Source organism: Enterococcus sp. C102(2024) (assembly GCF_040888205.1).
Classification (GTDB): Bacteria; Bacillota; Bacilli; order Lactobacillales; family Enterococcaceae; genus Enterococcus; species Enterococcus faecalis.
On sequence record NZ_JBFOHH010000002.1, the window covers coordinates 230,686 to 288,356 of the forward strand.

Here is a 57,671-nt window from a genome sequence, read left to right on the forward strand (position 1 = left end):
TATTTTATCTGTTCCACAACACAAAAAAGTTGCACTTATAAAAGTGCAACACTTCTCTTTTCATACAAAAAAATCCCTTAACAGTTACTACTGTTAAGGGATACCACACTATTTATTTGCATAAATAGACAGAAACCTTCTCCACAAAAGTATTCTGTCCGACACGTTACAAATCCGGTAACTGATAGCCGTACTATCTGGTGTCGTTGTGTTTGACAATCACTAGCCGTCAAAACGGAATAGCCGAAGCTATCTGATTGAGTCAACTCGTCGCATAAAACACACTTTAACACAGAATAGTTTGGATAGCAAGTGGTGGTAATTATTCGTTATCAAACCATTCTTGATAAAAACCTTCAACAATTTTAACGGTTGCTATCGTTAATTCTTTCGTCATTACGGGACTAGTTAACTTTTTGTCTTGTAAACATTGATTCACATGATTGATTTCATACGTAAATTCACTAGTAAATTGTTCAGACCATTTAACAGTGTTGCCTTGAGCATCTGTATAATAAGCACAATCTGTTTTCCAGAAATTAGGAATAACGATTTGCCCTTTCGTCCCACAAATGGTCATTTCACTAGGTATCTTTAAACCAACATTAATAAAAATATTGCCCAGCGTCCCTTCAGCAAATTTCAAAGCTAAATTACATTGACTATCCGTCGCTCCTTGCTGATACGTTGCGGTTCCCGTAACCGCTTGAATCTCTTTCCCTAATACGTATTGTAAGTATTGTAATGGATAACTTCCTGAGCCATGAAGCGCTCCACCACCCGCTTCTCTCGAGTAAAACCAGGGAATATGATCCACATTGGGATAGGCAGTAACTGACTGAACCCATAAAATTTCTCCCAATCCCCCTTCTTGAATCGTCGCCTTTACTTTTTGAGTAATTGGTAAAAAGACAGACTTCTGAGCTTCCATTAGAAAAACCCCTTGCTCCTGTGCGATTGCAAAAAGTTCTTCTGCTTCAGCAGCATTTAATGTAAATGGTTTTTCCAGTAGGACGGGTTTTCCTTGTGATAACGCAAGCTTAGCTGCTGAGTAATGTCCTTGATTGTAGGTGGGAATATAAATAATATCAATTGTTTCATCCTTACATAACTCTTCATAACTGCCATAAGCCACCGGAATCGCTAATTCTTTAGCCATTTTTTGAGCATTCTCTAAACGCCTTGATGCAATCCCGCGCACTTCAGCTTGCGCGCTTTCTCGAAGCCCTGCTACAAATCTTGGGACAATTTGGGCAGTACTCATAATTCCATAACGAATTTTATCCATGTGATCGCCTCCTCTTTCTTTTTCTGATGCTTCTATAAAGATAAAGCATCTCATTGAAAAATTAAAGAGCTATGTAATCAAATAAATTTCTTTTAGGAGACAATCCTTCCTACTTCACTATTTTTAGAGATTATTTTCACTTCTTTACTTAAACAAGCCAATCTAATTTTTTTGTCACTTTCTCAGTAGCTTGTTTTGCGGCAGTTACCCATTTCCCTTGTGCTGCTTTGCTTAAATCAGTTGAATACGTAGTCGTTGCTCCGTTTATTGTTTTCTTTATTTGTTGAAGCGTTTGTTGAGTCATCTTTTTTCTATTTTGAGTCGTTGCCTGACTTTGACTAGCAACAAAATTTCTAATAAGTTGTTTTTCTAATGATTTTTGTAATTCTTCTAACATCCCTATCTCCTCGCTCGTCTTTTCATTTCTTCATAATGCTGTCGCTCTTGATAAAATACTCGTCTTATCTCTTCTAATTGATGATCAATCGCTACTTGCTCTTTTTTGACACGTTGCTCTGCTTCTTCTCGGCTATTCATTAATAGCCGATATACGATTTGTCGATTTGGCTCAACATCATAATAAGGTGTCGGTCGTTGCACTTGGAGAGAGAGCTGCTCTAAATATCGTAAAAAAAATCTTTTCTCCTCCATTACTTGTGCTAACTGATTCTCTAATAGTCTCTTTTCTGAAAAATAATGGTCCTCTTTTAGCATAAATTGATTATCCAATTCTCTTTCCATCCTAAGTCCTCCCATAGTTAAGAAAAATAATTTGCTAACTCGCTATCTGTTGCAACTTGTTGATCAATCGTTGCCTTAATTTGAGCCAATAATTGATCTAATTCTTCTTGGATATTTCGTAACATTGTTAATATAGTTTCATATTCATTCACTGGCTGATGAACAGTTGAAAATTCGGTCACATTTCCTTCCGCGAGTGCAGTTATTTTTTCTGTTTCGCTTAGATGTTGCCCCCAACGCTGAGCATCTGCTTTTGTATGTTGCCAAAGTTCATGGGCATTCTCTATCTCTTTTTTTAACCATTTTATAAGGCCATCAATTTCTGTCTGAATTGTATGCTTATAACCTGTAGTAATTGCTTTTGCTTGCATCGCATCAATAAAAATTTCTTGTGCCGAAGATAATCCACCATTTCCTTGTATCATTTTTTTACGAAGTGTAGTAAGTCGCTCAATCTCTTTGTTGGCCTCATGTTGTGCTAACTGAGCATTTCCTTTAGAACGAGAAATAATATTCCCCGCTTTATCGAACTGATAGCCTCCCCACATATGTTGCGTGACCATATCAACTTTTTTTGATTCCACCTCAATCAAGGTTCCCACTTGTTTTTTTGAAGAAGAATAACCAATTGGTATCAAATCTTTTGTGTCGATAAAATTAAAAATTTTACCAGCATCCGTTAACTTATCAGCAGTGATTTGTTGTTGTTCATTTAAAATACTATAAATGTTAGGGCCTTGATAAATATAGACACCAGAAATACGTGTATGAAAAACTTCAGGCAAATCCGAAACTGCATATTGACCATTCATCGAACCTAACGAATGTCCATAAATATCTACTAAAGCATTCGGATACGCTTTCATTGTTTCTTGTAACGTAGTTGAGGCTGATTTTAATTGAGGAATTGCGCTTTCACCGCCATTCATAATTTGCATCGCGGCAGGGATATCATTTTCCAACCAATCTGAACGAACATCTTGATACGTCGGATTAGACGAATCAAATAAATTCCCTTTATCAGGAGCTGTTGAACCCCGGTACAAAACAGTAACTTCTGTAACCGCTTGTCGTTCGCTTAAAGATGCTGTCGGTGGAACGTATTGATCGGTTATGACAAAAGATTGTTCACCAGTGGATTTATCGTTTACTTGGGAGACATAACCAATTGTTTTTCCATTATCAAGTACTACTACTTTTTTTAAACCCCAATTTTGATATTCTTTTTTTGCGATTTCAACTCTTTCATTACCTGTAAAAGTCATTCTCTCTCTCCTTTTTTAATTCCTCTTTCAAATCATTTGAATATCCTGAAATTACATATTTGCTGGAAAATCCATTATCCTTATTTTTATCTAAATTAAATAATATATCTAAATTTTTATCCGAATTGATAAATATTACACCATCGATCCCTCCCATTGGGTTATGCTTCACACTCTCCTCATCAATTTCATAGGACTTAATAATTCCTTCACTAGTTAAAGCATCTGGATCTAAATTTCGCAGTCCTTCTTCAATAACTTTTTTCGCTTCATCACTTTTAACAATCGTCAACATTTCTTCATGAAATCTTTTACTATCCATGTATTTTTTTCCTCCTATTCCTAAAATAAAAATGAGCAATAAACAACTAATTAGAATCATGAATTTCTTTTTTTTAGTCAATGGTTACCCTCCTCAAATACTTTGATTGCTAAATTAAAGTATTTTACATCATCTGAATATCATTCAGATATGTTCGAAATTCTTTTGCTATACAAGAAAAGCGAATAGTTAGAAACTATTTCAAAAAAAAGAAACCGTTTCCCCAAAACGATTTCTTTATATGTAAATTAACGGATACCAACGCTAACTTTTAAAGCTTGATTGACCTGTTCCATCTCTTCACGAGAAAGTTGACAAACCTTGTGTAGCATTCGTTCTTTATCCAATGTTCGAATTTGTTCTAACAAAATAAGTGATGGCGTCCTGCACTCGTTATGGGGAATTTCGATGAGGACTTGCGTTGGTTGCAGCCGCTTGCTTACGTTACGGGTAATCGGTGCAACAATCAACGTTGGACTAAATAAGTTACCTTTGTTATTTTGAATAATCAGGACAGGTCGAATCCCACCTTGTTCGGAACCAACAACTGGTGAGAGATTCGCATAAAAAACCTCACCTCTTTTTATCATTCAGATTCCCTTCCCTCCTTTTCCTTTAAAAAATTATAGCATATTGTTTCTTGCAATATTTTCAACTTTTTAGCTATCCCTTAAAATATTTGATAAAACCACCCTTTAAAAGTCAAAAAAAGCTTAAACAGTCGACTCTGATATAGAGACGGCTATTTAAGCTGACTATTACATTTTTGTTAAAATACTATCCACTTTTGTATTAATTAAATCAATAGCTACGTGGTTTTCGCCACCTTCTGGCACAATGATATCTGCATAACGTTTCGTAGGTTCAATAAATTGGTGATACATGGGCTTCACGACTGTCAAATATTGTTCAATCACAGAATCCAACGTACGGCCACGTTCTTCCATATCACGCTTGATTCGACGAATAATACGGATGTCATCATCTGTATCCACATACACTTTAATATCCATTAAATCCCTTAAGCGGCGATCTTCTAAAATTAAAATCCCTTCAAGAATAATTACTTCTTTCGGTTCTTGTATCACCGTTTCTGTACTTCTTGTATGCGCAACGTAGTCATAAACTGGCTTTTCAATGGCTTGATAGTTTAACAGTTGTTCAACATGTTGAATCAATAAATCTGTATCAAACGCAAAAGGATGATCATAATTGGTATTTAAACGTTCTTCAAAACTCAAATGGCTCTGATCTTTATAATAAGAATCCTGTTCTAACATCATAATTGAATGATCGGGAAAATTATTAAAAATCGCACGGCTAACACTGGTTTTTCCGCTTCCTGATCCGCCAGTAACACCAATGATAATTGGCTGACTATCTTTCATGTATAAACCTCTTTCTTTTCAAAAACTTCATTGTCTTTTACTATTATAATGAAAACTCTGAAGAATGCCAGACCTTTTCCAAGACTTTTCATGTGATTTTTATCTTCTTATGAAAAATCTGCCCACACTTCTTTCAATTACAGTATACTTATCAATAAAAGGAGAATCCTACCTATGATTAAAAAAGTCAAAAAAGAAGCACTTACAACTGCGCATTACGCTCTTCTTTATGAGGCAGATCCATCAAAAAAAATGGTGGCAGATTACATTACCCGCGGTATTTGCTTTGACTATCAGACTGAAGAACTTCAAGGAATTTTAGTCCTGTTGCCGACTCACCCACGGACATTGGAAATCGTAAACATCGCTGTCTCAGAAGAAAGCCGCGGGCGGGGCATCGGGCAAGAATTATTACATTTTGCCATTGATTTTGCCAAAAAAGAAAAGTATGATTACTTGGAGATTGGGACTGGGAGCACAGGCTTTCAACAGCTATATCTCTACCAAAAAGTCGGTTTTCGAATGACACATATTGAATCAGATTTTTTTATCCATCATTATGATGAGCCCATTATAGAAAACGGCTTGCCTTTAAAGGATATGGTTCGCTTACGGTTACATTTAAGTTAAAAAAACAACATTTCCTGTACAGGAAATGTTGTTTTTTAATGCCCAAGAATTGATAACAACTCATCTAGCTGTTGAATCGTATAATTGGGTTGAATGGTTGGTGTTGCTGGAGCGGAGGTCGGATTGAGCCAAACAGTTTGAATTTTCGCTTGTTGGCCTCCTTGAATATCTGAATGCAAAGAATCACCAATAATCATTGTTTTTTCTCGACTAAAATTAGGAATCCGCTCAAAAACAAAATCAAAATACTCTTTCATCGGTTTTTGATAACCCACTTCTTCTGAAACAAAAATATCTTTAAAATAAGGCATTAATTTCGACTCTTCCAACCGACGATACTGTGTTTTTGCCACTCCGTTTGTCACAATATATAAATCATAATGGGGTGCTAATTTTTCCAAGATACGTTGACTATTGCCAAGCAAGTCATGTCCTTGACTTAAATATTCTCGGTAGTTTTCTCCCATTTTAACGCTATCAACTTCTCGATTAAACGCGTCAAACAATAAACCAAACCGTGTATCAAGGAGAACATCTTTTGTTATTTTTCCTTCTTCAAATGAACGCCATAATCCTTGATTAATTCGGTGGTATGTTGACTCGACTTCAGATGTAAATGGTACATTTTCTTCTTCAAATAAGGCATGGAGCGCCTTCTTTTCAGCCAATTTAAAATCTAACAATGTATCATCAACATCAAAAAGCAATGTTTTCATTTCCGTTCCTCTTCTCTTTTCAAATTACTCGGTAACGCTTTGCTTGTTTGTTGTTTTTCAATAAAAAAATAAGGCAATAGCAATTGTAACTCTTCTCTTGTTAATGAACGATAAGCACCTAAAGGTAATTGCGGATCTAGCCGCAACGGCCCCATAGTTTGGCGTTTTAAAGCAGTCACTTTTTTTCCCACAGATAAAAACATTTTTTTCACTTGGTGAAATTTTCCTTCTTGAATAGTCAGGAAAACATGACTCTCCGTTTCAGTCGCTGCAAGAACAGTTATTTTTGCCGGCTTACATTGAATGCCTCCTTGCAAAACAATCCCATCTTTAAATTTAGCACAATCTTCTGCAGAGACCAAACCATTGACTTTCACTTCATAACATTTCGCTACTTCTTTATTTGGCCGAATTAATTGATACCCTAATTGTCCATTATCTGTTAATAGAAGTAACCCTTCCGTATCGCCATCGAGTCTTCCCACTGGATAAAGACCAGGGCGTCTGTCTTGCGGCGCAATCAAATCAATGACTGTTTTTTTAGATGCATCTGAGACAGCGCTAACCACACCTTTTGGCTTATTCAACATGTAGTACACATGTGTCTTATGCGAAATTAATTGTCCTTTTACTTTAATCATTTGTAATTGCGCATCGACATTTTGACTTTCATTTAAAGTCACGATGCCATCCACAGTGACCTGCTTGCCTTTGATTAATCGTTTCACCGTTTTGCGTGATCCAAACTGAAGTTCTTCTAGTAATTTATCTAATCGCATTGTTCCGCTCCATTCTGGTATTAGTATAGTGGAATCCGTTAAAGATGAAAAGTGGAAAAAGGTAATTCCTTGACGTATAAAAATATAAGTGTTACGGTTAATAAGTAAAGTAAATAAAGGTTTCTCAAAAACAGCGTAATGACCTGGGAGAGAACAACGATAACAATGAACCATTCCCATGAGTGTTGCCTGGCAATATTTGTGGGGATTTTTTGATTATTGTTAGCATTTTTCTAGACAAGAACAACTGAAAAAAGAGTTTCTTTTTTCCATTATGTTTTGTTTCTGAGTTTAACCAAATCACTCATTATTTCAAGGAGGAATTAGGTTATGTCAGTACAATTAGAAGTTAAAGAAAGAGCTATCCGTCCACGTTCACTAAGAAATCAGCTACGTCACGAAGGGAAAGTACCTGCCATTGTTTACGGTTACCAAATTGAAAGTACACCAATCTATTTTGAAGAAAAAGACTTATCAAAAATTTTACGCGAACATGGTGCTAACACCGTTATTAAAATGACAGTTGATGGCAAAAACATCAACACATTAATGTCTAAAGCACAATTAGATACCTTTACTGGTCAAATGCTTCATGTTGAATTCTTATCTGTAAATATGAAAGAAACAACAGAAGTCGAAGCAGAAGTTCAATTAATTGGTGAATCTGCAGGTGTGAAAGCTGGGGGTACCTTAGCTCAAAACTTGTACACTGTTTTAGTGGCAGCCACACCAGATAAATTGCCAGAATCAATTGAAGTAGATATTACAAACTTAGAAATTGGTGATGCTCTTACAATCGCTGATTTACCTGAACACAAAGACTATGAAATTTTAACTGATCCAGAAGAACAACTAGTTGCTATTGTTGAAGCACAAACTGCTCCTGAAGAAGAAGAAGGAACAGCTGCTGAAACGACTGAACCAGAATTAGCCGAATAAAGAGTACACTTTTGTTCAGCTGATTCTCTTACGTTTTAGAAATGGGATGTGCGTTGAAACAACGTACGTCCCATTTTCTTTTTACTGCATGTCTTGATTTCTTCACATAAATGATGACACCTGCAAAGCTAGGAAGCTACAGAGGAATATTAAATTTTTGCTAATCTACGCAATATTTTCAAACGAAACAATTTCTTTTTTTAAAATTTGCAGTATACTAAAAGTAAGTAAACAAAAAGGAGGTCATCCATATGTTTGAACGTTTTGATAGTGACCGTAGCCGCTATGCTTCATTAGGTGTTGTTTCTAGCTTACCTAGTGGCTTAATTGATAGTATTTGGTTGATTATTGACTTAAATCTAAAAGGGGTTATCCCTTTAAACGACTTACTTCACTTTGATTTGTTGAACAATAATGGCAAAGTGACTGTCCATTTTTCTCAAGAAAATAGTTCAGTAGAAATGGCCATCGACTTACCATTTAGTTATTCTACGGCATATCCGTCGCGAATTTTTGCTTTTGATGATGGCCATCGTGAAACGATTTTATTACCTGCAGAAATGTTAGAATCTTAAATAATTTCAACAAAGTAGCCTCAAATTCCGATTAAAACTGGAATTTGAGGCTACTTTAATTTCTTTTAGTTATTCTACAATAATTTGTTTACTACTTCCTGCAGCATTTTCAAAATTAATAGTAAAGGTTGCTGTTGCATCATCATAAGTGATTCCGTCACTTTGACTAATTACTGTGCTGTAATCTTTTGGTATTTTTAAAGTCAGTGTCTTAGTTGTTTGTGTGGGATCAGAGAAAGTATACGTTTTTTGGTGTTGTTGTGTCTTTCTCATTAAAGAAATAGCTTTATTTGAGGTAATCCCTGCTATTGTACCGCCAGTTTCTGACCAAATGTTAACCCCAAGATAGCCTTCTTCTTCTTGCTTAACTGCTTGAATTTCTTCTGTATTTGAGAGAACTTCTACTGTTTTTTTGGCAGCATATGTTTTTAAATCAGTTTCATCGATTCCTGGTAAAACTACATAAGCATAATGCTCGTTCGTTGGGTGTTGACCATGTTGAATCGTAAATGTTCGATAATCACCTACATATTCTTTATCACTTGCAAATGCTTCATTAATTGCTTTATAGGTTCCTTTTCTAGTTTCACTTTTAACATTTACCGTTGTTTCTTCTGGAAAATAATAACCCATATTAGCATTGGAATGATCCGACTTTAGTAATAACCATTGTTTTTTACTCGTTTCATTTTTCTCATGAATCTCCCCAATATTTGATAGCACTTGATACTGATACGCATCATTTAACAAACGATTATCAACAACTGTCTCAATCGAAGCTTCTGTATCCCCTTTAATTCCTGCGCCTAATGCGATAATTTGCCCATTTAATACAAACCAAGATTTTTTAGCTTGTAGGTTCATAGGTAAAAGTTTCCCATTATTTTTGGTCCCGTCTTTATTAAGAGCCATCCCTACTACTGCCTGATTTTCTGACGTTACTCCACCAACCCATTGCTCTTTCGATGTGATTGTTGTAAATGCTGAAACTTCATCTGCCAAAGAAATGGTATCTACCGTTGTTCCTGGTAGTCGATAGGGATCTACAGTTGGCCAATAGCTGGAATTAAATTGAACCTCGTCATCATTATATACGTACATCATTCCGTCACCAGTGTGCCAGCCACGTTTATTTTCTTTATTCCCTGCTTCAAAAGATGCAGTGCGCTTTGAATACAAGCCTAGCCCAAACATATAACTAGGTGTGCGTTGGACAAATCGATCCATCGAAGCATAAAGTTTCGTGCCTGTAAAAGGAAGTTGCCCTCCCGTAATTTCTGGATTAGTTAAAAGTTGCATAGTCATCTGTAAATCATTAAAATCACGAGCATTCGTCAAATAATAATCTGGGTTCTCCTTCATCCAATATTTAACGGCTTCTTGAAATTTCTTTTGATAATTATTAGGGGCAAATTTAGCCACAATTAATAAATTATACATGGTAGTTGAGCCATAGCCTGTTTTTCCAACTCCTGGGGCTCTTGAGATGGAACGGCCATTCACAGTTGGTAGCATTTCACCTTTATAAATCAAAGGAAGAAAGGCACGATCAACATTTTCAACAAATTCTGTCACAAGAGTTGCATCCATTTGAAAAGATGAATCTGCTGTAATGGCCAAAATTTGTCCAACCCCTTTCACCAAAACATTGCCATACGAACCTGTATAAGGAATGTTATTGTGCTGGATAAAAGAACCATCTTGGTAAAAACCATCACCTTTTGTGACTAATTTAAATACATCGACGATACTACTGGATGCTTGGTTAATTTTCCCGCTATCCTTTTGTAAAATTCCTAACCCCAAAACAGTTAAAGCTAAGTCCGTTCGGTTCGCTCCTGATGTCACAAAATTTGGGATAAAAGCTAAATCCACAAATGTTCCTTGTGGTTTTGTATACAACTGTTTAAACGGATCTGGGACATAACTGCTCAGCGCATTTGTATAGATTTGTTGCTTTTCCGGAGAAACTTTATCCTCTAAAATCATTAGAATATTAAGAAACTTCTGTGGCACACCAATTTGCCAGTCCCACCAATTTCCGTGGTACTTTTTCCCATCATATCCTTTTTGCGTCACCATAAAATCTAAGCCATCAATAATGGTTGCTGCCAATTTGTCATCTTGGTAAAGCGTACTCCCCTTCGTTCCATAGGCTAACGCTAATTTTTGCAATTTGGTAAATTGAGTCGTTAAATCAGCCGATGGCGTATTGCCAGGCTCTAGTGGCCATAAATAGCTGCGGTTCGGCTCTTTATTCATCGTTTGATCGAGTTCTGTTGCTTCATTGGAGATTTTTTGGACGTAGTCTACAAGCGCTTGGTTAGTTGAATCATATTCTTTTGAAACAAGCTGATTTCGCCATTTTTCTTTTAATTCTCGGTATTCTGCAGATGAATCGACAACAGGAATGCTACCAACGGAGCCACTTTTCATAGAAATGATATTCAGCTTTGATAGATTACCAAATAGTCTAATTCCTACAGCGCCCGTCCAGTCATCATTAATGGACGTACCATCAGGATAATGAACCTCTTCATTTTCATAAAATAATTGATCATTCAGGAATGTTTGAATTTTTTTCCCATCATAGCGAACCAGCAGTTTATATTGTTGACCACTTAGTAATGTTGGCCCCGGAATATTAGTTAGCCATTTACCGCCTGGTTGTCCTAATTGCCAGCGGCCGTCACGATTATAAGCAAAAGATTGCCATTGACTCGTCTTTTGTTTATCTCCGCGAAAAACCAATCCGAAGTTACTTTGCCCTTCATATAAAAAGGTTAGTTCAAGATCTCCTGAAGATTGTTCGCGTGCATCAAGATTGATAGAGACAGATTCGAGGTTTGTCCCTTGCTTCGTGTTTGCGATCCATAAACCAGCAGAATCATTCTTTTTTTCTGCTGTTCCCACCAAATCTTGCCAATGCCCAACTTGATTGGGGAAATCTGAAATGTAAGAGAGTTGCTCAATCGTTTGGCTCGCTTCGTTTTCTTCTGCAAAAGTAAGAGTGGTTCCCATAAATCCGCTCGTCAAAGCAGTAAACAGTCCGACCAGCATTACCCATATTTTCCTGTTTTTCATTCTTTCTCCTCCTAAAAAATTATTGTAAAACGCTTACATGCAAATCAGAGAAAAAGAGTGAAGAAAAATACTTTCTACACTCTCCGACTCTCTGAAAATCACTTAATATACTTTTTACGCCAAAATACCAAAGGCACTCAAAACAATCGATAAAATTAAAATAATCCAAATCACTCGTGTGGAATTTAGTTTCTTTTGACCTAACATCCAATAAGTCAAAAGAACAAGTAAGATTGGAACTAAGGAAGGCAAAATCGCATCTAACGTATCTTGAATAACTAATTCGACCCCGTTCTTTTTATAAACAAAAGGAACTGTCGCCTTGATAACTGAAGGAATTAAGGCACCAATCACAGTCACACCAAGAACAGTTGCTGCATTCGTAAAGGCAGATAACTTGTCTTTTAAGGTCGTCACTAGTTTGACCCCTTGCTTATAACCAAGTGGTAAGAGCGCGGCCCGACCAAACAATAGTGCAATATTTGCAATAATCCAAATAACACAGCCAACCACCGAACCATTTTGAGCCAGTGTCCCTGCAACAGAGCCGAAAATCGTCCCCCAAATAACGTGGAATAAAGAGTCCCCAACGCCTGCCAAAGAACCCATCAGAGCTGTTTTTAGCGCAATAATTGTTTCTTTCGCTTTATAGCCATCTTGCTCTTCAATCGCAACATCAATCCCCATAATTAAATTCCCAAAAATAGCATTGGTGTTAAAAAATTGATTGTGTGTGCGCATCATATCTTGAAATTGTGCTTCATCATGACCATAGAATTTTTTTAAAACAGGTAAGATGCCGTATAAATATCCTGAACTCATCATACGTTCATAGTTCCAGTTTAATTGGCTTCCTAAAATATAACGCCAGCTAATTGCATTTAATTCTTTTTTTGTCAGTTTATGCTTACTCATCGCCGTCATATCCTCCTTCAAAATCACCATTTCCTGTTGTTGCTTGTGTCGTGCTTTTTGCCCCATCACGTTTAAATACAAGCATCGCTGCTACCATCCCAACTATCGAAACACCTAACATTGGAACTTTTAAATAAGCCGCTAAGAAAAAGCCTAATAGTAAATAGGGGATATATTGCTTCGTTGGCAAGTAACGTAATAAAATTCCTACACCGACAACAGGTAATACTCCTCCAGCTGTTTTTAAGCCCGTCATTAGCCATTCTGGCATGTTATCGGTAATCGTTGTTACTACAGCATCCCCCGCTAATAACATTAATAAAATCGGAATGGCACGAGACAGTCCCCATAGAACAGAACCAGATAAAACTAAGCGTGGAATCCGTTTTACTTGCATCTTATCAATCGCTTTATCGACACTATGAAGTAAAAAGACATTACAAAAACGGGCGACTACATCTAGTTGCAACATCAACAGAGAAACAGGAACAGCTAAACCAATACCATACTCCGCTCCTTTTCCAGAGATTACAGCGAAAGCGGTTCCTAAAACAGCCCCTGTGAAATAATCAGGTACCGATGCTCCACCAAAAGCAGCAATTCCTAAACGCATTAATTGAAGAGTGCCGCCAACCATTAAACCAGTTTTTAAATCTCCCATAATCATTCCAGAAATCATTCCAGCAATAGCTGGTTGCGTCAACGTATTTGAAATAAGTGAGTCATTAATAGCAATAAACGCATAAATAGTAATTAAAATAATTTGATACGCTGCTAAATGCATTGAAATTTCCTCCTAAATTTAAAAATATTCTTTCTTAGTCTGACAGTTTTAGCCGCGTAATTTTTTCATAAAATCAACGACTGGATCGTTTGGAACTAATTGGGCTGTCACCGTGACGCCTTTTGAAGCGATTGTTTCAAAAATTTGTTCTTCTTCTGGTAAAACTTGAATACTTTTTGTCACTTCGCGTGCTCCTTCTTTGTAACTCATATTCCCAACATTTACAGTTTTGATAGGTCCTTGCGCTTCGATAAAGCGGAGCACATCTTTCGGATTTTTAAATAATAAAAATAAACGCTGTTTACCATATTTTCCTGATTGAATATTTTTAGCGGCAGCTTCTACTCCAAGAACAGATAAACGCATCGAAGAAGGCGCTGCCATTCTCAAAGATGATTTTTGTAAAGGATCTGTAGCCGCCTCATCATTGGCTACAATTATTCGCTGTGTACTAAGACTTGTCGACCAAATTCCCGCTACTTGTCCATGAATTAACCGTTCATCAATCCGTGTGTTTACAATATTTTCTTTTCCAGCATATTGACTATAGTTACTTAATTCTTTTTCTTTACTGGCTTCTGAAATCTCTTGTTCTGCTTGATTCATTCCAGCCTTTACATCAACAATATTTTCTTGTGCTAAACAAACTAATTCTTTAATCGAAGCCTGTTGATTAACCACTGCTTCAATCACAACAGAGAGTGTCATCCCTGCAATAATTTCCACTCCGTCAACGTTCAAATAATTCTTAGTTGCCACGTTACATGGCGTTCCTCCTAGTAAATCAGCAATAATCAGTGTCGTACCGTTAAGGGCTTTCATTTTTTCATTTAGCTCTTTCTCAAATTGAAGATTGTCGCTATCTGGTCGTAATGAGACTGTATGCACGTGTTCTTGCCGACCAACGATCATTTCTAAGCTAACTTTGACGCCTTCAGCCATGCTACCATGACTAATTAGTACAATGTTTTCCACGAATTTCCCTCCCTAGATGTAGGTGACCCTACTTAACATGTTATGTTCTGTACAAACTTACTATAACACATACTAAGTTATCCGTAAACCTAATATCTTAATATATTGAATTTATTTTTTTGAATTCTTTAAATAAAAATTGTCTTTCCTCTTTTTCAAAGTGTTTGCTAAAGGCTAGTTAACATGTTATGCTTAATTCATTCGATTACTAGAATGGAGGCAATCGCATGTTACCTAAATATGAACAAATTAAACAAGACCTTTTACGTGAAATAAAAAATCATACCTTTATTCCTGGTGATAAATTTTATTCTGAAGCCGATATTAAACGAAAATATGCTGTTAGCTCTATCACAGCTGTCAAAGCACTGAATGAGTTGACCAGTGCAGGTTACTTGTATCGTATCCAAGGAAAAGGGACCTTTGTTTCGAAATCAAAAGTTTCTCAAAATGTAAAATTTTCTGATATCGAGTTGCATTCTTTAGACTCTGAAAAAGTTAAAGTCCTTTCAATTGAAGAAGAAAATCAAGCCGAAATTTTAAAGGAATTAGGCTTACCAGCTAACGCTTCTTATTATAGAATCAAGCGTGTACGCTATTCCGAAGATACACCCTTTCTCGTACATATCACACATCTTCCCAAAAAGCTTGTTAAAGAGCCGCTCTCAAAGGACCTCACAGCTTATGCAAGTGTGTATGAACGAGTCCGTAAAGATTTTTCAGTAGACCTCTTCTCGTTGGCTTCTGTAGAAACAAATGAAATTGTCTTTCCCGAAGATGCTGAGTTATTGAATTTACTTCAATTAAGTTTTCGTGAACCCGCTGTTAAACAAGTTAAACATTCCTATCTCGCAGATGGTAGTGTTGCTGAATATATTATTAGTTATAAACATTGGAAATATTTCAAAACCAAAATAGAAGTAGAAGCCGAATAAATTTCAGCTTCTACTTCTATTTTTTTAATCTATGATTACTTGATTCGTAAATTTCAAGTACTCAATTTCAATTCCCTCTGTTTCAAAAATTACTACTTCATTTTGTCCTTGCTGTAAAAATTCTTTGGGACAATACAGCGAATGAATGGGGCCTATTTCCCAATAACGACCTAGATGATGACCATTGACCACAACGAATCCTTTGCCGTAGCCTCGACAGTCAATATACGTGTCTGCTAGCTGTTCTAATTCAAATGTTACTTGATAAAATGAAGGCTGCAATGGATTTTTTCCAGCTGTGTAATCAATCTTGGCTAATTGCTCTTGTGAAAAAGTTAAGGGATAGTGTTGATAGCCTTGGTGAAAATGAATGTCTTGCATCACTCCACCTCGAATTCCTTTACTTTGTGTCGGATTATTTAATTTAAAGCCATAATTAACGCGACCTAAATTTTCCACTAAGATATCTAACGCAAGTGTGTCTTTTTCAGTTTGTCCTGAAACGAGTAGCTCTTCTCCCACTGTCTCTTGATATTGGGTAGCAGCTAAATCTCCATCTACATAAATGTGTAAACGATCACTGGCCTCAACCACTTTTAGTTTATTTTCATGATGATAATTTTTTAAATCAAACGAATAAAGCAAGTAGCCATAGCCTGAGCCAGCTTCTTCCATACTTAATGGATACGCGGTGGTCTTCGGTGTCATCATTTGATCTTTTACTGCGAATAAGGATACGCTAGCAGTTACTGGAAAGCTTCCTAAATTACCCAGTTTTTTCGTGCGTGGTTGTGCTTGCCAAACTTCTGGACATACTTCTTTAATTGCTTTTTGAACGGCATAATATTTTTCTGTTGGTTCTCCTGCTTCTGTTAATAAAGCATCATAATCATAGCTAGTGACTTGAGGTAAATCTTTTGCACCTCGCGCCGAACACCCGTTATAAAAGCCGAAATTTGTTCCTCCATGAAACATATAGAGATTTAAAGAACCCACTGCCAGCATATCTTTTACTTCCTTCGCCAAGTCGGTACCTTCTCGCTGAATCACTGGTTCGCCCCAACGATTGAACCACCCATCCCAGTATTCCATGCACATCAACGGCCATTTTTTACCATGACGAGTCATAAATTTTCTCAAAACGGCAGCATTTTCTTTCGAATGACTGCCAAAATTTCCTGTCACAAAAATATCCTCTTCAATTAACGTCCCCGCATCCAGAACCTCTTCCCAAGCGCCATCAGATGTAAAAAGAGGAACCTCAATCCCCAGTTCTTCCATTATCTGCTTGGTTTGTCGCAAGTACGCTTTCTCCATGCCATAGGACCCATATTCATTTTCAACCTGCATCATGATCACTGGTCCACCTTGTGTTATCTGCAGCGGTGCTAGTTTAGGCAATAATACTTGAAAATAGTTACGAACTTTAGTCATAAAAATAGGATCTGTCGAACGTAATCGCACACCTTTTTCTTTCAAAAGCCATGCTGGTAAGCCACCAAACTCCCATTCTGCACAAATATAAGCCGAAGGACGCAGAATAACTAGTAAATTCAGTTTTTCTGCCAAGCGGACAAATGCTTCAATGTTTTTCATTCCTTCAAAATCGTATACGCCTTCTTCTGGTTCATGAATATTCCAAGGAATGTAGGTTTCTACTGTATTAGCCCCTAAAGCTTTCAGATTATAGAGGCTATCTTCCCATTGTCTAGGTGTCATTCGAAAGTAATGAATCGCCCCGCTAATAATTTTTATTGGTTGTCCATTTAATAAAAAGTCTTCTTTAATCTCAAACGTTTGCATCATTTTTCCCCTTTACCAGTATCTTTGCCATGATGGTTTTGCTAAACGCATTAAGGCTTCCATGTAAAAATAATCGCCCCATAAGTTGGGTTCATCAATCCCTTTTCCTTCTGCATGTGCGTAAACACCATGGAGTAGCAGTCCTTCATTTTCGGAATCATTTTGCGTACGATAATATTCTCCTAATTGATAAATCATTCCTTTGGCAAGCTCTTTCGCTTGAGGAAAAGCCTGTAGTTTGTCTGCTTCCAATAAACCACATGCCGCAATTGCCAGTGCCGAGCTATCTTTGTCAGATGGCATTTGGTCATTAAAATCAAAATCCCAATAGGGAATTAAATCTGATGGCAAATGAGCTAGAAAAACCTCCACTATTTGTGGATAAATTTCCGGAAATCGTTGGGAATGGAGAAATGTTTCGTTTAGGGGAATCCCTAAAATTGCCCAACTTTGGCCTCGTGCCCAAATGGAAGTATCACTATGTCCTTGATGCGTAGCTCCATGTTTTGGTTTGCCTGTTTCTGGATCAAAATAATAGGTATGATAAGTTGTCGCATCGGATTTAATCACCGTTTTCATTAACGTATGATAGTGACGTGAGGCAATTTCCTCATAAACCCTATTTCCAGATAATTTAGTTGCTTCAAATAAAAGCGGTAAATTCATTAATGAGTCGATAATTAATCGATATTCTTTGGGATCACCATAATGGCCCCACGCTTGAATGAAGGAGCCATTTTCTTGGAATCGTGCTGACAATACTTCAGCGGCAGCTAGCACTTCTTGTTTACAGCGCTCATCACCGGTAATTTTATACCCAGCACCCGCCGATAGACTATATAAAAAACCAATGTCATGGTGGTCCAAAACAAAATGCTCCTCTAATCGTTGTTGAAAGCTGTCAATATTTTCCATTGCCAGTAAACGAAATTTTTCTTGGTGAGACCACTCATATGCCAACCAAAGCATGCCTGTCCAAAAGCCATTGGTCCAATCATCGTTAGCTTTGAGACGATATCGACCATTCGTAGCACAAGCTGAAGGAAACTGTGTTCCGAAACGCTGCATATTTTTAGCAATTTTTGAAACGCATTCATTTAATTGCGTTTGAATCCATTCATCTGTGACATTTTCTCCTAGAGAGATCAGTCTTTGTTTATTTTCTTGACTACACATCTCCACCACTCCTTAACTTGTTAACATATTAACTTATTGTATTATAACGTAAAAGAAAATAAAAAGCGACCTTTCTTGATTATTTCTCTTAAAAACAAGAGCGTGGGACAAAAATCACTTTGGATTTTTGCTCCACGCTCAAAAACTGATAAACGGCGGGAACAGAACCAACACTACGCGTTGCTCCGATCTCAACAACTTCTAAGAGCTAAAGCTCTAAGAGTTGAAGGTCCTTCGGAAATAAGCCGAAATTGTTGAGAATCACGAAGAACGTAGTGATTCGATGATGAACAATACCTACTTGGTCTCCAAAAATCAAAGAGAAATTTTCGGAAATTTCTTCTTATTTCTCAGAGCTAAACGGTTCTGTCCCGACCTCTTGTTATTTATTCCGACCGAATACTTCAATTTGGGTCAACGCTGGAAACGGAGAAGAGTCCAGCGCTTTTCGTAAGCATTTTAATGTCAAAGTTTGTGTTGTTTTCATTGGGAACTTTATTTCTTGAAAACAGGCGGTATTCGTTGTGGCAACTACTCGTTCCTCACCATCTGAAAAAGCTAAAGTGACTTCCTCCCAATAGCTATCATGTGGGTAGTCCGCCCGAAATAGCAAGCGGATCCAGTCCGTTTCTACAGGCCTGCCAAAGTCAATCGTTAACTGTGCCTCCTTTTGCTGGTTAATTCCCCAAGAAGCAAATGGATACGAGCCATGAGAAAGGTTACCAAACTTAGAATCAATCGCATTTTTCGCAAAGAAAACAGCATCGTCTCTCGTTTCAACGTTTGCATATGCATGAGGATAGGCTCCTGAATATTCTTTTTGGTCATGTGTATTCATAGAAAGATTTTGATAATTGTCTTTTTCAAACGTGTGCGCTTGTCGAACCATTATTTGGTGCCTTGCTGAACGAAAGGCCGTATCAACAAAAGCTTTTCGAGCAGATTCTTCTAATGGAATTTGATATTCCCAAACTTTTTCTTTTAGATAAATCAATGAAGGAGCCAAAGTTTCATCTAATTGAACCATCAAATAAGGGGTAGCCCCTGTATAAGTCACTACAATTTTATCGCCAACTTGATAAAGGTACTGTTTAATTACTAATACCGCTAACGTGTCTCCCTCCGCCATGAATGGCGCTTCTGGCTTCTCGTGATCGATTCGGCCAGTAATAATCTGATTGTCTTTATTTTTCAATTCGATTTTTATCATTTTTTATTCCTCCCTTGTCACACCACCTACCAAACAAATCAGGCGATGCGTTCCTATTGGTAGCTCTTTTTGCAAATAAGGTAAACTTGTTCTTGGGAAAAACAACGATGTATTGGGTTCAGGTTGAAGAATACCTGCGTGGTCATACCCTTCAATTGCAACTATTTGCGAACCCAATTCTCCTGAATCGACTCTAGCCCACTCTTTACCAAGTTCTTTTTCTGAAAATTTTCCAAGTAACGGTAGACTAAATCCTCCTTCGCGCACTTTTAATGGAACCGATGTCACTATTTCATGTACTCTAACATGCCATTCTCCAAAAGGATAAATGGTTGTTTCAATTTCTACTTCTTGAAAAGGTAGCCATTTATAATAAACTTGCTCCTCTGTTAAATAAAAATCATGAACTTTCCCTTTAACACGAAAATATTCACCATCACGAGAAACAGCCAATACGTTATCAAAAGCTCCCTCCTCATAACACGCGCCAGCTTTGGGAACGCTAAAACCAAAGCGGCTAGAATAGACAAATTTACTATATTTAGCCGCGGCATGCGCTTGATTTTCAAGCCATAGTCCTGCAGGATAGCCGAGGACATGCGTTTTCATTTTAGGATGGATTAATAACATGTTTCCCTTTTCTATCAAACGCTTTTCTTCTCGTTTTATCGCCAGCGGTTCAGCACGCCAAAACGGATGGTCTTGATCCACAGCGAGCAACAGAAATGTTTTAAAGGCCCAATACGGAGAGCCTGGTGCATTATAACCTTCTGCCATTATTAAATTTTCGTAATGATAGCCAATGGACAACCGACCATCATAAGTGAAAATAGCCTGTTGCATCCAACAGTGTAAATGTTTTGCTAACAGTGTTTTTATTTGTCCCCAAGGTAAAGCCTCTACTTCTGCAAATATCAAAGCTGCGAAAAATGCTCCTTGAGCAAACCGATACGTTTGACTACGTCCGTAAGGTAACGCTTCGCCCTCCTCATCAAAATAGTACAGATAGTCTTGCGCGAACATAACGGCTCGTTCTGTAAAACGTTTCGCACGAACAGGATCTCTTTCTCGCATAAATTTGACATAAATCAAACTATAATAATGAAAAGCAAACGAAATATAATAATCTCTTTGCGTAGTTTTACCATCCATATACCAACCATCACCTAAATACATGCGTTCAATCAACGCCAATTCTTCCTCTAGTTCCGCTTGGTTAATCACTTGTCCACATTCCTCGAGTGCCAAACGAATGAGCACTTTGAAAAAAGTCCAATTATTTTTAGGAATTTTACAACCAAGTGCTTTATTTAACCAAACCATGATATTTTCTTGCTGTTTCTCAGAAAAACAGGACCAAAAATATGTCTTATGAAGCAATAAAGTTAAAGATAATGCTGCTGCTTCCACAATATATTGATCATAATCAACAATATCGCCCCAATAGTCTGGGGATGACGGATCGGTACCTGCGATTAATTTTTCCACATAAGCATCTCTTAAAACATCATCTTTACAAGCAACCCAATACGGTCCAATTCCCCATAATGGTCGAATGAGCGCTTCCATTTCAGCATGTTGCTGATCATAGACAGCACCACTGGACCCAAAATTCACGCCAGGTTTTTCTGATGTTAAAATAGCCGTTTTTAAAGGTGTCATGATTGTTTCAAAAGCTTCCAAATATGCTTCTCTGGTCAAAAAAAGATTACTTTTTAACGATTCCATGCTTTTCGCCCCCATTAGTTTAATTCAAAGAATAACAAGGGCACTTATTTTTTTCAACTATCGTTTAATGAATAAAACGGCGTATTATGAGAGCAGCATTTCACCTTCCCCAAACTTAACATATTAATTTTTTCTTTATTTTTGTTGAACCTTGAGCTATTCACTTTATCCAACAAAACTTCCTTTATCAAAAATGAATAATAAATGAAAAATAAGCAGTCTAACGCAGGAAATTCTCATAATAAATATTTTAAAAAAAAGAGTCTATGACAAAAATCCAAAGAAATTTTTGTCATAGACTTAAAATATGAGAGAAAAGACATCAAAAGTAATGGTTTGATCAACATTCACAAGTTTTATGATGCTTTTCAAGATATCATTTTGATACAATTTTACGCCTTGCGGTTTACAATAAAAGAGTAAATTGCGATACAGATAATCGCTCCTAGCAACGCTGAGATAATTGGAAACCCGCCGATGACTGGTCCTAAAGAAGGCAACAAGAGTGATGCTACCCAACTTCCTAAAAAGCCCACGATAATATTTCCAATAATGCCACCTGGCACGTCTTTTCCTAAAATTGCGCCAGCAATTGCGCCAATAATTCCTCCGACAATTAATGCCCATAGAAAGCTAAACATTTGAAAAACCTACCTTTCATAGTTGATTTTTTTAGTTAATTTTCCTACTTTAAGGATAAAACAGAAAGCAGACTTTTTCAAAAGATAGGACTTTTCAGAAGTCAATTTATTCTTCTACATAAGCTAAACGATAGGATACTGTGCGACCAAAAGAAAATACTTGCAAACCTTGTAAGCGATCTGATTTCAAGTAACCAATGGCTCCTTGGAATAGTGGTAAAACACCGGCATCTTTTTCAATTAATGTTTTTTCTAAACTTAGTAATTCATTCCAGCGTTTTTCAGGTTCATTGGCGTAATCTTTTCTAACTTTTTGGAGACCCGCATCATACGCTGAATCGTTATAACCAGAAGTATTTAAGCCACTTTTTGAGTCATAAAATTCTAAAAAATTAATGGGATCAGCATAGTCAGGTGTCCATGTTCCAAAGGCTAAATCGTAATTACCTGCTGTTTGTAAATCCAAACGATTTTGCAAAGGCAGTGATTTTAATTTGATTGTTAAACCTGGTAAATTTTGTTGCAATTGCCCTTGAACAAATTCAATGGTTTTCTTGGCAATCGCTGAGTCCGCTGAGATTAGTTCCAATTCAATTTTATCTTTGCCCAACTCTTCTTTCGCTTTGGTCCAGTTAGCTTGGGCTTCTTTAATATTATATGGCAATAAATCACCATTTTCTTTACGGAAATCTTCACCTGTATCTGGATTTTTTGCAAAATTAGCTGGTACAAAACCATTTAAAGCTGTCGAGCCATCTCCTAAAATTTCTTTTGCAAAAGTTTCTTTGTCAATCGCTTGTAAAAAAGCTTTTCGAACATGTTCGTTGCCGGTAATTTCACGGCGATGATTGGGACTTAAATAACCCACCATGGCTTTAGGCACAAAATGCGCTTGTTTTGAGTCTTTATATTGCAGTGCATAAGTATCTGCTAAAACAGTGTAATCTAAATCGCCATTATCAAAAAGATTGGCTCCTGTGCCAATTTCTTTCACTACTTGAACATCAATTTCATTCAATTTGACGTGTTCTTTATCCCAATAATGATCATTCTTCTTCAATTTCCAGGTTTCTGAATTGCCATCCCAACCTGAAATTACAAACGGCCCATTGCCAACAAAATTATCTGCAGAAGTCCCATAGGCAGTGCCTTTTTCTTTGGCAAAGGCTTCATTTTTAGGCATAAAAGGTGTCCCCACCAAGACTTGGGCTAAATAAGGAATTGGATTTTCCAACGTTAGTTCTAGTGTCTGGTCATCGATTGCTTTGACACCAAATTCTTCCATCGTGGCTTGTCCTTCCCGCACCGCACGCCCATTTTTAAAAATATCCATTTGATTACTGCTACTTGAACCGTATGCTGGATCGACCACGTTTCTAAACGCAACTACAAAATCCCCTGCTTTAACTGGATCCCCGTTTGTCCATTTTGCCTCTCGTAACTTGAATGTATAGACTAACCCGTCTTCACTAACTTGTGGCTCTGCTTTCGCCATAGCTAGCTCAGGATCTCCGTTTTTATCTTGTCGATACAAGCCTTCAACTACTTGACCAATCATATCGGAACTATAGACATCAGTATAATGAGCGCTGTCTAATGTCGAGAGTTCACCACCAGATGCGACGTTAATTTTCTGTGTAGCTGTTTCATTCGAGGTCGTTTTCGAACCGCCACTTCCACATGCTGCTAAAACCAAGCCCAGTGCAACAAGTCCGATTAACCACTTTTTCTGTTTCATACCAAAACTCCTCCTTCTGTTCAAACAACTTACCTACATTTTACATGATTTTCCATACATTTGTCCTTTTTCAGCACTTACTTTTTGAAAGAAAAATATTTTTTTAAGAATAAGAGTTGACAGATATTTTTTCTGGTGGTACAGTATTGAAAAACAGAGAACAGAAGAGTAACTGTTTCCTTTAGTGAAGAGAGTCTTTGGTTGGTGGAAAAAGACGTAAAGAAACAGCGAACCACATCTGGGAGTTGACTTTTTGAATCCTTAGTAGGAAAGTCCGGGACCACTCGTTAACAGGCGAAGTTATGAACTTCATAAGGTTCGTGTTGCGAAACACGAATAAACTAAGGTGGAACCACGATAATTGATTATTCGTCCTTTGGCTAGTCAGCCAAAGGACTTTTTTGTTTTTTTAGATGCACTTTTCAATCTGAGAGAGTGCCTCAACTGCTCAAGTCTGTTGTCCTCTTTTCCATATGCTTAATGGGATAATCTAGAAAAGCAACAGGTTTTCTGTTCCGTTCGAACAATTTCATACTTACAAATCAAGGCTTAGGACATAGTAATTTAGCTCTTCCTTTACAGAGACTTTTTCATTGGCTGAAAGAAAAAGATGGATTCTTCTTTACTCACACCTAAAAGATGTTTTTCTGAATCCTTTAGTAAGAAAAACCGGTGACTCTATCGTTAACAGAGAGTAGTTGTCAACGCAACTACATAAGGCTTATTTTGTGAAAGATAAGTAAATTGAGGTGGCACCACGAATGCGATTCGTCCTCTTGGCTCACAGCCAAGAGGCTTTTTTGTTTTTTAATAAAAATTGTTGGAGGAAAAAATGATGGATTATATTTTAGAAATTTTACCTGCTTTAGTTAGCGGAGCTGGCATGACACTGAAAGTCTTTTTCTTTACACTCCTTGGCTCGATTCCACTGGGGATCATCATTGCCTTTATTTTACAAAGTTCGTTTAAACCTTTACGTTACTTAATTAACCTCTACATTTGGTTAATGCGCGGCACTCCGCTATTGTTACAATTAATTTTTGTTTTTTACGGCTTACCATTAATTGGTATTGTCTTTGAACGTTACGATGCAGCCTTATTCGCATTTATTTTAAATTATGCTGCGTACTTTGCTGAAATTTTTCGCGGGGGGATTCAAGCAATTCCCCAAGGTCAATATGAAGCTGCTAAGGTTTTACGTTTAACACGTTTTCAAACAGTCACGCGAATTATTTTGCCACAAGTTGTTAAAATCGTGCTGCCTTCCGTAGGAAATGAAATTATCAATTTGGTCAAGGATACTTCTCTTATTTATGTACTTGGCTTAGGCGATCTTTTACGTGCTGGTAAAATTGCGATGAGCCGCGATGTTACATTAGTGCCATTAGCTTTAGTGGGAGTGATTTATTTACTCTTTACGGCAATTTTGACTGTTGCTTCTAAGAAAATTGAAAAATTCTATCAATATTATAAATAGGAGGACTCTACCATGTTAACTATTAAAAATTTAACCAAACATTTTGATAACCGGACCATTATTGATCACTTAAATTTAGAAATTCCAGAGGGTAAAATTTTAACGATTGTTGGTCCTTCAGGCGGCGGAAAAACCACTTTACTTCGTTGTTTAGCTGGTTTAGAAACCATTGATTCTGGTGAGCTTTTGTTGGATGGTGTTCCTTTCAATCCTGCTGAAATGGACAATGCCGATCAAGTGGTTGGGGTCGTTTTCCAGGATTTCCAACTTTTCCCTCACTTATCAGTTTTAGAAAACATTACCTTAGCACCTACATTAGTACTAAAAGAAGAAAAAGCAAAAAGTCAGCAAGAAGCTTTAGAATTACTGGAAAAATTAGGCTTGGCTGGTAAAGAAAAACTCTATCCGTACCAACTTTCCGGTGGACAAAAACAACGAGTTGCACTTGCTCGTGCCTTAGCAATGAAGCCAAAAGTTCTTGGGTACGATGAACCAACGAGCGCGCTAGATCCAGCTTTACGCCAACAAGTGGAAGAAGTTATTTTAGATTTACGGAAACAAGGCATGACACAGATTGTCGTGACCCACGATATGGCTTTCGCTGAAAAAATTGCAGACAATCTTTTGACGGTTGCCCCCGTCCAATAGAAAGGAGTTTATGATGAAAAAGAAATATTCTTTAGCCTTGCTGGTTATCTGTTGTAGTTTACTCCTATTTGCAGGTTGTGGTAAAAGAAAAAGCAGCGAAGATCAATGGACACGGATTAACGAAGAAAAACGGATTATTATTGGCTTAGATGACTCCTTTGTGCCCATGGGTTTTCAAGATAAATCAGGCAAAATTGTCGGCTTTGATGTCGACTTAGCCAAAGCGGTTTTTAAACTTTATGGCATTTCCGTTGACTTCCAACCGATTGATTGGTCTATGAAAGAAACAGAATTACAAAATCAAACTATTGATCTTATTTGGAACGGCTACACTAAAACGAGCGAACGGGCCGAAAAAGTTCAATTCACACAACCCTACATGACGAACGACCAAGTACTTGTTTCTTTAAAAGAAAAAAACATTGCAACAGCGAGCGACATGCAAGGCAAAATTTTAGGGGTTCAAAATGGCTCTTCTGGCTATGATGGCTTCGAAAGTCAGCCGGACGTTTTGAAAAAATTTGTTAAAGACCAAACACCTATTTTATATGACGGGTTTAATGAAGCTTTCTTAGATTTAAAATCTGGCCGAATTGATGGGCTCCTAATTGATCGCGTCTACGCCAACTACTATCTTTCCCACGAAGATAATTTAAAAAACTATACTATTTCTCATGTCGGCTATGACAATGAAGATTTTGCTGTGGGCGTCCGCAAATCAGACAATCAATTAGTCCAAAAAATCAATACTGCCTTTGAAACGTTACGAAAAGATGGCACCCTTAGTAAAATTTCTCAAAAATGGTTTGGAGAGGACGTTACAAATCATTAAAAGTTGACCAATAAAAAATCCTGAAGCTCTCAAAATCGAGAGTTTCAGGATTTTTTTATCCAATTGTTTCTTCAAATTGTTGAGTGATTCGATACGTTTTCGGTTTCTTTCCTTGAACTTGAATATACGCTTGTTTTTCTAATGTTTCCGTTATTCGCTTAACTTTTCCGTAGGACCAGTTTTGATTTTCTTGAATCTCTTTAATCGACACACTTTCGGTGCCATTTCTAAACATATGTGCTTGAATTAATAAAAATAGAACACTACATTCATCTTCAGGTAACTCTGAATGTTTTAACCATTGCGTGGCTCTTTTCAACTGATTAGTCCATGTTCTCAGCTCTTCTAAAATTTCCGTTTGTCCTAATAAGATAAATTCATACATCGTCTGAACAAAAAGAGTTACTTCTCCTCTATTTCTTGGATTTGTGACTTCGGAAAAAGCTTTTTCATATTTTATCTTATTATGGATTACGGCATTGGAAACAGTCAATCCTGTCAGTGGATCCAATTTTCTAGAGAGATAGTTAGACATCAAAAAACGGCCCATTCGTCCATTCCCATCATAGAAGGGATGAATATACTCAAAATAGTAATGACTGATACAACATTTAAGTAAGCTTGGTAGTGCTGATTGATTCATAAAAAGGATAAGTTTTTCTAGATCAGCTATAATACTTTCTTCGTTGGAACTCCCCTGATGAACAACTTTGTCTTTATCACTGATATACACAACAGATTTCCTAAATAATAAACCATCTGGATAGTCTTCTTCTTGGATATCAGCTTTAAAGAGTTCATCATAGATTTCTCTAAATTGACCTAATGTTTCTATTTTTAGCATTTTATCAGTCACAATACCTTTATACATGTTTACAATGCCCTGAAATCTTTCAGTTGAATTAGCATTTAATTTGTGTAAAACTTTGCTAATATCTTTTCTTGAACTTTTAACCCCTTCAATTTCATTCGTACTTTGTATCTCTTCAATCAATTGATAAAAAAAGATATTTTTTTGTACAATTTTTGGTAATTTATGTATATATCTCATTATTTCTTGAGAATTTTTCATAATTTTTTCTTGTAATACGCTGTGTTGAAGTAAAGGAACGTAGAATAACTCATAGGTTTCTTTTGTTTTCCGTTCTTCTTTGTCAAAGGGGTGGATAAATAACTTAGTTTGTAAAGTAGAATCAAAATTTAAACGTTCTTGATATTTCTTTTCAAAAGAATCTCTATTTTTATAAAAATCTACTTTTAGTAATTTATATGTCATTATACCCCTCTTTTCTTATTCTAAATTACAAAAAAACGTTTTTTTGTAATTTAGAATACCTTTCACTTAAATTTAACATTCAAAATTACAAAATTCAACTATTTTATAATTTTAAATTTACATAGAAAATTTATCAAATTCTAACTTATGAAGAACTTTTATTTTTGCTACACTAGTAAAAGTCGAGAGAATTTGTCCTTTTTCTACCTAGAACAATCATTACTCTCAATAAATGAAAGGAGAAAAAAATGCCTACTAATAAAAAAGAAGGAATGCTTTTTACTACGTTAATGTGCTTTCTGATGGTTTTCGGAATGAGCACCTATAATTTATTATTGCATGGAGAATTTTCATTGTATGCCTTATCAAAAGGTTTGCTTCCTGGATTTATCGTTGCTTTTATTTTAGACGTTTTCATCGTTGGTGTCTTAGCTAAGAAAATCGCTTTTTCTTTACCCTTTAATAAAGAAAAACGGCTATTACTTATTCTGACCATTTCGAGTCTCATGATTATCGGCATGGTGACTTGTATGTCTTTATTTGGCTTATTAATGGAAAGCCAGACGTTGTCACTAAGTGCGTATTTCCAAGCTTGGGGCCTGAACTTTATTGTTGCCCTTCCTTATCAATTGCTGATTGTCGGTCCCTTTTCACGTATGATCTTAACCAATTACCAACAACGACAAACTTAGAAAATAGATTTCTTATCTAAGTTTTAACAGTTGCCTAAAAAAAAGTTAACCTTTTTGATTTATCTTAGTGATAGTTCATTGAAGGAGGAACTGAAGTTGAAAAAATATCGTATTAGCTTATTTCTTGGCTTGATTAGTCTTTTATTATTTATGACCTCTATTTTAGTTGGATCAACATTATCTAGCGATGGACTTTTAAAAGAACCCGCCTTTTTCTGTACGCCGCTTGGTTACTTTTTTCTCTTCATCGCCTTGCTTTCAGTTATAACAATCACATTTAAAGAACATATGAATCAAAAAGGTAAAACAAAACAACCTTAAAAAGAGCCGGACGTTTTGATACGTCCGGCTCTTTTTTTAATAAAAACATGTAAATTAATTTGCAACAATATTTACTAATTTATCTGGAACAGCAATCACTTTGCGCACTGTTTTTCCTTCAATAAATTCTTTAACAGCTTCATGGTTCATTGCAATTTGTTCTAATTCTTCTTTGCTTAACCCACGAGCGACATTTTGTTTGCCACGTAATTTTCCGTTCACTTGGAAAACTACTTCCACTTCATCTTCTACTAAGGCCGCTTCATCATAGGTTGGCCAAGGGACATAAGTTAAACTTTCCTCGTTACCTAAAATTTGCCATAGTTCTTCACCAATATGTGGCGCGATTGGCGCAAGTAATTGGACAAATCCTTCCACATATTCATAAGGTAAGGCATCCACTTTATTGGCTTCATTCACAAAAACCATTAATTGAGAAATCGCTGTATTAAAGTGCAAGTTTGCCATATCTTCTGTCACTTTTTTAACCGTTTGATGATAAACTTTCGTTAAACGGCCATCATTAATTGTGGTAATTCGGTCACGCATTTTGCCTTCTTCATCAACAATCAGACGCCAAACGCGATCTAAGAATTTACGACTTCCTTCTAATCCATTTTCATTCCAAGCAATGGAAGCATCTAATGGGCCCATAAACATTTCATAAAGACGTAATGTATCCGCACCATATTTAGCCACCACATCATCGGGATTTACAACATTGCCACGTGATTTAGACATTTTTTCGTTGTTTTCTCCTAAAATCATACCTTGGTTGTATAATTTTTGGAAAGGTTCTTTGGTAGGAACCACACCAATATCATATAAGAATTTATGCCAAAAACGAGCATAAAGTAAATGCAACACCGCATGTTCGGCACCACCAATATAGATATCAACTGGTAACCAACGTTTTAATTTTTCAAAATCAGCAATTTCATTTTTATTATGAGGATCAATGAATCGTAAGTAATACCAAGAGCTTCCAGCCCATTGTGGCATAGTATTCGTTTCACGTTTTCCCTTCATGCCAGTTTCAGGGTCGACGACATTGACCCATTCATCAATGTTTGCTAATGGCGATTCCCCAGTTCCACTTGGGCGAATATCCGATGTTACTGGTAAACGTAAAGGTAACTCAGATTCAGGAACCGTTGTGGTTGTTCCATCTTCCCAATGGATCACAGGAATTGGTTCACCCCAGTAGCGTTGACGAGAGAATAACCAGTCACGTAAACGATAAGATACTTCTTTTTTCCCTACGTGATTTTCTTCTAGCCACTCATTCATTTTAGCGATGGCTTCTGCTTTGTTTAATCCATTTAAGAAATCAGAATTGATATGCGGTCCATCCCCTGTATAGGCTTCTGTTGTAATGTCGCCACCTTCGATTACTGGTAGGATATCAATGCCAAATGTTTTCGCAAATTCGTAATCCCGTTCATCATGCGCTGGGACCGCCATGATTGCGCCTGTGCCATAGCTTGCTAAAACATAATCGCCAATCCAAATTGGAATTTCTTGGCCATTGACTGGATTTATAGCATACGCACCTGTGAAAACACCTGTTTTTTCTTTTGCTAAATCCGTTCTATTTAAATCAGATTTTTTTGAGGTTTCTTCAATATATGCTTCTACAGCTGCTGTTTGTTCAGGTGTCGTAATTTTTTTCACTAGTTCTAGTTCAGGAGCTAGAACAGTATAGGTTGCACCGAACAAGGTATCCGGACGGGTTGTAAACACCGTGAAACTTTCTTCTGTGCCAGCGACTTTAAAGGTCACATTGGCCCCTTCAGAACGTCCAATCCAATTTCGTTGCATATCTTTAATACTTTCTGGCCAATCAACAAGCTCTAGATCTTCTAATAAGCGATCTGCATAAGCAGTAATTTTCAGCATCCATTGACGCATTGGTCGGCGAACCACATCATAACCGCCACGTTCACTTTTTCCATCAATGACTTCTTCATTTGAAATAACAGTTCCTAGTTCAGGTACCCAGTTAACCGCAACTTCTGCTTCATAAGCTAACCCTTTTTCATATAATTTTGTAAATATCCATTGTGTCCATTTGTAATATTCAGGATCAGTGGTATTAATTTCGCGATTCCAATCATAGCTGAATCCTAGTGAATTAATTTGGCGACGGAATGTTTCGATATTTTTCTTAGTAAATTCAGCTGGGTCATTTCCTGTATCTAACGCATATTGCTCTGCTGGCAAACCAAACGCATCCCAGCCCATTGGATGCAACACATTATAGCCTTGCGCACGTTTCATACGTGAAAGAATATCGGTTGCTGTATAGCCTTCCGGGTGACCTACGTGTAAGCCTTGTCCAGATGGATAGGGAAACATATCTAGTGCATAAAATTTTTCTTTATTTGGGTCGTCCAATGTATTGAAACAATTGTTCTTAGCCCAATATTTTTGCCATTTCTTCTCAATCTCTTTGTGATTGTAGCTCATGTTATTCCTCCTAGTAATATAAAATTTTTCATTCTTACAATTTGCCACCTGCAGCCATTGTCACTATTCTGACTTAAACTAGCCACTTAGTGATAAAAAAAAAGTCCTATAGGAAAAATTCCTATAGGACGTGAACATACAAATGCAACGTGGTACCACCTAAATTCGTCAAAGAAACGGTCAGTCACCGTCACCTTAACCTCAAACGTCTTAACGATCGTCACCGACTTTTCCTACTTGGTTTGTTCAAAAAAGTAACTTAAAGGCGAGTTCAAAAGCTTCTGTACGTATTTCCACCAGCCATACGCTCTCTATCACATGGTTCTTTCTACTATTCCTTCTCATTGTTTTTTTCTATTATAAGACTCATGTTACCAAAGATAGCTATTTTTTTCAATCTTAAATTAACCAACTTTTAAAGTTTGACCAATATAAATTGTATCCCCGCTTAAGCCATTTAATTGTTTGATTTTTTGGATGCTGATTCCGTATTGCATTGATAAGCCCCAAAGTGAATCACCGCTTTTAACTGTATGGCGTTTGCCTGATGCACTATTTGTTGAAGAAGCATTGCCACCTGCAGAAGCGCCTTTTTTCACGATAATTGTTTGACCAGCAAAAATTAAATCGCCTTTGATCCCGTTCCATGAACGTAGATTAGCAACACTCACGCCAAACTGTGCAGAAATTTTATTCAACGTATCGCCTGATTTAATCGTGTAGGATGTTGTCGCACCGCCACCATTATTCGTAGGCTTGTTCGTATTCGTTGAACCTGAGTTGGCGCCTTTTTTCACGATAATCTTTTGACCAGCAAAAATCAAACTACCGCTGATGTTATTCCAGGCTTGTAAGTTAGCCACACTAACACCGAATTGTGCAGAAATTTTGTTCAAGGTATCCCCTGATTTAATCGTGTAGTACGTATTCGTTCCTGATTGATTATTGTTAGAGCCACCGTTGCCTGAGCCGCCGGTGTTACCTGAAGTACCTTTTTTCACAATAATTTTTTGACCAGCGAAGATTAAATCGCCAGAAATGCCATTCCATGAGCGTAAATTAGCAACACTCACGCCATATTGCGCGGCAATTTTGTTCAAGGTATCGCCTGATTTAATTGTGTAGTACGTATTCGTTCCTGATTGATTATTGTTTGAGCCACCAGTGTTACCTGAAGCACCTTTTTTCACGATGAGCTTTTGACCAACGAAAATTAAATCGCCAGAGATGCCATTCCATGAGCGTAAATTAGCAACGCTCACGCCATATTGCGCGGCAATCTTATTCAAGGTATCCCCTGATTTTACAGTATAGTACGTGTTCGTTCCTGATTGATTATTGTTAGAACCACCGCTGCCTGAGCCACCAGTGTTACCTGAAGCACCTTTTTTCACGATAAGTTTTTGACCAACGAAAATTAAATCGCCAGAGATGCCGTTCCATGAGCGTAAATTAGCAACGCTCACACCATATTGCGCGGCAATTTTATTCAAGGTATCCCCTGATTTTACAGTATAGTACGTGTTCGTTCCTGATTGATTGTTAGAGCCGCCTGTTCCTGGGTTAACTGTTCCGCCCCCAGTATTTCCACCAGAAGATGGTGTATCATATTGAGTTAAGTTATATGCGGTAATGACATTATTTAATTTAGCATTGTAGCTAGGATCTGTCGCATAACGACCTGTTAACCAAGCAGTTGCATCGCGGTACGAGCTTGTATTGCTTTTCCAAGCCCCAGCATAATAGTAAACGCCCGCTTGGAAAGAAGTTGTTTTTAGCACGTGCGCATTATCTTGGAATGATTCCATGTAAGAAGGATATTTACGGAAAGGTTCTTTTTTCACTAACCATTTGCCGTTTAAATATTCCCATGTATCCATATAGACAGATTGTCCATTGTAGCTGCCTTTAATCCCAAATAAGTTATAGTTTGGTGCCTTAGATAGCGTACTTGCCCCCCAACCACTTTCAACGATTGCTTGAGCCATCATCACTGATGCATATAAATCATTGGCTTGCGCAATAGGTTGTGCACAACGAGCTAACTCGGCAATAAATTCTGAAGGACTTTGCGTCGGTGATAACGCTGAAAAAGTTTGCGCAGAAGCTACTCTAGCTTCTGGTACTTTTACTTCATCATCGGGTGTAACCGCAGGCGCTGCTTCAGACTCGGTTGCTGAAGGAGCTACTGGCGTGATTTCTGCTACTGAAGAATCAGTCGTTCCTGATTCCACAGGTGTAGTTGAATCAACTGTTGGTTGCTCGGTACTTGGTGTTGTTGGTGTTTCTGTTGATGATTCAATTGTCGATTCAGTCGTTGTTGACGAATCCGTTGTCGGTTGTTCCGCAGTTCCTGGCGTAGTTTCTGTTGTTGGTGTCTCTACTAAGCCAGTTTCCGTAGTAGGTGCTTGGGCAACTTCCGCATTTGTTGGCTGCTCTTCTGTTGCCTCAGCAGTCACTGGTAGTAACGCAACGGGCGTTCCTACAGATGAAACAATTAACGCCGAGCTGAATAAAGTAGTGCTCTTCTTCCATTGTACTGGCGTTTTCTTTCTTTGTTGTGCTTTCCTTCTTTCGATACGTGACATTGATTCTTTCTTCATTGATACGTCCCCAACTTTCCTTTTTTAACTTATATGTAAATGTAATTTTTTAGTTTTGTTATTATAACAAGTATACCTTTTTTTCTGGCGAATTAAAAACACTTCAACAAAATTTCATATTACTGTAACTAGATTGTAAAGAAGTAATGTTTTTTAACATGGATTTACTCTCTTGTTACTACTCGGAAAAAAACTGCGACTTTAGTTGTAGATGCTTCTTTACCTTAGTCTGATTTTTTTAATTCCTCTTGTTATTCGCCCAAAAAGAAATTATAGTTTAAGATGAGAAATGAATCGTGTAGAAAGAGGGAGCGGAATGAATAAAGAACATTTTATTATTGAGCTGAAAATTTATTTAAAAGCGTTAAATCCAAAAGATCAAGCTATTATTCTTGCGAAATACAAGGCGTTATTTGATGCTCGTGTTGCGGAAGGCGAAACAGAAGAACAAGTGGCAAAATCATTGGGGAAACCACGGGTTATCGCAGAAGAAATTTTAAAAGAACAAGGCATTGAATTAACGGAACGAAAAATTGAAAATAATGGCTGGCAAGAAATTCCAGCGGCTACACCTGCTTATGATCATCCCTATGAAGAAGAATCTGAATTTTACTATGATAATGATTCTCCATACTATCAACGACCACAGCATCGGCCGCTAACCCGATTTTTCCAAGTGCTTGGTATTTTCTGTTTAAATTTTTTCTTCATGTTTTGGGTTATTTTAGGGATTGCCTTAATGTACGTCGGTTGTGGCATTGCCGGAGCTGCAACTTTATTTTCACCAATTTATGGTATTTATAGTGTTATTACCCAAGCAAATGCCGCTTCCTTTTTCCAATTATCTATGAGTCTCTTTTTATTTGGTGCATCAATCATTGGTTGGTTACTGTTTCTACCAATTTTAAAATTTTCAGCACATGTCTTTAAGCGTTATTTCCAATGGAACATTGCTGTTTTACGAGGTGATATCTAATGAAAAAAACAACAGGGATTCTCTTATCCATTGCTGTCTTAGCGATGCTAATTGGTGGATCTGGCGCCGTCTATTATTACAAGCAAGCGGAAAAATCAGTCACGCCGCTAAAAGAAAGTTATACACTAAAAAATAAACAAGCAGGCGAAGAACTTCACTTATCCTTAAAAGGCAAAGGCCCTTATACCATTTATAAAACTGATAGTAACAACATGGGATTACGATCACCGAATAATGCCTTTTATTCAAAAGCTGAAGGCACCTTAGATGTCAAAGAAGAAAAAAATAAAATAACAGCAACCATCAATACCACTCGTACACAAAACCAACCCGAGTTGTCATTTTTTAATATTGGCATTTTTAATGACCTCACACCGAACGTGAGTGTCCAGATTCCTAATAACGTGAAAAAGTTAGTGATTGATGGCTCAACCCATTCACAAGTTTCATTGAATGCTTTTAACGTAGACGAATTAACAACTAATCTACCAAATTCTTATGTTAGTCTATCGGGCGTTAAAGCCAAAAAAATGACGCTTAACTCTTCAGATGGTATCTACCTTTCAGCGGATACTTCCGCTAAAACAGCAACAGTTGAAACCACTGACGGCGATATAACGTTGGATTCAGCCTATTTCGATGAAATCAAAAATACGACTACTTCTGGTGATATTCGAGTGCAAAATGCTCGTGGAAACATCCAAGCAACAACGACAGATGGCGATATTAGCGTCTATGATTTCAAAGGAGAAGCTAACTTTTCAAGTGAAAATGGTGATTTTTCTTTAGACATGCCTGCTGTGCCTAAAAATTTAACTGTCGCTCTTGTCCATGGAGATATTTATGTAAATTCTGGAGAAATTTTGCGTAACATTTCAATCAAAGGTGAATCAAAATTAGGCGATGTTCAACTTTTAAACAAAGAGCGAACATCTTATAAGAATGGTCGTGCGGATACAGAGTTTAACCTTTCTAGCGAATTCGGCGATATTACCGTTGATACTCCTGATGATGATAATCAATAACCATGCACCATTTAAAAAAGTTCTGGCACCACAATGAGAGATTGTGGTGCCAGAACTTTTTTAATATCTGTATCCCCTCCAAATCAGGCAATGAAATTATCTTTTAATTTTTTACTCTTTTGATGGTATAATACGGATTGTTGCGATTAAATTTTGAAAGGATTTTTTATGAAAAACAAACTTTATTATCAATTTGCAGGTAGTTGTTTTCTTTTAGTATTTATGTTTTTAGGCTATGTTGTTCGTTTTTATCCAACCTGGCTCAAAGGCTTTGATCAGACGATTACTTCCTTTGTTCGTCGTCCTTTTCCACAGCTAAATAACTTTTTTATTTGGTACACCAAATTTGCCAATTCATTGACGATTATCATCTTAGCGATCGTTGTCATTGCTCTATTTATTGTTTGGAAATATTATGCTGAAGCATTATGGCTCTTTATTAATACTGCTTTAATTGCTGGCGTAGGTAATTCTTTATTAAAATTATTCTTTATGCGCCAACGTCCTACTTTGGAGCATTTAGTAACTGAACATACGTATAGTTTTCCTAGCGGACATGCTGTAGGAAGCACCTTGTTCTACGGCACTATTTTATTGATTCTGCCAATTTTCATTAAAAATAAAACGGTCCGCCTTTGTGTGCAAATTTTACTAGGTATTGGGATTTTCATGATTGGGGTTAGTCGAATCTATTTAGGTGTCCATTTCCCTAGCGATATCTTAGGTGGTTTTTGTCTTGGTTTAGCTTGGTTGTTATTAAGTTACCCTATTTATTTAGAAAAACGCTTTGTTTGGCGATTTCAAAGCAAACAACGCTAGAAAGAAGTCTTGATTATGCAAATTTTTCCTTATTCAGATGATCCAAATAAACGCTATCACACTTGGAACTATGCACTTCGTCAACAGTTTGGTGAAAAGATTTTTAAAGTGCCAATTGATGGTGGCTTTGATTGCCCCAATCGTGATGGGACGGTTGCCAAAGGTGGTTGTACGTTCTGTAGTGTTTCTGGCTCAGGCGACATGATTGTTGCACCTAGCGATCCCCTGCCGCTTCAATTTCAAAAAGAAATCCAATTGATGCATCAAAAATGGCCAACTGTCGATCAATACATTGTTTACTTCCAAAATTTCACCAATACACATGCGCCCGTTGACGTTATTCGTCATCGGTTTGAACAAGTAGTCAATGAAAAAGGCGTCGTTGGTTTATCCATTGGTACCCGTCCTGATTGTTTGCCTGATGAGGTGGTGAACTATTTAGCTGAATTAAACGAACGCTTTTATTTATGGGTAGAGTTGGGTTTGCAAACCACGTTTGAGGAAACTAGCGCTGCCATTAATCGCGCTCATGATTATCAAACATATCTAGATGGTGTGGCTAAATTACGGAAACACGGGATTCGGGTCTGTACACATTTAATTAACGGGCTACCTGGGGAAACACCTGCCATGATGCGCGAAAATGTGCGGCGAACTATTCAGGATTCAGATATCCAAGGGATTAAACTGCACTTACTTCATTTAATGACAAATACCAAAATGATGCGGGATTATAATGAAGGTCGCTTACAATTGATGAGCAAAGAAGCCTATGTTTCAGTGATTTGTGATCAGTTAGAAATGATTCCACCCGAAATTGTTATTCATCGCTTGACAGGCGATGCTCCCTTTGAAACAATTATCGGACCGATGTGGAGCTTGAAAAAATGGGAAGTCCTCAATGCGATTGATGCGGAAATGAAACGCCGCAACAGTTATCAAGGAAAATATACTGTCATTTCAGGAAAGGAAGTTTTCAATTAATGCTACAAACAGCCCTACATTTTAGTCACCAACTTTTAAAAGAAGTGGTGGAACCTGGCGACTTCGTCATTGATGCAACAATGGGAAATGGTCATGATACAGCATTCTTAGCAGAGCTGGTTGGCCCTTCTGGTGAAGTTTTCGCCTTTGATATCCAAAAAGAAGCGTTGATCAATACAGAACAAAAGTTAACAGAACTTAATTTACTCCCACAAACTACGTTATTTCCATTAGGACATGAACATCTTCATGCTGTCCTAGATGAAGAAACAGAAATCACTGCCGCTATTTTTAACTTAGGCTATTTACCTAAAAGTAATAAGGAAATTATTACAAAACCCACTACGACTAAACAGGCGTTAGATGGGTTACTGCCTCATTTGGTAAAAGGAAGTCGCATTATTTTAGTCGTTTATTATGGCCACGAAGGTGGTTCAGAGGAACTTGATTTGGTCACGAATTACACGCAAGCCTTACCGCAAGATGTTTACAGTGTCTTACGTTATGAGTTTATCAATCAAAAAAATCAGCCACCTGTTCTTTTCTGTATTGAAAAGAAATAAGAGAACATGGTCGGATTGTCTCCAGCAATCCGATCATGTTCTCTTTTATTTGTTTTGTTACTCTGTCAATTCACCATCACGAATACGAACCACTCGATCACAGTATTTCAACAAACGCTCATCATGTGTCACCATGATAATCCCTTTATCTTTCTCTTTGGCCTCTTTCGCTAGTAATTGGACAACATCAAATGCCTTTTCTGTATCTAAACTAGCCGTTGGTTCATCTGCCAAAATTACGTCTGGCTCATGATACAATGCACACGCAATGGCTACCCGTTGTCTTTCCCCACCAGAGAGATCACGAGGATAACTATTTCGTAATTCTTTTAAACCCAACGTCTCTAACAATTGCTCTTTTAATTCACTATTTTTACGTGACTTATCAACTTTTTCAATTAAGTGAAATTGATCTTCCACTGTTAAAAATGGCACCAAATTAGAGCTTTGCAAAATAAAGCCGATTTTTTGAAAACGTTGCGCCAAACGTTGCTTTTTCGTTAACTTATTTAGTGATTGCCCGCCAACAATGACTTCACCACTTGTCGGTGCCTGTAAACCAGCTGCAATCGTTAAAAAGGTACTTTTACCAGAACCAGAAGGACCAATTACTGCGACAAATTCACCTGGCTGAACCGCAAAAGATAATTCTTTTAACGCGATCACTTCTGTATGTTTTTCACCATATTTTTTATAAATATTTTTCATTTCTAAAACATTTGACATGTCTTTAACCTCCAATCGCGATTAACGGATCAATTTTAGCAATCGTTCGAATTGAAAACGCCCCGCCAATTAATGCAGATAAAATCAATAATACACTAAACAAAATCATGCGTGGTCCATTAGTTGCATAAGGCATCGCTTCTGGTAAAAAGAGCACGGTAATTCCCGTTAAAGCAAGACCAATCGCCACTCCTAGAACAGCCAATAAAGCGGTTTGTAGCATGACTGCCTTTGCTAAGAAACTAGTCGGCACCCCTTGAACTTTTAAGACACCGAACATTGCTGTTTTCTGTAAAGTCATCACAAAGATAAAAATACCGATAATGAACGCTGCAATCACAATCAAGAAATAAATCATGCCATCCAAGGTCAAGTTTTGAGCGCTGTATCCTGGCAGTTTTTCAATAAAATCTGAAATTGAAAGAACTTGGCTGTCTTTATTAGTCGTTTTAACTTCCGCGTTGTCCTTGCTGCGAACAATGAAACCATTAACCATTTTGGCCATTGCTGGATTGTCACCATATTTAATTGACCGCCAAGTATCCAGAGAAGTGTAAATAACTGGCACAATGTTATAGCTACTTTTAGAAATAAAGCCGACAATTTCTAATTGCTCATCATATTTCCCTGCAGTTAATTTGTCGCCAATTTTAAATCCTTGATTTTTCAATGTTTCTGAAGCAATCACTTGATTTTTATCAGTAAATACGTTTCCTTCAATCACTTTTGGCATTAAAAAACTTTCTTTTTCAATCCCAAATAAGCTAACATTCGTTAATTCAGCCTTTTTGTCATCTGCTGGGCGGATGGCTAAAGATTGTTGACCAATCAGTGCAATTTTGCCTCCTGAAATCGTTTCTTTCACGTTTTCATCTAACACTGATACATTTAAATTACTATTGGCCTCTTTTGATAAAACCACTTGATTCGCTTGCCATTGATCTACGGCTAAACGATTTCCTTGAGCTAAACCGTTCGCTAAACCTGACAAAATAAAAATTAACCAAGCAATCAAGACCATTACTAAGACTACAAGGACGTACCGTCCTTTTGAATACTTCATTTCATTAAATCCTAAAAACATGAATGGTTCACCTCTTTCTTCTTTTCGAAATAAACTATATCACTTATCAATCGATAAATCAATAATTATTTATCGATTGATAAGTGAATTTTACAAAAAAATAGAGAAGTCTGTTTTTCAACAGGGCTTCTCTATTTTTTATTTGTGACTTTTCAAAACGCCATGTAGCATAAATTGAATAAATTTTTTGACATCGTCATCCACTGTTTTTCGCTGGTACGTTTTTTCAATACTTAATAATGCACTAACGTTATATAAAATAAATCGAGTTGCATCATCTACACTGATGCCCTCTTGTAAGCAATTGGTTTCAGGTTCACTTTCAAAAATAGCCGCAATATTATTGATATAGGTTTTTTTGAAAATTTGATACAGCGTACGATTGTAATCAGGGCCCATTTCTTGAAACATATCGTTCAACATTAAGAAAAGATTGGTCGGATGTTCATCTAACAAAACTTTGATTAATTGATAAAGTTTTTCTTCTACTGATGCATTTCCAGAAACAATTGGGACTAATTCTTCCTGAACACGGGACGTTAATTCTTCAATCACAGCTAAATACAGTTCTTTTTTATTTTTAAAATGGTGATAGAGATTCGGTTGGGTAATGTTCGCTTTTAAAGCAATTTCACGAGTGGAGGTATTTTTGAACCCCTTTGTCATGAATAATTCAGAAGCGACAGACAAAATAATTTGCCGTGTACGTTCTAAATCAGCTTTGCGTTTATTTGGCTTTTCCATGGTTTTCTCGCCCCCTGCTGCTTTTTATTTTAGCATATTCTCCGACAAGAAACGAGAGACCTTTATACAAAAAACGAAAAATATACAATCAATGTGCCTACTATTTGGAGAAGAATCGCGCAATAATACCACCACTGCAGTCCAGATAAAAAACTATTAGCCAACAACCAAAAAAGCAGCGCCGATTTTATCCATCGATTCTCTCTGAATACACTCAGTACAAATAAAGTATTTAGCACCAAAAACGTGCGCCGTAATTGCCGTACATTCCTCATTTTTCCATTGATATTTCTCCTTTTTCTATTTAGCATAGCAAAAAAAGAAGCAAATGAGAATGACTCATTTTGCTTCTTTTTCGACTTATTCAAAAACAAATTGATTTTTATAAAGTTCCGCATAGAATCCATCTTGTTCAACTAGTTCATGGTGGTTGCCTTCTTCAATGACTTCACCGTCTCGTAAAACAATAATCCGATCCGCATTTAGAATCGTTTTCAAACGATGGGCAATCACAAAACTGGTGCGCCCTTTAATTGCTTCGTCCATCGCTTTTTGGATTTTGGCTTCTGTTACTGTATCAACATTACTTGTTGCTTCATCCAAAATTAATAATTCTGGATTGGTAATAATCGTTCGTGCAATACTTACTAATTGCTTTTGCCCCGTACTGAAAAGGTTATTCTCTTCCGTAATCTCAGTATCGTAGCCTTGCTCAAGATTTACAATAAATTCATGGATATTCGCTTGTTTCGCTGCTTGAACAATTTCTTCATCCGTGGCCTCTGGCTTACCAAAAGCAATATTCTCACGAATTGTTCCTGAAAATAGAACGGACTCTTGCAAAACAATGCCTACATGTGAACGCAAGCTATCTAAATCCATTTCACGAATGTCCACACCATCAAACGTCACGGCGCCTTCATTCACATCATAAAAGCGATTCATTAAATTCATAATCGTTGTTTTTCCTGAGCCTGTCGGTCCGACTAAAGCGACCATTTCACCTTTATCCACATGAATAGAAACATCTTTCAACACAGGCGTTTCTGGATTATAGCCAAAAACAACATGATTTAAAGCCACAGCTTTGTTAATCTCTTCTAATTTTTCGCCATTTTCGGGACGAATTTCATCTGGTTCATCAAACATCTCATTTAAACGACGAGCGCCTGTAACAGCTAATTGAATCATGCTATAACCTGAAGAAATTTGCATTAATGGTTGATAATATTGTTGGGAATATTGGACAAACATAACGACTAAACCTAGCGCAGCGGCACGATCAACAGAACCATTGATTGCTAACCAACCACCAAAGAAAATAACAATTGCCGTATTGACTAATGACATTCCTTGCATCATTGGGAAAAGTAATCCTGAATACACTTGACCTTTATACGTAGCTGCACGAACTTTTTCATTTTGCTCTAAAAAGCCGTCAATGGTTTCTTCTTGTAAGCCATTAGTGATAATCACACGTTGCCCACTAATTTTTTCATCCATATAGCCATTTAATTTACCCACTTCATCTTGCTGTAAATCGACATATTTGCGCGCCTTGCTAATCACAAAGACCGCAATTAAAATCGCAATTGGCGTAGAAGCAATTGTAGCCCATGCCAGTTCTACATTTTGACGGAACATCATGATTAAGACACCAACCAATAAGGCAATATTGGTTAATACTTGTAGCAACGCTTGGTTTAAGCTGTTTTGGATGTTGTCTAAATCACTAGTAAAACGACTTAAAATTTCACCATCTTGATGAGAATCAAAGAAACGAATCGTCAATTTTTCTAGTTTGTTAAACAAACCAATCCGCATGCGGTTTGTCGATTTCCCCACGACTTGTGTAAAGAGAATGCTATAAATGAAACTAGCGGCACTAGTTAAGACATAAAAAATGAGTAGTTTCCAAATGACAGAAACGAACGCACTTTTATCGTCTTTTCCTTGCATCACATTAACCGCATATTTCGCTAATTCCTGAATAGCTTCCCCAACGAATTGCGGCGCTTTGACTTGTAAATAAGTCGCTGCGAAAATTGCTAAGAAAATAAAGAGGAAAGAAACTTTGTAACGTTTTAAATAATGATAGAAAAATTTACTAGCTTTCATTAAATCAGTCATTAAGCTTCCTCCTTTCCTTTTTGAGTTTCGTAAATTTCTTGATACACGGGGTTCGTAGCTGCTAATTCTTCATGCGTGCCTTCCCCGACTAAACGTCCATTATCCAATACTAAAATACGATCTGCATGGACAACAGAAGAAATTTTTTGGGCAATAACAATCGTGGTAGTCTCTTTTAACTCTTTATCCAACGCTTCTCGGACTAACCGCTCCGAACGAGCATCCAACGCGCTGGTGCTATCATCTAAAATCAAAATTTTAGGCTCACCAATCACACCTCTTGTAATTGATAACCGTTGTTTTTGTCCACCAGAAAAGTTATTACTCCGTTCTTCGACGGGTGCATCATAACCTTCTGCCAATTTTTCAATAAATTCTTTGGCTTGGGCGATGCCTGAAGCCCGTTCCATGTCCGCTTCAGAAGCGTCACGTTTACCATGGCGTAGATTTTGCGCAATCGTTCCAGAAAACAGGATTGCTTTTTGCAACACAAAGGAAACTGTTTTTCGTAAACTGTGTTCGTTCACTTCTCGTAAATCGACACCACCAACTTCAATCTTTCCTTCTGTCGGATCAAATAAACGTGGAATTAATTGTGCCAATGTAGATTTACCAGCGCCAGTTGCGCCCACAATCCCAATCATTTCACCTGGCTGAATAGAGAAAGAGATGTCTTTCAAGGTATCTTCTTCATCCCCAGGATAACGGAAAGATACGTGATCAAACTCAACACTACCAATTAACTCTTGTTCTGGGACTTTTTTGTAGGTAACATCTGGTTCTGTTTCCATCACTTCTTTAATCCGCTTAATGGAAACAGCGGCACGAGAAGTCATCATCATCATCATTCCGCCGATAATAATCGCCATCATGATTTGCATTAAATAGTTCATAAAGGAAGCGACACCACCGATTAAAGTTGGATCATCCTTGACTAAGTTACTCACAAAGAAAATCGAGCCTACAACAGCTAAGTTCGCCACCAACATAAACGCTGGAATCATCACAGCAAATAAGCTACCTACGATTAAGTTATGGGTGGTTAATTCTTCACTCACTTTTGTAAAACGTGACAATTGATTTTTTTCTTGAACAAATGATTTGACGACACGAATGCCTAACAAATTTTCTTTTGCGATACCATTAATCTTATCAATCAAGTTTTGAATAATCATGAAATGCTTGCCCATTTGCGAAAAGGACAGCATAGAAATCAAAATAACTGCGATGACAAGTGCAACAATCACCCACCATAGTTGTGGCAAGGTTAGCATCGCTAAAATAAAACTCCCGATAAATAAAAAAGGAATTCTAAAAAGTGTCTGCAACGCAATCATAATGACATTTTGAATTTGAGTAACGTCATTTGTTAAACGAACAACTAAGTTACCTGCTGAAAATTTTTCGATATTGCCAAATGAAAAGGTTTGGATTTTGCGGAAAGTTGCTTCACGAATGTCAGCACTGACACCTTGGGCAACTTTGGCAGAAAAAATTGTATTAATAACCCCTGCAACGAGCCCTAATCCTGCAATGGCAATTAATTGAATCCCTAAGTTTTTCATTTTGTCGCTATCGTCATTCATAATTGCTTCCAACACTTGTTGTAACAATTTTGGTTGCCAAAGTGCTGAGACAACCATTACGATCACCGCCAACAAGGCAATAACTACCGAGCCTTTGTATTTTTTGGCGTGTTGAATAATAAGGTCCATCTTATCCCTACTTTCTTAAAATAGTTCCCTGCTTCTTCAGTGTTGGTCTGCGAATTCTTCCCCATTACAAAAAAATCAATTTGCTCATTGACTTCACCAATTTAACACTGTAAAATAAGGCCGATTCATAATTTACCATTTTTAGTGGTAAAATACAAGCGAACAAGTTAATTTTTCACAAGTTTTTCCTATCATAAAGTGTACCTTCTTTTTGATAAACTTACGAAGATAACGTTTAATAGGAGCTAAAATCATGGAACCGAAATTATCAAAAGACACGATTATTGCAGCCGCATTTTCTTTGTTAAAAAAAAGTCCCACTTTAGAACAACTTTCTATGCGTAAAGTCGCCAAACAGCTTGGTGTACAGGCGCCCGCAATTTATTGGTATTTTAAAAATAAGCAAGCCTTACTTCAAAGTATGGCTGAAGCGATTGAAGAGCACTTTCAAGAACCTGCATTATGTGGTGAATGGTATTCTGACTTACTGGCCTTCATGGAAAACTATTATGATCTCTATCAACAATTTCCCTGTGCCGTAGCTATCGAAATCCAAACCGTCCCTGCCTATCCCCAACGATTACGTCATTTGAATCAAATGATGGGCATTTTAAGAGAAGCAGGTTTTTCACCAGAAATGACTCATTTAGCAGTAACGTCTTTACAACATCTTTTATTTGGGATGATTATGGACGCAACGGAGGAAAAACAGCTCGTTTCGCAAGTATTGAACGGAGATGACTATTTAAAAGAACAAGTGCTGCACATGAAACAATATGTCTCCGACAATGAGTTAACGTACATGGAGGAAAGCATTCAATTTCGACACTCCATCCACCAAAAATCCGCCTTTATTCAAGCCGTTAAAACCTACTTAGATGGGTTGCAAGCAGACAATACATCTTCATCTAAATAAAAAAAGCCCTTGGTCCGTCAGTCATTTCGACTGACGGACCAAGGGTTAACTTTTAAAATAAATCTTGAAAATTACTTTCTCTATTTTGGTATTGGTAGCCAAGCCAAGGCTTTTTGAATCCATTCATCCCAGAACACCCAGTCATGTTCTCCTGGTCCAGTTTCAAAAGTGTAACTTGCCTGTGCCTGTTCCAATGCTTGAGCCATCTGTTGATTAGCAGAAAGTAACATATCTTGCTCCCCACAACAAAGGTAAAATTGAGGCATTTCTGTTTGGCTTTCTACTAATTGTTGTAATAAATACAGCGGATCGTGAATGGAACCTTCAATTTGATCTAACGGGCCAAAAATACCTTCCCAATAGCTTCGATTACGGACTTTTAATAATTCCCCAAAACTAGTGGATGATAAACTGACTGCCCCAGACAAAGAAGCAACGGCTGCAAAAGATTCTGGTTTCGCTAATCCTAATTTCAAGGCGCCATAACCACCCATTGACAAACCAGCAGCAAAGGTTTTTTCTCGTTTTGTACTTAACTGTGGAAAGAGTTGATGACAAATTTTCGGTAATTCTTCTGAGATAAACGTCCAATAGTTCATATCGTATTGCGTGTCCGTATACCAAGCTAAATCCGTGGACGGCATAATGACAGCAATCCCCAAATCAGCGACATACCGCTCAATAGAGGTTCTGCGAGCCCAGACGCTGTGATTTCCTCCCATCCCATGTAATAAATACAACACGGGAATATCTGTCAATGCTGCTTGGGTACTTGTGCCCACTTTTTTTACCGTTTCTTGTGGTAAAATTACGTTCACATTCACTTCCATTTCCAATACATTTGAATAAATATTTGCTTGTAAAAAGGCCATCTACTTTTCCCTCCAATACTCTTTCTATTAGTGTACCACTAAACCTTCGCTCGTTGCGCTTTTGCAAAAATATTTAACAAAAGAGCGACAACAACTAAGCCCGCACCGACTAAGTAAACATTATGCAGACCTGCATAGAGGATACCGCGTAATGGTTTTAACAACGCAGCTGGAATTAAATTTGCAGTATGTGGATTCACTAATTGATTCATGACATCTGCATCGACGTTTAACGCGCTCGCTTCCAATTTCGCAAACATTCCTGCATTTAAAATCACACCAAAAATTGACACCATCACAGTCTGCCCAATTGTACGCACCAACGTATTAAACGATGTTGCAACCCCCATTTTTTCAGGCTCCACTGTACTTTGTGCTGTCACCGTAGTCGTTGTGATAGTAATCCCAAAACCAACTCCTAAGACAGAAGACACTACAAAGAAAAGCCAAAACGGAACGGCCATTGGCATTACCACTAAAAAGATGGCCCCGACTAATAGAATCGATAACCCAATCGTTAAAACTTTTTTCATAGCATATTTTTCCATAAAGCTACTTGCTATAAATGATCCAGCCATCCAAAGTAACGACATAGGTGCTAAAACTAAGCCACCAATTCCTGCACTTTTTCCTAAGACACCTTGCATCCACATCGGAATGTAGACATCAATCCCCATTAAGAAACCGCTAATAAGCGCCGCAATAAGATTTACTAAAACAAACGTTGGTTGATTAAATAAATGCAAATCAATCACTGGGTCTTGCGCGCGTTTTTCTATCATCACAAACGCTACAAAAAAGAGCACACTCAAACTCAAACAACCAAATGTTACTAATGTAAAACCATTATCGCTAATCATTTGAAAACCTAGCAATAACGTTAGCAGCACTGCCATCAAAGTAACGCTGCCCAAAATATCCATTGGCATCTTGGTCCGTTCCCGCTTTGGTTCAACTAAGAAAATACTAATCAAGCCCAATAAAACAAGTCCAATAGGAACATTAATGAAGAAAATCCAATGCCAACCGACTGTATCTACAATAAAACCACCTGCTAACGGACCAAAAATACTGGCAATTCCCCAGGCGGCGCTGTTTAAGCCTAAAATTTTCGCTCGCTTGTCCAATGAATACATATCGGCAATAATCGTTAATGCAACTGGTAAAATTGCGCCTGCCCCCACACCTTGAATTGCGCGGGCAATAATTAAGGTCAACATATCTTGGGCAAAGCCACACAACGAGGAGCCCAAAATAAAAATAATAATGCCAATCATGAAGACAGGTTTACGACCAATTTTATCCGCAAGTTTCCCATAAATCGGTGTTAACATCGCATTCGTTAATAAATAAATTGAAAATACCCAGTTCATAATTTCCATGCCATGTAACGAGCCGACAATCGTTGGCATCGCAGTAGACACAATGGTCCCTTCAATGGCTGTCATAAATGTTGCCACAAAAACACTCACCGTGACTAACTTCACATTTGTTTCTTTTGCCATTTGTTCACATCCTTTTCTATTCAATTGTCAATTTTCTAAATTGCTCCATAGCTATTCTATACAAAAAAGAACAAAATGTCTTAAAAAAATGCTTTTTCATAAAAAAATTATTGCAAAAAAAAAACAAGAAGGCAGTCAGTACTTGGCTGCCTTCTTGTTTTTTTTATTTAATTATTCAGCTAAACTAGCTTTTAACGCTTCAACTTTATCTGTTTGTTCCCAAGGTAAATCAATGTCTGTTCGACCAAAATGACCATAAGCCGCAGTTTGTTTATAAATTGGGCGACGTAAATCTAGCATTTCAATAATACCTGCTGGACGTAAATCAAAGTTTTTACGAACTGCTTCGATTAATTTACTTTCTGGAAGATCACTCGTACCAAACGTATTAATAGAAATAGACACTGGTTGCGCCACACCAATTGCATAAGCTAATTGGACTTCTACTTTTTTCGCCAAACCAGCAGCAACAATGTTTTTCGCGATATAACGCGCAGCATAACTAGCAGAGCGGTCAACTTTGGTTGCATCTTTTCCAGAAAAAGCACCGCCGCCATGACGAGCATAACCGCCATAAGTATCAACGATAATTTTACGACCAGTTAAGCCGGCATCTCCTTGAGGGCCACCGATTACAAAGCGACCAGTTGGGTTGATAAAGTATTTTGTTTCATCATCTAAAAGTTCATGAGGAATCACCTCATTGATTACTTGTTCTTTAATGTCTTTTTCGATTTGTTCTAAGGTTGTTTCATCATCATGTTGTGTACTGATGACAATCGTATCCACACGTTGTGGTTGACCTTGCTCATCATATTCCACTGTTACTTGAGATTTTGCATCAGGACGTAAGTAAGGTAAGACTTTTTCCTTCCGCAATTCTGCTAAACGGCGAACCAAACGATGACTTAACGCGATCGGTAATGGCATTAATTCTGGTGTTTCGTCAACGGCAAAACCAAACATTAAGCCTTGGTCACCAGCGCCAATATCGTCTTTTTCATCTTGATCACGCACTTCTAAGGCTGCGTCAACCCCTTGAGCGATATCAGGTGATTGCTCATCGATTGCTACAAGAACTGCGACAGTCTCTCCATCAAATCCATATTTTGCTCGTGTATAACCAATATCTTTCACAGTTTGACGAACAATTTTTTGGATATCTACATAAGCTGTTGTAGAAATTTCTCCAAATACTAGGACTAAACCAGTTGTTACGGATGTTTCACATGCCACGCGGGCCATCGGATCTTTCTCCAAAATCGCATCTAAAATTGCATCACTGACTTGGTCAGCTACCTTATCTGGATGTCCTTCTGAAACGGATTCTGATGTAAATAAATGTCTTTCTGTCATAATGTTATTCCCCCTAAATAGTTTCGGTTACAAGGCATCTTTAGTAAGTAACGACAATTACTTGCTAAATCCTTTCGGGAACTTGTAACAAAAACAGTATACCAGATATCTAAAAAAAAAGCTTAGGTTTTCAAGAAAATCATTAACCTATTATAAATTTCTATCACACTATTCAATAAAGAATAGCGAATTTTTAACTATCTTACTTGTTGCCATAGTTAGCAAAATACTACAACTTATTAAAAACAGAAAATAAAGTAAAATCTTTACTAAAGAAAACTGTACATTGAATAAAATATAGGCACTTGCGAGAATGCCACCTAAAGTCAGCGAACAAAAAACAGAAAGATACTCTGCCACCTTTTTATCTTTGATAATTACCGAAAGCAATAGAACTAAACTTCCTAATAGGTAAGTAATAAAAGGTAAAGTAACTACGTTCTGTGGTGCCAAGAGATAAAGATATGGACTCTGTTGGTTATTTAAAATAACAAAACTAATAAGTAGTTGAAACACTTGAAAAGGTACACTAATCATTACAGCAACCACTATTTTCCCAACAACTACCCTAGTTATACTGACAGAAGACAGAAGTAATAGAGGTAAGGTCATTTGCTTTTTTTCTTGAAGCATTGTACTCATGATAAACATAGCAGCAAAACTACCGGCCAAAGTAAAGCTGGAAAATAAGTTAGCTTCATTTGGCAAAACAATTCCTTCTGAACCGCCGCTTTTACTAATGAAAACTGTAAAAAAAATCAAATAAAGCATTAAACCGAAATATTTCCAAAGATGACTTTTTAATTCCAGAAACTCACGTTTAATCACTACTTGGATTTCATAAAAAAATTCTTTATTCATGGTGTCCACCTACTTTTTCCAAATAGATTTCTTCTAAATTGACTCCTATATTTGGCTCATTGAAGCAGACTTTTCCATTATTTAATATTAAAAAATTAGTACATATTTCTTCAACGAAAGCTAAATCATGACTATTAATTAAAATGATTTTTCCTGCTTCTTTTAAATGAATAATTAATTGTCGTAACTTCTTTTTCATTTCTGGATCTAAAGCATTCGTAGGTTCGTCAAAATAATAAGCTTCACTCTCTCTTAAAAAAAGCATTGCTAAAGCAACTCTTTTTTTTAATCCCTGTGACAATTTATCTACACGTTTAAACTGATAGTCTATTAATCCAAATTCTTTTAACACTTGTTTCAATTTTTTTGACTTTTGTTTTTCCCCCGACAGCTCCAATTTAAAAAGTATATTTTCTCTGACTGTCAGTCGTTCATAGAAACCACCCATTTCCGGAAGATATTCTACTTTTTTTATATAATTATGTACTACACCTTTGCTCGGCTTCAGCAAACCTAAAACTAAATAACTTAGTGTCGTTTTTCCCGCACCGTTGTGACCAAGAATCCCCCAACATTGTCCGTTTTCGATTTTCCAATTAATATCTTCCAAAACAAAATAATTTTTTTTGTAGAAAAAACTAATATCTTCAGCATAAATTCCACTGTTCTCACTCCGAATTTCTCTCATTACCTACCTCCTATAAAAACGATGATTATTTATTTATCGTAACGTAAACACTATATTTTGTAAACGATTTCTTTATCTATAACAAAAAACTTCCAGCCCCTTTCATCTGAGCTGGAAGTTTCTTGCTACTGTAAAATTTTCTCCGCGATAAAGTGTGTATATTGCTCGCCACCTGCCACATTTGGATGAACTCGGTCATCATAAAACCAATCATCATGGGCGTTACTATAATTAAACCAGTCAATGACCGTTAAGTTATCGTATTTTTTGTCCATTTGACTAAGTAAACTATTCACTTGATTTTGCCATCTTCTAGTTGGGACGCGAACATTAATCCAATAAACTTTTCGATTACCTAACGCTTTCATAAATTCATCAAATTGTGCCTCTGTAAAAGGACCATTCGTACCTAAACTCACTAAAATAGTATCTTTAAGCATTTTCTTTTTGTCTAGTTCACCAATTAGTGAAATGCTACTATACAATTGACGGCCCACTTCCCCATCGATAATCATTTTAGGGAAAATATCTTGTAACCCACTAGCACCATCTAGAATAACGGAATCACCAATAGTTGTGATTTCTAAATTCTGCGCTTTTTTTACTTGCTCTGGGGTGAGTTGTGTGGGTAGAACGTCTTGGCTTTCACTCGGTTTTGTACTACTTTCTGTGGACGTGCTACTATTTTTCGTGCCACTTTCTTGGACTTCTTTTTTACGTTCTTCAATTTTTTGCTGATTTTTCGCAATATTTTTTTCTAGTTGCTCTTGTTGCGCACTTTTAGCGTTTGCTGGGGCCACAATTAAACCGAATACTGCAATCACGCTAATCACTGTCATAAAGGCCATTGTCCCTTTTTCACGAAGGTCCCACGGTTTCCGTAAGAACTCAGTGAATTGAGTCCAGACATCCTTATAAGACAATCGTGTCAGTGGATGTTCGATAAAACGATAAGACAATTCGCTCACTACTAAAATTAATGCTATTTCAACCAATGAATGTAGAAAAACATGGTCCGATAAGGTCTTAATTTTGGCCTCATAAAAAATCATGATGGGGAATTGATACAAGTAAATGCCATAACTCCGTTTACCTATCCACGTAAAGACTGGATTCGTTAACCAACGATTCATATCTGCCCCTGGATGTGCAGTGACGGCCACTAAGACAGTGGCTGCCAAACTAATTAAAAACATACCGCCATAATAAACAAAATTTGTATGATCTGATAATGTTAAAAAGGCTAATACTAAAAGAATTAAGGCACTTAAACCAGCGCCATTTAAGATTTTTTTAGAGGCTTCTGGAATTTCTTCTTTCAAACGTGTGCTTGGCCAAACATACGCCAATGCACTACCTAGTAAAATAGAAAAAACACGTGTGTCTGTTCCATAATAGACACGTGTAGGATCTGCGCCAGGAACATATAAAACGGCCATCAGCGTCACCGAAATTAAGGCGCCGATTAAAACTAAACTGAAAATTCGACCGCGCTTACGAACAAAGCGTTCCAGAAGAATAAAAAGTAATGGCCAAATTAAATAATTTTGCGCTTCAACTGCCAATGACCAAATATGTACAAATGGCGATTGTGTCGCAAATCCATCAAAATAAGAAAACCCTTTAAAAATTTGCCACCAGTTGTTGTAATAAAAAACACTACTAGCGACAACGCTGCGAATATTGTTTAATAAATCCTGCTGAAAGAGTGTAATATAACTAACTGCACTTAAAAGCATCACAATTAATGCTGGATACAGCCGTTTCATCCTTCGCACATAAAATCCTTTTAAATCAATGGTCTGATTTTCTGCCCATTCTTGCCGCAACAAGTCGTTAATAAGATAACCTGAAACAACAAAGAAAATCGGAACACCTAAGTAGCCACCTCGCATGACTTGGGGAAAAAGGTGATACAAAATCACGCCAATTACAGCGATCGTCCGAATGCCATCAAAACCTGTAATATAGCGTTTTTTCTTGCTATTTGCTGTCTGATTCATTTGTGCTTTCCAACTTTTCTATAAAATTATTCTTTTCCTTTATTTAAAGAAGCAAGTAACTTTAATATACGTTTTTTCCTAGGAAATGGCAAGCAAACTTTGCCTCCTTTAGGGTTTTTTTACAATTCAAAAAACCAACATTTTTTAAATCACAAAAAAACAACCAAAGCTTATGAAAATCACTCATAAGCTTTGGTTGTTTACTCATATCGTTTTCGTTTAGATGAAGATGGAATCCCTAGGGCTTCACGATATTTTGCCACCGTTCGCCGGGATATTTCCATGCCTGAATCTTTTAATCGCTCGACTAATTTTTGATCAGATAACGGTTTACTTTTTACTTCTTGATCAATTAATTTTTGTAGTTGCTTTTTAACCATCGTTGTTGAGACATCCTCGCCATCTTCTTCTGATGAAAGAATACTTGTGGAGAAGAATGAGCGCAATTCAAAGACACCAAACGTGGTTTCTAGATATTTTCCATTAACCGCACGACTAACTGTCGATTCATGAATAGACAAAGCATCCGCAATTTCTTTTAAAGCCATTGGTTTTAATGGCCGATCTACTTCTAAAAAGAAGGCTTCTTGACGGCGCACAATTTCTTGCCCTACACGTAAAATTGTATCCCCCCGCTGATTCACTGCGCGCTCTAGCCATTCAAATTCGTTTTTCTTATCCTTAATATATTCTTGGACTTCTTTGTCGTCAGTCTCTTGCATTCGTTTGAAATAATTTTCTTGAAAATTTAATGTCGGTCGACCAGCTTTGTTGGAAATCACCACTATTCGATCTTCCTTGATTCGGACAGTTAAATCTGGTCGAATATACAATTCCTCGGTCACATCAAAAATATTCCCTGGCGCTGGCGATAACGTTTGTATATAATCAAAAATCAATTGAATTTCTGCTAATTCAATCCCAAATTTTTTAGCTAACGGGCCCCATTTACGACTCACTAAGGCATCAAACTCTTCCTCCAATAAAATATACGCTAAATTAGGCGCGGTATCGTCTCGTTCTGTTTGTAGCATCAAACATTCTTGTAAATTGCGTGCCCCCACACCTGCTGGATCTAGCTGTTGTAACAAAGTTAATGCATCTAGCATTTGAATGGCGCTTGCTTCGGTTTTCTCTGCCGCTTCTTCTAACGAAATCGTTAAATAACCATTCACGTCTATATATTCTACTAAAAACAATACCAATGTTCGCAAGTATGTATCTCGGTAATTCAAATGAATTTGATCAATTAAAGACTCAAATAATGATAAATGATAGTCTGGAATTTGATTCATATAATTATTTTCTTCGTCTTGGTTGGTATAAGAACGACTAGTTATCGGAAAATCTGTGGTGTACTGCGTGTCTACTTGTAAATCAATTAATGGATTCTCTAGTGCTTTCGCTTCAACAAAGGCAGCGAGTTCTTCCGTATTAAATTGTAAAATTTGAATAGATTGTTGAAGCTGTTGAGTCATGGCCAACTTCTGGACTTGTTTTTGTTGTTGGGACATTCGTTGCTCAAATTTCATTATTTTCGTCCTCCCTCTTGTAATTTTTGTCAATATCAGCTAAACTAGTATTCGTGCCGCGCCCTTAGTGTAGTGGATATCACGTAAGATTCCGGTTCTTGAGACGGGGGTTCGATTCCCTCAGGGCGCGTTATTTAAATATGTTGATTTATCAACGTTTCTGGACACTCTTTATTCATCTAAAGAGTGTTTTTTTCTTGTTTAGGAATGATTTTTCTATCCGTAGTTTTTTTAAATGTTGCTTGTGGCAAGCTCAATCGCACTTAACGCGACAACATTTGTTCTACTTCAGCTACAAATCCAATAAGGTTAAAATTCCTCCGTTCCTATTGTAACGCATAACGTTTTCTTTTTCTATCTGCTAAACAAAGTATTACGACAAGCAAACACCTGCTTCTCTCTTAAAGATCCCTTTCTGATTATATAGTAAATTGCTTTTAATTTGTTAATTATTTTACCTAAAACTTGATATCCTAATTAAATAAAGAACCTGGGGCAAAAATCACTTTGGATTTTTGTCCCAGGCTTAAAACCTGATAATTGGCGGGAACAGAACCGTTCAGCTCCGACCTCTAAAATACTTAATTAGAAATATGCTACCCGCAATCACACCAATTATGATTACTAGCCAAAATAATCCACTTACAAGTAACAGCTCAGTTAAGGTCATCTTCAAATTCTCCTCCTTTAAATGGCATCTGCTTTGTCTTGCTATGTAATTAATGACGAGATCAGACAACAGCTATCAAAAAAACGGACCAACACGTGGTCCGTTTTCATTCATTATTAAGCTTTTACGATGTTCGTTGCTTGTAAGCCGCGTGGACCTTCTTCAGTATCAAAAGTTACTGCTTGGCCTTCGTCTAAAGTTTTAAATCCATCTGATTGAATAGCTGAAAAATGTGCAAATACATCATTGCCATCTTCACCTGTAATAAATCCAAAACCTTTGTCTGCGTTAAACCATTTTACTGTACCGTTGTTCATATATATTTCCTCCTAGTGCATAAAAATATGCAAGTTATTGCAAAAAATGTTGAGTGGCAAAAGGAGAAGTATAGTTTTTAAATATATAACTCAAATTACTTATCAAAATTGATTACTTAATTACTATAACATATTTATTAGGAATAAACAATGCCCACGACTTTTCCTTGGACTTTCTAAAATAATCAAAGATGCGCTTGACAAAGCCCTAGCAAAAGACACTCCTATTCTCTCTATTTCCAGTTAGTTTTATTTAACTTTAAATAATCACTACGCGCCAAATAATCAAATAGCGGAGCTAATCCTGGTGAAAAATTTACTTCCTCAAACCGCTTAATAAATTGTACGCCTTTAATTTTATTTGGTTCGTTCAGGGTAACTTTTCCTTGGGCTTGTTTGGCAAAATAAAAATGTCCTTGCCAAACGATTGAATCAAAAACAAGTGGTCCAGTAAAAATTTCTTCAAGTTCAGTAATTTCCACTGCTAATTCTTCTTTCATTTCACGAATCGCACATTCCAGCGCTGATTCACCAAGTTCTTGTTTTCCGCCAGGGAAATTCCAAGTGTCTGGCCGATCTTTTAAGATAAGAATTTCATCAGATTGATTTTTAAGAAGTACTCGCGAAAATTCTTTTTTCATTTCGTTTAACCCTCTTCTTCATTTTTTATTGAGAAGCCACACTTGGCAGCATAAAAATATAATGCAAAATACGATCCGCATACGATGGATTTTTTTCAAAGTCATTGACTTCTTCATTGACTAGCTCCAAATCATCGGTAATCACTCCAGCAACGTCCATAAAGAGCATTTTACTTAGTACCTCTGAGTCATTAACTGTCCAAGCATAAACTGCTTTTTTCTGTCGGTCAGCTTTTAAAATGAAGGTATCATTCAACGTAGTAGCTTCCATTGTATACAAATCAGCTTGTGTTTCTGGAAAAGTGAAATTATAGGGCAAAATAAAACTAACTTTTACTTTTGATTTGGCTTTTTTAAACGCTTTGATCACATTGTAGTCGAGAGATTGAACCTGATGGTTATTCTTTATCAAAGGACGTTCATATTTTTCAATAAAGTTAGAAAGTGCACCTTGACTATCTTGTTTGGACGTTTTAATTTCTACTAGTAATTTTTGTTTGGCTTGGTTTGCTTTCGCTAAATAATCATCAAAACTGGCAATTGGTGCTTCTTGGCCATTTTCTTTAACGGTCATTTTTGTTAATTCAGCTAACGTAAATTCTTGTGGCGTGCCATCAACGCCGGCGAGTTCTTTAAGGTTTGCATCATGCATCACAACAAATTGATGGTCTTTGGTTTCTTGAACATCAATTTCAATATAATCTGGTTTAAATTTAATGGTTCTTTCCATAGCAGGAATAGTATTTTGTACCCCATTACTATTGGTGACCCCTCGATGCGAAATAATCAAAGGTTTTGATTCTAATAGCCCTGTTAAGTAAACAGCGTTGAAAATTATATAGCCGCCAAAAATGGTGAATAGTCCTAGGCCCATCCCGATAGTCACTAATTTATTACGTTTCGTTTCTTTGTCAAAGGAAACTTTTGTCGTCATTTCTGCTTGAACATTTAATTGTGTATATAAGAAATTAATCAGTAATACTGAAAGCCAAGCATTAGACACAAACTGTAAAAATTGGACAACCGTTAAATTTAAAATCCCACCTAGCAAACTAATGGTATCGCTCAAGGTATCTAACTTCAACTGTAGAAGATAAAGTAACACATAAATAACATACGTTGAAACAAATACCGCGATCGTCACAAATGCAATATTACGAATAATGAACCATAATCGTTTGTTTGTCATTGACCAACTAGCCTTAACTGCCTCGCCCGCTTTTTTTCTCTCCAAAATCATTAATGGAAGCGTGTAAATGAAACGAATAGCTAAATACCAGACTAATAACCCTAAAGCCAGTAGCCCCACCAAGTAAGGAATTCGTTGGGACAAAAATTCAACAATAAAATCTGGAATCACAAATTTCGTCAATAGATTACTTTGGAAAATCAGGTTACCAAAAGGGACAATGACAACAAAATAACCGAAAAAGAATAACCACGAACGGGCACCTTGCTTTTTAAGAACCTTAAAAGATGCCTTGGTAACTCCTTTAAAATGAAAGCGATGGTCTTGCCGTATTTGAAAAATCCCTAATAATAAAAAGGTAAACTGATAAAAAACTGCACCTAAAAAAAGGAACAACAAGAGAAT

General features: G+C 37.0%; 52 protein-coding genes, 1 tRNA gene, 1 riboswitch and 3 other annotated features (1 of these 57 running past the window's edge). Of the genes, 16 read left to right on the top strand and 37 right to left on the bottom strand.

Going from position 1 to position 57,671, the window contains the following annotated elements; genetic code table 11:
- Positions 1-322 precede the first annotated feature (322 nt).
- From AB3I34_RS05735 to udk, 7 genes are all read right to left on the bottom strand, one after another.
- Positions 323-1,342, bottom strand: coding sequence for a Gfo/Idh/MocA family protein (locus AB3I34_RS05735; RefSeq protein ID WP_228759698.1), 1,020 nt, complete (start codon positions 1,340-1,342; stop codon positions 323-325).
- A gap of 94 nt (positions 1,343-1,436) precedes the next feature.
- Complete coding sequence (locus AB3I34_RS05740) at positions 1,437-1,685, bottom strand: hypothetical protein (protein ID WP_010712060.1); 249 nt, start codon at positions 1,683-1,685, stop codon at positions 1,437-1,439.
- 2 nt (positions 1,686-1,687) lie between these two features.
- Positions 1,688-2,029 (bottom strand): hypothetical protein, encoded by a 342-nt coding sequence (locus tag AB3I34_RS05745; protein WP_010712059.1) that lies wholly within the window; start codon positions 2,027-2,029, stop codon positions 1,688-1,690.
- Between the two features lie 17 nt (positions 2,030-2,046).
- Positions 2,047-3,294 (bottom strand): DUF2974 domain-containing protein, encoded by a 1,248-nt coding sequence (locus tag AB3I34_RS05750; protein ID WP_010712058.1) that lies wholly within the window; start codon positions 3,292-3,294, stop codon positions 2,047-2,049.
- A complete protein-coding gene (locus AB3I34_RS05755) occupies positions 3,278-3,676 on the bottom strand; it encodes a DUF1310 family protein (protein WP_078126872.1) in 399 nt (132 codons plus the stop codon). Before AB3I34_RS05755 ends, AB3I34_RS05750 begins: the two co-directional genes overlap by 17 nt.
- Positions 3,677-3,864: 188 nt before the next feature.
- Positions 3,865-4,206 (bottom strand): type II toxin-antitoxin system PemK/MazF family toxin, encoded by a 342-nt coding sequence (locus tag AB3I34_RS05760; protein WP_002355703.1) that lies wholly within the window; start codon positions 4,204-4,206, stop codon positions 3,865-3,867.
- Between the two features lie 168 nt (positions 4,207-4,374).
- On the bottom strand, positions 4,375-5,004 hold the full coding sequence (gene udk / locus AB3I34_RS05765) for a uridine kinase (protein ID WP_002355702.1): 630 nt from the start codon (positions 5,002-5,004) through the stop codon (positions 4,375-4,377).
- A 174-nt stretch (positions 5,005-5,178) separates the two neighbouring features.
- On the opposite strand from udk, the gene AB3I34_RS05770 reads away from it, so the two are divergent.
- On the top strand, positions 5,179-5,634 hold the full coding sequence (locus AB3I34_RS05770) for an N-acetyltransferase (RefSeq protein ID WP_010712055.1): 456 nt from the start codon (positions 5,179-5,181) through the stop codon (positions 5,632-5,634).
- Positions 5,635-5,669: 35 nt separating this feature from the next.
- On the opposite strand, the gene AB3I34_RS05775 is transcribed toward AB3I34_RS05770, so the two are convergent.
- Together AB3I34_RS05775 and AB3I34_RS05780 are read right to left on the bottom strand one after the other, a co-directional pair.
- Positions 5,670-6,350 carry a YjjG family noncanonical pyrimidine nucleotidase gene (locus AB3I34_RS05775; protein ID WP_010712054.1) on the bottom strand — a complete coding sequence of 227 codons (681 nt, stop codon included), beginning with the start codon at positions 6,348-6,350 and terminating at the stop codon, positions 5,670-5,672.
- Positions 6,347-7,129, bottom strand: coding sequence for a pseudouridine synthase (locus tag AB3I34_RS05780; RefSeq protein ID WP_002361308.1), 783 nt, complete (start codon positions 7,127-7,129; stop codon positions 6,347-6,349). The genes AB3I34_RS05775 and AB3I34_RS05780 overlap by 4 nt, the downstream gene beginning before the upstream one ends.
- Before the next feature lie 330 nt (positions 7,130-7,459).
- Between AB3I34_RS05780 and AB3I34_RS05785 the strand changes: the two genes are divergently transcribed.
- On the top strand, positions 7,460-8,068 hold the full coding sequence (locus AB3I34_RS05785) for a 50S ribosomal protein L25/general stress protein Ctc (RefSeq protein ID WP_002358773.1): 609 nt from the start codon (positions 7,460-7,462) through the stop codon (positions 8,066-8,068).
- 251 nt (positions 8,069-8,319) lie between these two features.
- Positions 8,320-8,643 carry a DUF960 domain-containing protein gene (locus AB3I34_RS05790; protein ID WP_002355697.1) on the top strand — a complete coding sequence of 108 codons (324 nt, stop codon included), beginning with the start codon at positions 8,320-8,322 and terminating at the stop codon, positions 8,641-8,643.
- Between the two features lie 69 nt (positions 8,644-8,712).
- On the opposite strand, the gene AB3I34_RS05795 is transcribed toward AB3I34_RS05790, so the two are convergent.
- The 4 genes from AB3I34_RS05795 to AB3I34_RS05810 all read right to left on the bottom strand — a co-directional run bounded on the left by AB3I34_RS05795 (position 8,713) and on the right by AB3I34_RS05810 (position 14,368).
- Positions 8,713-11,727, bottom strand: a complete 3,015-nt coding sequence (locus tag AB3I34_RS05795) for a polysaccharide lyase 8 family protein (protein ID WP_262231407.1) — start codon at positions 11,725-11,727, stop codon at positions 8,713-8,715.
- Positions 11,728-11,841: 114 nt separating this feature from the next.
- Positions 11,842-12,642, bottom strand: a complete 801-nt coding sequence (locus tag AB3I34_RS05800; protein ID WP_002383066.1) for a PTS system mannose/fructose/sorbose family transporter subunit IID — start codon at positions 12,640-12,642, stop codon at positions 11,842-11,844.
- On the bottom strand, positions 12,635-13,426 hold the full coding sequence (locus AB3I34_RS05805) for a PTS sugar transporter subunit IIC (protein WP_002358771.1): 792 nt from the start codon (positions 13,424-13,426) through the stop codon (positions 12,635-12,637). The genes AB3I34_RS05800 and AB3I34_RS05805 overlap by 8 nt, the downstream gene beginning before the upstream one ends.
- Before the next feature lie 48 nt (positions 13,427-13,474).
- Positions 13,475-14,368 carry a PTS mannose/fructose/sorbose transporter subunit IIAB gene (locus AB3I34_RS05810; RefSeq protein WP_002383065.1) on the bottom strand — a complete coding sequence of 298 codons (894 nt, stop codon included), beginning with the start codon at positions 14,366-14,368 and terminating at the stop codon, positions 13,475-13,477.
- A gap of 260 nt (positions 14,369-14,628) precedes the next feature.
- On the opposite strand from AB3I34_RS05810, the gene AB3I34_RS05815 reads away from it, so the two are divergent.
- On the top strand, positions 14,629-15,336 hold the full coding sequence (locus tag AB3I34_RS05815; RefSeq protein ID WP_002366233.1) for a GntR family transcriptional regulator: 708 nt from the start codon (positions 14,629-14,631) through the stop codon (positions 15,334-15,336).
- 24 nt (positions 15,337-15,360) lie between these two features.
- On the opposite strand, the gene AB3I34_RS05820 is transcribed toward AB3I34_RS05815, so the two are convergent.
- From AB3I34_RS05820 to AB3I34_RS05845, 6 genes are all read right to left on the bottom strand, one after another.
- Entirely contained in the window at positions 15,361-17,139 is a 1,779-nt protein-coding gene (locus AB3I34_RS05820; RefSeq protein WP_368027840.1) for a beta-galactosidase family protein, read from the bottom strand.
- A gap of 12 nt (positions 17,140-17,151) precedes the next feature.
- The gene (locus AB3I34_RS05825; RefSeq protein WP_010712051.1) at positions 17,152-18,315 is read right to left on the bottom strand and encodes a glycoside hydrolase family 88 protein; all 1,164 of its coding nucleotides are present in this window, start codon (positions 18,313-18,315) and stop codon (positions 17,152-17,154) included.
- A gap of 382 nt (positions 18,316-18,697) precedes the next feature.
- A complete protein-coding gene (locus AB3I34_RS05830) occupies positions 18,698-19,525 on the bottom strand; it encodes a hypothetical protein (protein WP_010712050.1) in 828 nt (275 codons plus the stop codon).
- A gap of 3 nt (positions 19,526-19,528) precedes the next feature.
- On the bottom strand, positions 19,529-21,268 hold the full coding sequence (locus tag AB3I34_RS05835) for a DUF2264 domain-containing protein (RefSeq protein WP_162784125.1): 1,740 nt from the start codon (positions 21,266-21,268) through the stop codon (positions 19,529-19,531).
- Positions 21,269-21,645: 377 nt separating this feature from the next.
- On the bottom strand, positions 21,646-21,894 hold the full coding sequence (locus tag AB3I34_RS05840; protein ID WP_002355684.1) for a GlsB/YeaQ/YmgE family stress response membrane protein: 249 nt from the start codon (positions 21,892-21,894) through the stop codon (positions 21,646-21,648).
- A 106-nt stretch (positions 21,895-22,000) separates the two neighbouring features.
- Complete coding sequence (locus AB3I34_RS05845) at positions 22,001-23,632, bottom strand: peptide ABC transporter substrate-binding protein (protein ID WP_010712048.1); 1,632 nt, start codon at positions 23,630-23,632, stop codon at positions 22,001-22,003.
- A gap of 147 nt (positions 23,633-23,779) precedes the next feature.
- Positions 23,780-24,012 (top strand) — a binding site (T-box leader).
- 156 nt (positions 24,013-24,168) lie between these two features.
- Positions 24,169-24,411: a binding site (T-box leader), on the top strand.
- Positions 24,412-24,464: 53 nt separating this feature from the next.
- On the opposite strand from AB3I34_RS05845, the gene AB3I34_RS05850 reads away from it, so the two are divergent.
- From AB3I34_RS05850 to AB3I34_RS05860, 3 genes are read left to right on the top strand one after another with little or no spacing between them, the layout of a single operon-like run.
- Entirely contained in the window at positions 24,465-25,109 is a 645-nt protein-coding gene (locus tag AB3I34_RS05850) for an amino acid ABC transporter permease (protein ID WP_002383057.1), read from the top strand.
- A gap of 12 nt (positions 25,110-25,121) precedes the next feature.
- Positions 25,122-25,757 (top strand): amino acid ABC transporter ATP-binding protein, encoded by a 636-nt coding sequence (locus tag AB3I34_RS05855; RefSeq protein ID WP_002355681.1) that lies wholly within the window; start codon positions 25,122-25,124, stop codon positions 25,755-25,757.
- Between the two features lie 10 nt (positions 25,758-25,767).
- On the top strand, positions 25,768-26,589 hold the full coding sequence (locus AB3I34_RS05860) for an amino acid ABC transporter substrate-binding protein (RefSeq protein WP_025189313.1): 822 nt from the start codon (positions 25,768-25,770) through the stop codon (positions 26,587-26,589).
- A 55-nt stretch (positions 26,590-26,644) separates the two neighbouring features.
- Here AB3I34_RS05860 and AB3I34_RS05865 read toward each other — a convergent pair whose 3' ends face one another.
- Positions 26,645-27,865 (bottom strand): Fic family protein, encoded by a 1,221-nt coding sequence (locus AB3I34_RS05865; protein WP_010712045.1) that lies wholly within the window; start codon positions 27,863-27,865, stop codon positions 26,645-26,647.
- Between the two features lie 248 nt (positions 27,866-28,113).
- Here AB3I34_RS05865 and AB3I34_RS05870 point away from each other — a divergent pair, with 248 nt between their 5' ends.
- Positions 28,114-28,557 carry a hypothetical protein gene (locus tag AB3I34_RS05870; RefSeq protein ID WP_002368077.1) on the top strand — a complete coding sequence of 148 codons (444 nt, stop codon included), beginning with the start codon at positions 28,114-28,116 and terminating at the stop codon, positions 28,555-28,557.
- A 96-nt stretch (positions 28,558-28,653) separates the two neighbouring features.
- Positions 28,654-28,878 carry a DUF3955 domain-containing protein gene (locus tag AB3I34_RS05875; protein WP_010712044.1) on the top strand — a complete coding sequence of 75 codons (225 nt, stop codon included), beginning with the start codon at positions 28,654-28,656 and terminating at the stop codon, positions 28,876-28,878.
- A 54-nt stretch (positions 28,879-28,932) separates the two neighbouring features.
- On the opposite strand, the gene leuS is transcribed toward AB3I34_RS05875, so the two are convergent.
- Positions 28,933-31,347 carry a leucine--tRNA ligase gene (gene leuS / locus AB3I34_RS05880; protein ID WP_010712043.1) on the bottom strand — a complete coding sequence of 805 codons (2,415 nt, stop codon included), beginning with the start codon at positions 31,345-31,347 and terminating at the stop codon, positions 28,933-28,935.
- Positions 31,348-31,468: 121 nt separating this feature from the next.
- Positions 31,469-31,701: a binding site (T-box leader), on the bottom strand.
- A gap of 50 nt (positions 31,702-31,751) precedes the next feature.
- Positions 31,752-33,950, bottom strand: coding sequence for an autolysin (locus AB3I34_RS05885; protein WP_002376015.1), 2,199 nt, complete (start codon positions 33,948-33,950; stop codon positions 31,752-31,754).
- Positions 33,951-34,239: 289 nt separating this feature from the next.
- Between AB3I34_RS05885 and AB3I34_RS05890 the strand changes: the two genes are divergently transcribed.
- From AB3I34_RS05890 to AB3I34_RS05910, 5 genes are all read left to right on the top strand, one after another.
- Positions 34,240-34,926: a DUF1700 domain-containing protein gene (locus AB3I34_RS05890; protein WP_002361297.1), complete on the top strand. Its 687-nt coding sequence runs from the start codon at positions 34,240-34,242 to the stop codon at positions 34,924-34,926.
- Positions 34,926-35,951 carry a DUF4097 domain-containing protein gene (locus AB3I34_RS05895; RefSeq protein ID WP_262231408.1) on the top strand — a complete coding sequence of 342 codons (1,026 nt, stop codon included), beginning with the start codon at positions 34,926-34,928 and terminating at the stop codon, positions 35,949-35,951. The genes AB3I34_RS05890 and AB3I34_RS05895 overlap by 1 nt, the downstream gene beginning before the upstream one ends.
- A 168-nt stretch (positions 35,952-36,119) precedes the next feature.
- Positions 36,120-36,770 carry a phosphatase PAP2 family protein gene (locus tag AB3I34_RS05900; protein ID WP_002355669.1) on the top strand — a complete coding sequence of 217 codons (651 nt, stop codon included), beginning with the start codon at positions 36,120-36,122 and terminating at the stop codon, positions 36,768-36,770.
- 15 nt (positions 36,771-36,785) lie between these two features.
- On the top strand, positions 36,786-37,754 hold the full coding sequence (locus tag AB3I34_RS05905) for a TIGR01212 family radical SAM protein (protein ID WP_002355668.1): 969 nt from the start codon (positions 36,786-36,788) through the stop codon (positions 37,752-37,754).
- Positions 37,754-38,317, top strand: a complete 564-nt coding sequence (locus AB3I34_RS05910) for a class I SAM-dependent methyltransferase (protein WP_002368069.1) — start codon at positions 37,754-37,756, stop codon at positions 38,315-38,317. The genes AB3I34_RS05905 and AB3I34_RS05910 overlap by 1 nt, the downstream gene beginning before the upstream one ends.
- A 57-nt stretch (positions 38,318-38,374) precedes the next feature.
- Here AB3I34_RS05910 and AB3I34_RS05915 read toward each other — a convergent pair whose 3' ends face one another.
- The 5 genes from AB3I34_RS05915 to erfC all read right to left on the bottom strand — a co-directional run bounded on the left by AB3I34_RS05915 (position 38,375) and on the right by erfC (position 44,716).
- The gene (locus AB3I34_RS05915) at positions 38,375-39,043 is read right to left on the bottom strand and encodes an ABC transporter ATP-binding protein (RefSeq protein ID WP_010712042.1); all 669 of its coding nucleotides are present in this window, start codon (positions 39,041-39,043) and stop codon (positions 38,375-38,377) included.
- 4 nt (positions 39,044-39,047) lie between these two features.
- Positions 39,048-40,127 carry an ABC transporter permease gene (locus AB3I34_RS05920; protein ID WP_010712041.1) on the bottom strand — a complete coding sequence of 360 codons (1,080 nt, stop codon included), beginning with the start codon at positions 40,125-40,127 and terminating at the stop codon, positions 39,048-39,050.
- A gap of 138 nt (positions 40,128-40,265) precedes the next feature.
- A complete protein-coding gene (locus tag AB3I34_RS05925) occupies positions 40,266-40,871 on the bottom strand; it encodes a TetR/AcrR family transcriptional regulator (RefSeq protein WP_002355664.1) in 606 nt (201 codons plus the stop codon).
- 360 nt (positions 40,872-41,231) lie between these two features.
- Positions 41,232-43,001: a multidrug ABC transporter ATP-binding protein/permease ErfD gene (gene erfD / locus AB3I34_RS05930; RefSeq protein ID WP_010712040.1), complete on the bottom strand. Its 1,770-nt coding sequence runs from the start codon at positions 42,999-43,001 to the stop codon at positions 41,232-41,234.
- Positions 43,001-44,716, bottom strand: a complete 1,716-nt coding sequence (erfC, locus tag AB3I34_RS05935; protein WP_002355662.1) for a multidrug ABC transporter ATP-binding protein/permease ErfC — start codon at positions 44,714-44,716, stop codon at positions 43,001-43,003. Before erfC ends, erfD begins: the two co-directional genes overlap by 1 nt.
- A gap of 253 nt (positions 44,717-44,969) precedes the next feature.
- Between erfC and AB3I34_RS05940 the strand changes: the two genes are divergently transcribed.
- Positions 44,970-45,632, top strand: coding sequence for a TetR/AcrR family transcriptional regulator (locus AB3I34_RS05940; RefSeq protein ID WP_010712038.1), 663 nt, complete (start codon positions 44,970-44,972; stop codon positions 45,630-45,632).
- Between the two features lie 80 nt (positions 45,633-45,712).
- Here the strand turns inward: AB3I34_RS05940 and AB3I34_RS05945 are convergent, their stop codons facing one another.
- The 7 genes from AB3I34_RS05945 to rpoN all read right to left on the bottom strand — a co-directional run bounded on the left by AB3I34_RS05945 (position 45,713) and on the right by rpoN (position 54,449).
- The gene (locus AB3I34_RS05945; protein WP_010712037.1) at positions 45,713-46,504 is read right to left on the bottom strand and encodes an alpha/beta hydrolase family protein; all 792 of its coding nucleotides are present in this window, start codon (positions 46,502-46,504) and stop codon (positions 45,713-45,715) included.
- Positions 46,505-46,542: 38 nt separating this feature from the next.
- Positions 46,543-48,009, bottom strand: a complete 1,467-nt coding sequence (locus tag AB3I34_RS05950) for an MDR family MFS transporter (RefSeq protein WP_002364774.1) — start codon at positions 48,007-48,009, stop codon at positions 46,543-46,545.
- A gap of 171 nt (positions 48,010-48,180) precedes the next feature.
- The gene (gene metK, locus AB3I34_RS05955; protein ID WP_010712036.1) at positions 48,181-49,365 is read right to left on the bottom strand and encodes a methionine adenosyltransferase; all 1,185 of its coding nucleotides are present in this window, start codon (positions 49,363-49,365) and stop codon (positions 48,181-48,183) included.
- Positions 49,363-49,458: riboswitch (SMK box riboswitch) on the bottom strand. Its footprint overlaps the gene before it by 3 nt.
- A 75-nt stretch (positions 49,459-49,533) precedes the next feature.
- Positions 49,534-50,226: a hypothetical protein gene (locus tag AB3I34_RS05960; protein ID WP_010712035.1), complete on the bottom strand. Its 693-nt coding sequence runs from the start codon at positions 50,224-50,226 to the stop codon at positions 49,534-49,536.
- Positions 50,219-50,914 (bottom strand): ABC transporter ATP-binding protein, encoded by a 696-nt coding sequence (locus AB3I34_RS05965; protein ID WP_010712034.1) that lies wholly within the window; start codon positions 50,912-50,914, stop codon positions 50,219-50,221. The genes AB3I34_RS05960 and AB3I34_RS05965 overlap by 8 nt, the downstream gene beginning before the upstream one ends.
- Positions 50,915-51,039: 125 nt before the next feature.
- Positions 51,040-52,917 carry an acyltransferase family protein gene (locus tag AB3I34_RS05970; protein ID WP_002376002.1) on the bottom strand — a complete coding sequence of 626 codons (1,878 nt, stop codon included), beginning with the start codon at positions 52,915-52,917 and terminating at the stop codon, positions 51,040-51,042.
- 200 nt (positions 52,918-53,117) lie between these two features.
- Positions 53,118-54,449 carry an RNA polymerase factor sigma-54 gene (gene rpoN, locus AB3I34_RS05975; protein WP_010712033.1) on the bottom strand — a complete coding sequence of 444 codons (1,332 nt, stop codon included), beginning with the start codon at positions 54,447-54,449 and terminating at the stop codon, positions 53,118-53,120.
- A 58-nt stretch (positions 54,450-54,507) separates the two neighbouring features.
- On the opposite strand from rpoN, the gene AB3I34_RS05980 reads away from it, so the two are divergent.
- Positions 54,508-54,579, top strand: a tRNA-Arg gene (locus tag AB3I34_RS05980).
- Between the two features lie 656 nt (positions 54,580-55,235).
- On the opposite strand, the gene AB3I34_RS05985 is transcribed toward AB3I34_RS05980, so the two are convergent.
- From AB3I34_RS05985 to AB3I34_RS05995, 3 genes are all read right to left on the bottom strand, one after another.
- On the bottom strand, positions 55,236-55,436 hold the full coding sequence (locus AB3I34_RS05985; RefSeq protein WP_002355647.1) for a cold-shock protein: 201 nt from the start codon (positions 55,434-55,436) through the stop codon (positions 55,236-55,238).
- A 233-nt stretch (positions 55,437-55,669) separates the two neighbouring features.
- A complete protein-coding gene (locus AB3I34_RS05990) occupies positions 55,670-56,077 on the bottom strand; it encodes an NUDIX hydrolase (protein ID WP_002361287.1) in 408 nt (135 codons plus the stop codon).
- Between the two features lie 25 nt (positions 56,078-56,102).
- Positions 56,103-57,671: the 3' portion of a glycerophosphoryl diester phosphodiesterase membrane domain-containing protein gene (locus tag AB3I34_RS05995; protein ID WP_010712032.1), read on the bottom strand. 219 nt of this gene lie beyond the right edge of the window; the window shows 1,569 of its 1,788 coding nt (coding positions 220-1,788); the start codon falls outside the window, past its right edge — the gene reads right to left on this strand; it ends in the stop codon at positions 56,103-56,105.

What these genes read in the sequence shown, in the direction of transcription:
- AB3I34_RS05815 (WP_002366233.1), top strand. Translation starts at nt 14,629, where the DNA reads ATGTTACCTAAATATGAACAAATTAAACAAGACCTTTTACGTGAAATA.
- AB3I34_RS05970 (WP_002376002.1), bottom strand. Translation starts at nt 52,917, where the DNA reads ATGAATCAGACAGCAAATAGCAAGAAAAAACGCTATATTACAGGTTTT.
- AB3I34_RS05835 (WP_162784125.1), bottom strand. Translation starts at nt 21,268, where the DNA reads ATGGGGGCGAAAAGCATGGAATCGTTAAAAAGTAATCTTTTTTTGACC.
- AB3I34_RS05945 (WP_010712037.1), bottom strand. Translation starts at nt 46,504, where the DNA reads ATGGCCTTTTTACAAGCAAATATTTATTCAAATGTATTGGAAATGGAA.
- AB3I34_RS05820 (WP_368027840.1), bottom strand. Translation starts at nt 17,139, where the DNA reads ATGCAAACGTTTGAGATTAAAGAAGACTTTTTATTAAATGGACAACCA.
- AB3I34_RS05735 (WP_228759698.1), bottom strand. Translation starts at nt 1,342, where the DNA reads ATGAGATGCTTTATCTTTATAGAAGCATCAGAAAAAGAAAGAGGAGGC.
- AB3I34_RS05740 (WP_010712060.1), bottom strand. Translation starts at nt 1,685, where the DNA reads ATGTTAGAAGAATTACAAAAATCATTAGAAAAACAACTTATTAGAAAT.
- AB3I34_RS05780 (WP_002361308.1), bottom strand. Translation starts at nt 7,129, where the DNA reads ATGCGATTAGATAAATTACTAGAAGAACTTCAGTTTGGATCACGCAAA.
- erfD (WP_010712040.1), bottom strand. Translation starts at nt 43,001, where the DNA reads ATGACTGATTTAATGAAAGCTAGTAAATTTTTCTATCATTATTTAAAA.
- AB3I34_RS05905 (WP_002355668.1), top strand. Translation starts at nt 36,786, where the DNA reads ATGCAAATTTTTCCTTATTCAGATGATCCAAATAAACGCTATCACACT.
- AB3I34_RS05900 (WP_002355669.1), top strand. Translation starts at nt 36,120, where the DNA reads ATGAAAAACAAACTTTATTATCAATTTGCAGGTAGTTGTTTTCTTTTA.
- metK (WP_010712036.1), bottom strand. Translation starts at nt 49,365, where the DNA reads ATGACAGAAAGACATTTATTTACATCAGAATCCGTTTCAGAAGGACAT.
- AB3I34_RS05745 (WP_010712059.1), bottom strand. Translation starts at nt 2,029, where the DNA reads ATGGAAAGAGAATTGGATAATCAATTTATGCTAAAAGAGGACCATTAT.
- AB3I34_RS05830 (WP_010712050.1), bottom strand. Translation starts at nt 19,525, where the DNA reads ATGATAAAAATCGAATTGAAAAATAAAGACAATCAGATTATTACTGGC.
- AB3I34_RS05795 (WP_262231407.1), bottom strand. Translation starts at nt 11,727, where the DNA reads ATGAAAAACAGGAAAATATGGGTAATGCTGGTCGGACTGTTTACTGCT.
- AB3I34_RS05940 (WP_010712038.1), top strand. Translation starts at nt 44,970, where the DNA reads ATGGAACCGAAATTATCAAAAGACACGATTATTGCAGCCGCATTTTCT.
- leuS (WP_010712043.1), bottom strand. Translation starts at nt 31,347, where the DNA reads ATGAGCTACAATCACAAAGAGATTGAGAAGAAATGGCAAAAATATTGG.
- AB3I34_RS05850 (WP_002383057.1), top strand. Translation starts at nt 24,465, where the DNA reads ATGATGGATTATATTTTAGAAATTTTACCTGCTTTAGTTAGCGGAGCT.
- AB3I34_RS05840 (WP_002355684.1), bottom strand. Translation starts at nt 21,894, where the DNA reads ATGTTTAGCTTTCTATGGGCATTAATTGTCGGAGGAATTATTGGCGCA.
- udk (WP_002355702.1), bottom strand. Translation starts at nt 5,004, where the DNA reads ATGAAAGATAGTCAGCCAATTATCATTGGTGTTACTGGCGGATCAGGA.
- AB3I34_RS05965 (WP_010712034.1), bottom strand. Translation starts at nt 50,914, where the DNA reads ATGAGAGAAATTCGGAGTGAGAACAGTGGAATTTATGCTGAAGATATT.
- AB3I34_RS05845 (WP_010712048.1), bottom strand. Translation starts at nt 23,632, where the DNA reads ATGAAACAGAAAAAGTGGTTAATCGGACTTGTTGCACTGGGCTTGGTT.
- AB3I34_RS05870 (WP_002368077.1), top strand. Translation starts at nt 28,114, where the DNA reads ATGCCTACTAATAAAAAAGAAGGAATGCTTTTTACTACGTTAATGTGC.
- AB3I34_RS05985 (WP_002355647.1), bottom strand. Translation starts at nt 55,436, where the DNA reads ATGAACAACGGTACAGTAAAATGGTTTAACGCAGACAAAGGTTTTGGA.
- AB3I34_RS05895 (WP_262231408.1), top strand. Translation starts at nt 34,926, where the DNA reads ATGAAAAAAACAACAGGGATTCTCTTATCCATTGCTGTCTTAGCGATG.
- AB3I34_RS05775 (WP_010712054.1), bottom strand. Translation starts at nt 6,350, where the DNA reads ATGAAAACATTGCTTTTTGATGTTGATGATACATTGTTAGATTTTAAA.
- AB3I34_RS05790 (WP_002355697.1), top strand. Translation starts at nt 8,320, where the DNA reads ATGTTTGAACGTTTTGATAGTGACCGTAGCCGCTATGCTTCATTAGGT.
- AB3I34_RS05885 (WP_002376015.1), bottom strand. Translation starts at nt 33,950, where the DNA reads ATGAAGAAAGAATCAATGTCACGTATCGAAAGAAGGAAAGCACAACAA.
- AB3I34_RS05785 (WP_002358773.1), top strand. Translation starts at nt 7,460, where the DNA reads ATGTCAGTACAATTAGAAGTTAAAGAAAGAGCTATCCGTCCACGTTCA.
- AB3I34_RS05810 (WP_002383065.1), bottom strand. Translation starts at nt 14,368, where the DNA reads ATGGCTGAAGGCGTCAAAGTTAGCTTAGAAATGATCGTTGGTCGGCAA.
- AB3I34_RS05770 (WP_010712055.1), top strand. Translation starts at nt 5,179, where the DNA reads ATGATTAAAAAAGTCAAAAAAGAAGCACTTACAACTGCGCATTACGCT.
- AB3I34_RS05990 (WP_002361287.1), bottom strand. Translation starts at nt 56,077, where the DNA reads ATGAAAAAAGAATTTTCGCGAGTACTTCTTAAAAATCAATCTGATGAA.
- AB3I34_RS05825 (WP_010712051.1), bottom strand. Translation starts at nt 18,315, where the DNA reads ATGTGTAGTCAAGAAAATAAACAAAGACTGATCTCTCTAGGAGAAAAT.
- AB3I34_RS05805 (WP_002358771.1), bottom strand. Translation starts at nt 13,426, where the DNA reads ATGCATTTAGCAGCGTATCAAATTATTTTAATTACTATTTATGCGTTT.
- AB3I34_RS05920 (WP_010712041.1), bottom strand. Translation starts at nt 40,127, where the DNA reads ATGTTTTTAGGATTTAATGAAATGAAGTATTCAAAAGGACGGTACGTC.
- AB3I34_RS05750 (WP_010712058.1), bottom strand. Translation starts at nt 3,294, where the DNA reads ATGACTTTTACAGGTAATGAAAGAGTTGAAATCGCAAAAAAAGAATAT.
- AB3I34_RS05865 (WP_010712045.1), bottom strand. Translation starts at nt 27,865, where the DNA reads ATGACATATAAATTACTAAAAGTAGATTTTTATAAAAATAGAGATTCT.
- AB3I34_RS05950 (WP_002364774.1), bottom strand. Translation starts at nt 48,009, where the DNA reads ATGGCAAAAGAAACAAATGTGAAGTTAGTCACGGTGAGTGTTTTTGTG.
- AB3I34_RS05760 (WP_002355703.1), bottom strand. Translation starts at nt 4,206, where the DNA reads ATGATAAAAAGAGGTGAGGTTTTTTATGCGAATCTCTCACCAGTTGTT.
- AB3I34_RS05855 (WP_002355681.1), top strand. Translation starts at nt 25,122, where the DNA reads ATGTTAACTATTAAAAATTTAACCAAACATTTTGATAACCGGACCATT.
- AB3I34_RS05860 (WP_025189313.1), top strand. Translation starts at nt 25,768, where the DNA reads ATGATGAAAAAGAAATATTCTTTAGCCTTGCTGGTTATCTGTTGTAGT.
- AB3I34_RS05890 (WP_002361297.1), top strand. Translation starts at nt 34,240, where the DNA reads ATGAATCGTGTAGAAAGAGGGAGCGGAATGAATAAAGAACATTTTATT.
- AB3I34_RS05910 (WP_002368069.1), top strand. Translation starts at nt 37,754, where the DNA reads ATGCTACAAACAGCCCTACATTTTAGTCACCAACTTTTAAAAGAAGTG.
- rpoN (WP_010712033.1), bottom strand. Translation starts at nt 54,449, where the DNA reads ATGAAATTTGAGCAACGAATGTCCCAACAACAAAAACAAGTCCAGAAG.
- AB3I34_RS05915 (WP_010712042.1), bottom strand. Translation starts at nt 39,043, where the DNA reads ATGTCAAATGTTTTAGAAATGAAAAATATTTATAAAAAATATGGTGAA.
- AB3I34_RS05925 (WP_002355664.1), bottom strand. Translation starts at nt 40,871, where the DNA reads ATGGAAAAGCCAAATAAACGCAAAGCTGATTTAGAACGTACACGGCAA.
- AB3I34_RS05755 (WP_078126872.1), bottom strand. Translation starts at nt 3,676, where the DNA reads ATGATTCTAATTAGTTGTTTATTGCTCATTTTTATTTTAGGAATAGGA.
- AB3I34_RS05800 (WP_002383066.1), bottom strand. Translation starts at nt 12,642, where the DNA reads ATGAGTAAGCATAAACTGACAAAAAAAGAATTAAATGCAATTAGCTGG.
- AB3I34_RS05960 (WP_010712035.1), bottom strand. Translation starts at nt 50,226, where the DNA reads ATGAATAAAGAATTTTTTTATGAAATCCAAGTAGTGATTAAACGTGAG.
- erfC (WP_002355662.1), bottom strand. Translation starts at nt 44,716, where the DNA reads ATGGACCTTATTATTCAACACGCCAAAAAATACAAAGGCTCGGTAGTT.